54 protein-coding genes and 3 tRNA genes (1 of these 57 running past the window's edge) are annotated in these 57,245 nt (G+C 67.4%); 13 read left to right on the top strand and 44 right to left on the bottom strand.

The window, feature by feature from the left end; genetic code table 11:
• From OPU70_RS16630 to OPU70_RS16600, 7 genes are all read right to left on the bottom strand, one after another.
• Positions 1-205: the 5' portion of a hypothetical protein gene (locus tag OPU70_RS16630; RefSeq protein WP_042539139.1), read on the bottom strand. It extends 149 nt beyond the left edge of the window; only the first 205 of its 354 coding nucleotides appear in the window; it begins with the start codon at positions 203-205; its stop codon lies beyond the left edge, outside the window.
• Positions 202-825: an Asp23/Gls24 family envelope stress response protein gene (locus tag OPU70_RS16625; RefSeq protein WP_309686432.1), complete on the bottom strand. Its 624-nt coding sequence runs from the start codon at positions 823-825 to the stop codon at positions 202-204. The genes OPU70_RS16630 and OPU70_RS16625 overlap by 4 nt, the downstream gene beginning before the upstream one ends.
• Complete coding sequence (locus OPU70_RS16620) at positions 822-1,388, bottom strand: RNA polymerase sigma factor (RefSeq protein ID WP_498558285.1); 567 nt, start codon at positions 1,386-1,388, stop codon at positions 822-824. The genes OPU70_RS16625 and OPU70_RS16620 overlap by 4 nt, the downstream gene beginning before the upstream one ends.
• A 123-nt stretch (positions 1,389-1,511) precedes the next feature.
• Entirely contained in the window at positions 1,512-1,979 is a 468-nt protein-coding gene (locus OPU70_RS16615; protein ID WP_079113914.1) for an Asp23/Gls24 family envelope stress response protein, read from the bottom strand.
• 159 nt (positions 1,980-2,138) lie between these two features.
• Positions 2,139-3,332 carry a M20 metallopeptidase family protein gene (locus OPU70_RS16610; RefSeq protein WP_498558284.1) on the bottom strand — a complete coding sequence of 398 codons (1,194 nt, stop codon included), beginning with the start codon at positions 3,330-3,332 and terminating at the stop codon, positions 2,139-2,141.
• A gap of 3 nt (positions 3,333-3,335) precedes the next feature.
• On the bottom strand, positions 3,336-4,772 hold the full coding sequence (locus OPU70_RS16605; protein WP_498558283.1) for an MFS transporter: 1,437 nt from the start codon (positions 4,770-4,772) through the stop codon (positions 3,336-3,338).
• On the bottom strand, positions 4,769-5,377 hold the full coding sequence (locus tag OPU70_RS16600; RefSeq protein ID WP_042539127.1) for a TetR/AcrR family transcriptional regulator: 609 nt from the start codon (positions 5,375-5,377) through the stop codon (positions 4,769-4,771). Before OPU70_RS16600 ends, OPU70_RS16605 begins: the two co-directional genes overlap by 4 nt.
• 105 nt (positions 5,378-5,482) lie before the next feature.
• On the opposite strand from OPU70_RS16600, the gene OPU70_RS16595 reads away from it, so the two are divergent.
• Together OPU70_RS16595 and OPU70_RS16590 are read left to right on the top strand one after the other, a co-directional pair.
• Positions 5,483-6,097, top strand: coding sequence for a TetR/AcrR family transcriptional regulator (locus tag OPU70_RS16595; protein WP_455904359.1), 615 nt, complete (start codon positions 5,483-5,485; stop codon positions 6,095-6,097).
• Complete coding sequence (locus OPU70_RS16590) at positions 6,098-7,774, top strand: MDR family MFS transporter (RefSeq protein ID WP_042539122.1); 1,677 nt, start codon at positions 6,098-6,100, stop codon at positions 7,772-7,774.
• Positions 7,775-7,838: 64 nt separating this feature from the next.
• Here OPU70_RS16590 and OPU70_RS16585 read toward each other — a convergent pair whose 3' ends face one another.
• Positions 7,839-8,021, bottom strand: a complete 183-nt coding sequence (locus OPU70_RS16585; RefSeq protein WP_042539120.1) for a hypothetical protein — start codon at positions 8,019-8,021, stop codon at positions 7,839-7,841.
• A gap of 125 nt (positions 8,022-8,146) precedes the next feature.
• On the opposite strand from OPU70_RS16585, the gene OPU70_RS16580 reads away from it, so the two are divergent.
• Positions 8,147-8,710 (top strand): GNAT family N-acetyltransferase, encoded by a 564-nt coding sequence (locus OPU70_RS16580; protein WP_498558282.1) that lies wholly within the window; start codon positions 8,147-8,149, stop codon positions 8,708-8,710.
• A 45-nt stretch (positions 8,711-8,755) separates the two neighbouring features.
• Here the strand turns inward: OPU70_RS16580 and OPU70_RS16575 are convergent.
• The 8 genes from OPU70_RS16575 to OPU70_RS16540 all read right to left on the bottom strand — a co-directional run bounded on the left by OPU70_RS16575 (position 8,756) and on the right by OPU70_RS16540 (position 14,487).
• Positions 8,756-8,829: transfer RNA gene (locus OPU70_RS16575), tRNA-Met, on the bottom strand.
• Positions 8,830-8,863: 34 nt separating this feature from the next.
• Positions 8,864-8,935 (bottom strand) — tRNA-Thr (locus OPU70_RS16570).
• A gap of 67 nt (positions 8,936-9,002) precedes the next feature.
• A complete protein-coding gene (locus tag OPU70_RS16565; RefSeq protein WP_079112361.1) occupies positions 9,003-10,286 on the bottom strand; it encodes a M23 family metallopeptidase in 1,284 nt (427 codons plus the stop codon).
• A gap of 124 nt (positions 10,287-10,410) precedes the next feature.
• Positions 10,411-11,205, bottom strand: coding sequence for an inositol monophosphatase family protein (locus OPU70_RS16560; protein WP_498558281.1), 795 nt, complete (start codon positions 11,203-11,205; stop codon positions 10,411-10,413).
• A complete protein-coding gene (locus tag OPU70_RS16555; RefSeq protein ID WP_498558280.1) occupies positions 11,202-12,101 on the bottom strand; it encodes a hypothetical protein in 900 nt (299 codons plus the stop codon). Before OPU70_RS16555 ends, OPU70_RS16560 begins: the two co-directional genes overlap by 4 nt.
• A gap of 167 nt (positions 12,102-12,268) precedes the next feature.
• Positions 12,269-13,063, bottom strand: coding sequence for an enoyl-CoA hydratase/isomerase family protein (locus OPU70_RS16550; protein ID WP_455904355.1), 795 nt, complete (start codon positions 13,061-13,063; stop codon positions 12,269-12,271).
• A gap of 46 nt (positions 13,064-13,109) precedes the next feature.
• The gene (locus OPU70_RS16545; RefSeq protein ID WP_079112358.1) at positions 13,110-13,601 is read right to left on the bottom strand and encodes an FBP domain-containing protein; all 492 of its coding nucleotides are present in this window, start codon (positions 13,599-13,601) and stop codon (positions 13,110-13,112) included.
• Between the two features lie 178 nt (positions 13,602-13,779).
• Positions 13,780-14,487 carry a FadR/GntR family transcriptional regulator gene (locus OPU70_RS16540; RefSeq protein ID WP_042539105.1) on the bottom strand — a complete coding sequence of 236 codons (708 nt, stop codon included), beginning with the start codon at positions 14,485-14,487 and terminating at the stop codon, positions 13,780-13,782.
• A 137-nt stretch (positions 14,488-14,624) separates the two neighbouring features.
• On the opposite strand from OPU70_RS16540, the gene OPU70_RS16535 reads away from it, so the two are divergent.
• The 3 genes from OPU70_RS16535 to OPU70_RS16525 all read left to right on the top strand — a co-directional run bounded on the left by OPU70_RS16535 (position 14,625) and on the right by OPU70_RS16525 (position 17,080).
• Positions 14,625-16,034: a GntP family permease gene (locus OPU70_RS16535; RefSeq protein WP_153302143.1), complete on the top strand. Its 1,410-nt coding sequence runs from the start codon at positions 14,625-14,627 to the stop codon at positions 16,032-16,034.
• Between the two features lie 10 nt (positions 16,035-16,044).
• Positions 16,045-16,560, top strand: coding sequence for a gluconokinase (locus OPU70_RS16530; RefSeq protein ID WP_042539440.1), 516 nt, complete (start codon positions 16,045-16,047; stop codon positions 16,558-16,560).
• 223 nt (positions 16,561-16,783) lie between these two features.
• Positions 16,784-17,080, top strand: a complete 297-nt coding sequence (locus OPU70_RS16525; RefSeq protein WP_455904354.1) for a hypothetical protein — start codon at positions 16,784-16,786, stop codon at positions 17,078-17,080.
• Between the two features lie 102 nt (positions 17,081-17,182).
• On the opposite strand, the gene OPU70_RS16520 is transcribed toward OPU70_RS16525, so the two are convergent.
• The 4 genes from OPU70_RS16520 to OPU70_RS16505 form a co-directional block, all read right to left on the bottom strand.
• Complete coding sequence (locus OPU70_RS16520) at positions 17,183-17,656, bottom strand: heme-binding protein (protein WP_498558279.1); 474 nt, start codon at positions 17,654-17,656, stop codon at positions 17,183-17,185.
• 126 nt (positions 17,657-17,782) lie between these two features.
• Positions 17,783-18,646, bottom strand: a complete 864-nt coding sequence (locus tag OPU70_RS16515) for an FHA domain-containing protein (protein WP_498558278.1) — start codon at positions 18,644-18,646, stop codon at positions 17,783-17,785.
• Positions 18,647-18,661: 15 nt separating this feature from the next.
• Positions 18,662-18,928 (bottom strand): hypothetical protein, encoded by a 267-nt coding sequence (locus OPU70_RS16510; RefSeq protein ID WP_079112354.1) that lies wholly within the window; start codon positions 18,926-18,928, stop codon positions 18,662-18,664.
• A 94-nt stretch (positions 18,929-19,022) separates the two neighbouring features.
• Complete coding sequence (locus tag OPU70_RS16505; RefSeq protein ID WP_498558277.1) at positions 19,023-19,520, bottom strand: MarR family winged helix-turn-helix transcriptional regulator; 498 nt, start codon at positions 19,518-19,520, stop codon at positions 19,023-19,025.
• A 79-nt stretch (positions 19,521-19,599) separates the two neighbouring features.
• On the opposite strand from OPU70_RS16505, the gene OPU70_RS16500 reads away from it, so the two are divergent.
• Positions 19,600-21,717, top strand: a complete 2,118-nt coding sequence (locus OPU70_RS16500) for an MMPL family transporter (RefSeq protein ID WP_042539093.1) — start codon at positions 19,600-19,602, stop codon at positions 21,715-21,717.
• A 140-nt stretch (positions 21,718-21,857) separates the two neighbouring features.
• Here OPU70_RS16500 and OPU70_RS16495 read toward each other — a convergent pair.
• Both OPU70_RS16495 and OPU70_RS16490 read right to left on the bottom strand, forming a co-directional pair.
• Positions 21,858-21,942, bottom strand: a tRNA-Tyr gene (locus OPU70_RS16495).
• A gap of 86 nt (positions 21,943-22,028) precedes the next feature.
• Positions 22,029-22,958, bottom strand: a complete 930-nt coding sequence (locus tag OPU70_RS16490; RefSeq protein WP_498558276.1) for a PfkB family carbohydrate kinase — start codon at positions 22,956-22,958, stop codon at positions 22,029-22,031.
• Positions 22,959-23,043: 85 nt separating this feature from the next.
• Between OPU70_RS16490 and OPU70_RS16485 the strand changes: the two genes are divergently transcribed.
• On the top strand, positions 23,044-23,634 hold the full coding sequence (locus OPU70_RS16485) for a hypothetical protein (protein ID WP_498558275.1): 591 nt from the start codon (positions 23,044-23,046) through the stop codon (positions 23,632-23,634).
• Between the two features lie 124 nt (positions 23,635-23,758).
• On the opposite strand, the gene rpoC is transcribed toward OPU70_RS16485, so the two are convergent.
• From rpoC to OPU70_RS16450, 7 genes are all read right to left on the bottom strand, one after another.
• Positions 23,759-27,634: a DNA-directed RNA polymerase subunit beta' gene (rpoC, locus tag OPU70_RS16480; RefSeq protein WP_042539086.1), complete on the bottom strand. Its 3,876-nt coding sequence runs from the start codon at positions 27,632-27,634 to the stop codon at positions 23,759-23,761.
• An 85-nt stretch (positions 27,635-27,719) separates the two neighbouring features.
• Positions 27,720-31,223, bottom strand: coding sequence for a DNA-directed RNA polymerase subunit beta (rpoB, locus tag OPU70_RS16475; protein WP_042539084.1), 3,504 nt, complete (start codon positions 31,221-31,223; stop codon positions 27,720-27,722).
• Between the two features lie 221 nt (positions 31,224-31,444).
• Positions 31,445-32,059 carry a hypothetical protein gene (locus OPU70_RS16470; RefSeq protein WP_498558274.1) on the bottom strand — a complete coding sequence of 205 codons (615 nt, stop codon included), beginning with the start codon at positions 32,057-32,059 and terminating at the stop codon, positions 31,445-31,447.
• 44 nt (positions 32,060-32,103) lie between these two features.
• Entirely contained in the window at positions 32,104-33,810 is a 1,707-nt protein-coding gene (locus OPU70_RS16465; protein ID WP_498558273.1) for an ABC transporter ATP-binding protein, read from the bottom strand.
• Positions 33,807-34,772: an ABC transporter permease gene (locus tag OPU70_RS16460; protein ID WP_042539077.1), complete on the bottom strand. Its 966-nt coding sequence runs from the start codon at positions 34,770-34,772 to the stop codon at positions 33,807-33,809. The genes OPU70_RS16465 and OPU70_RS16460 overlap by 4 nt, the downstream gene beginning before the upstream one ends.
• 34 nt (positions 34,773-34,806) lie before the next feature.
• Positions 34,807-35,811: an ABC transporter permease gene (locus OPU70_RS16455; RefSeq protein WP_309686350.1), complete on the bottom strand. Its 1,005-nt coding sequence runs from the start codon at positions 35,809-35,811 to the stop codon at positions 34,807-34,809.
• Between the two features lie 86 nt (positions 35,812-35,897).
• Complete coding sequence (locus tag OPU70_RS16450) at positions 35,898-37,571, bottom strand: ABC transporter substrate-binding protein (protein WP_309686347.1); 1,674 nt, start codon at positions 37,569-37,571, stop codon at positions 35,898-35,900.
• A gap of 167 nt (positions 37,572-37,738) precedes the next feature.
• Between OPU70_RS16450 and OPU70_RS16445 the strand changes: the two genes are divergently transcribed.
• Complete coding sequence (locus OPU70_RS16445; RefSeq protein ID WP_498558272.1) at positions 37,739-38,659, top strand: sugar kinase; 921 nt, start codon at positions 37,739-37,741, stop codon at positions 38,657-38,659.
• 7 nt (positions 38,660-38,666) lie between these two features.
• Here OPU70_RS16445 and OPU70_RS16440 read toward each other — a convergent pair whose 3' ends face one another.
• Genes OPU70_RS16440 through OPU70_RS16420 form a run of 5 tightly spaced genes read right to left on the bottom strand, consistent with a single transcriptional unit; the run spans position 38,667 to position 44,170 of the window.
• Complete coding sequence (locus tag OPU70_RS16440) at positions 38,667-39,533, bottom strand: MurR/RpiR family transcriptional regulator (RefSeq protein ID WP_042539070.1); 867 nt, start codon at positions 39,531-39,533, stop codon at positions 38,667-38,669.
• A 14-nt stretch (positions 39,534-39,547) separates the two neighbouring features.
• Entirely contained in the window at positions 39,548-41,059 is a 1,512-nt protein-coding gene (locus OPU70_RS16435) for a glycoside hydrolase family 3 protein (protein ID WP_498558271.1), read from the bottom strand.
• The gene (locus OPU70_RS16430; protein ID WP_042539066.1) at positions 41,056-41,889 is read right to left on the bottom strand and encodes a carbohydrate ABC transporter permease; all 834 of its coding nucleotides are present in this window, start codon (positions 41,887-41,889) and stop codon (positions 41,056-41,058) included. The genes OPU70_RS16435 and OPU70_RS16430 overlap by 4 nt, the downstream gene beginning before the upstream one ends.
• Positions 41,886-42,863 carry a carbohydrate ABC transporter permease gene (locus OPU70_RS16425; protein WP_498558270.1) on the bottom strand — a complete coding sequence of 326 codons (978 nt, stop codon included), beginning with the start codon at positions 42,861-42,863 and terminating at the stop codon, positions 41,886-41,888. Before OPU70_RS16425 ends, OPU70_RS16430 begins: the two co-directional genes overlap by 4 nt.
• 14 nt (positions 42,864-42,877) lie before the next feature.
• A complete protein-coding gene (locus OPU70_RS16420; RefSeq protein WP_498558269.1) occupies positions 42,878-44,170 on the bottom strand; it encodes a sugar ABC transporter substrate-binding protein in 1,293 nt (430 codons plus the stop codon).
• A gap of 143 nt (positions 44,171-44,313) precedes the next feature.
• On the opposite strand from OPU70_RS16420, the gene OPU70_RS16415 reads away from it, so the two are divergent.
• From OPU70_RS16415 to OPU70_RS16400, 4 genes are all read left to right on the top strand, one after another.
• Complete coding sequence (locus OPU70_RS16415; protein WP_475433884.1) at positions 44,314-45,564, top strand: LCP family protein; 1,251 nt, start codon at positions 44,314-44,316, stop codon at positions 45,562-45,564.
• A 17-nt stretch (positions 45,565-45,581) separates the two neighbouring features.
• Positions 45,582-46,442, top strand: coding sequence for a spermidine synthase (locus OPU70_RS16410; RefSeq protein WP_309686331.1), 861 nt, complete (start codon positions 45,582-45,584; stop codon positions 46,440-46,442).
• A gap of 101 nt (positions 46,443-46,543) precedes the next feature.
• Complete coding sequence (locus tag OPU70_RS16405) at positions 46,544-47,071, top strand: hypothetical protein (protein WP_498558268.1); 528 nt, start codon at positions 46,544-46,546, stop codon at positions 47,069-47,071.
• Positions 47,072-47,187: 116 nt separating this feature from the next.
• Positions 47,188-47,676 (top strand): SprT-like domain-containing protein, encoded by a 489-nt coding sequence (locus OPU70_RS16400; RefSeq protein ID WP_042539053.1) that lies wholly within the window; start codon positions 47,188-47,190, stop codon positions 47,674-47,676.
• A 98-nt stretch (positions 47,677-47,774) separates the two neighbouring features.
• Here the strand turns inward: OPU70_RS16400 and OPU70_RS16395 are convergent, their stop codons facing one another.
• The 10 genes from OPU70_RS16395 to OPU70_RS16350 all read right to left on the bottom strand — a co-directional run.
• A complete protein-coding gene (locus OPU70_RS16395; protein ID WP_498558267.1) occupies positions 47,775-48,296 on the bottom strand; it encodes a DUF3054 domain-containing protein in 522 nt (173 codons plus the stop codon).
• 137 nt (positions 48,297-48,433) lie between these two features.
• Complete coding sequence (locus OPU70_RS16390) at positions 48,434-49,090, bottom strand: 2-phosphosulfolactate phosphatase (protein ID WP_498558266.1); 657 nt, start codon at positions 49,088-49,090, stop codon at positions 48,434-48,436.
• 82 nt (positions 49,091-49,172) lie between these two features.
• Positions 49,173-50,645, bottom strand: a complete 1,473-nt coding sequence (locus OPU70_RS16385) for an ABC transporter permease (protein WP_498558265.1) — start codon at positions 50,643-50,645, stop codon at positions 49,173-49,175.
• Entirely contained in the window at positions 50,642-51,403 is a 762-nt protein-coding gene (locus tag OPU70_RS16380; protein ID WP_042539048.1) for an ABC transporter ATP-binding protein, read from the bottom strand. Before OPU70_RS16380 ends, OPU70_RS16385 begins: the two co-directional genes overlap by 4 nt.
• 94 nt (positions 51,404-51,497) lie before the next feature.
• Positions 51,498-52,133, bottom strand: coding sequence for a response regulator (locus OPU70_RS16375; protein WP_042539046.1), 636 nt, complete (start codon positions 52,131-52,133; stop codon positions 51,498-51,500).
• Positions 52,130-53,305, bottom strand: a complete 1,176-nt coding sequence (locus OPU70_RS16370) for a sensor histidine kinase (RefSeq protein ID WP_079112327.1) — start codon at positions 53,303-53,305, stop codon at positions 52,130-52,132. Before OPU70_RS16370 ends, OPU70_RS16375 begins: the two co-directional genes overlap by 4 nt.
• A gap of 80 nt (positions 53,306-53,385) precedes the next feature.
• Complete coding sequence (locus tag OPU70_RS16365; RefSeq protein WP_498558264.1) at positions 53,386-54,177, bottom strand: class I SAM-dependent methyltransferase; 792 nt, start codon at positions 54,175-54,177, stop codon at positions 53,386-53,388.
• 42 nt (positions 54,178-54,219) lie between these two features.
• The gene (locus OPU70_RS16360) at positions 54,220-55,377 is read right to left on the bottom strand and encodes an AMP-binding protein (RefSeq protein WP_498558263.1); all 1,158 of its coding nucleotides are present in this window, start codon (positions 55,375-55,377) and stop codon (positions 54,220-54,222) included.
• A 16-nt stretch (positions 55,378-55,393) separates the two neighbouring features.
• Positions 55,394-56,305, bottom strand: a complete 912-nt coding sequence (locus tag OPU70_RS16355) for a 1,4-dihydroxy-2-naphthoyl-CoA synthase (RefSeq protein ID WP_042539039.1) — start codon at positions 56,303-56,305, stop codon at positions 55,394-55,396.
• A gap of 79 nt (positions 56,306-56,384) precedes the next feature.
• On the bottom strand, positions 56,385-57,245 hold an 861-nt coding region (locus tag OPU70_RS16350; RefSeq protein WP_498558262.1), incomplete at its 5' end, for a permease prefix domain 1-containing protein.

Here is a 57,245-nt window from a genome sequence, read left to right as displayed (position 1 = left end):
GCGATGCCTCGACCTCGACCCCGTCGTCATCCGTTCGGACGGCCACGAGAGCCTCATCGCTCCGGCTGATGCCGATCGCCACGGCCCCTTCTCCGACGATGTTCGACACCAGCGAGCCCGCTCGGTAGACGTTGCGCACGCCGGCCGTCGCCAGCACCGCCGCCTCGATCCGCTCGGCGAGTCCAGGTAGGGCTGTGGTGCTCATGAGGTCTCCTCCGCTGCACTGCTGATCCGTTGGATGTCTCGCACCGTGACGTCGATCGAGGTCACGGTGAGGTCCGTCTGCCGGTGCAGACGCTCCGCGATCTCGGTGCGAAGCCGCGCGACCGCGGTCGGGATGGACTCCCCGTAGATGGCGTTGACCTCGATCGCGATCCGGATCGGCTCGCCCACGACGGTGACGTCTCCGTCGAGAGTCGACCGACCGACCATGATGCCGGGCACGGCGTTCTCCGCCGAGCGGATGAGTCCCCGGACCGCGCCTTCCGTGATGCCGAAGTCCACGGAGGGGTCGGATTCGTCGAACGGGATGCGGCGTCCTGCACGGGCATCCAGCGCGATCCCCGAGAGGATGCGGTCGACCCAGCTGTCGTCGACCTCCGGCCTCGCCGCGGCATCCGCTTCGATCAGCTGTCCCCCCAGACCCTGCAGCCGCTCGAGCGCGTCCAGTGCGAGCTGGCACCCCGGCGAGCCCTCGATCGACGGGTCGACGGGAAGCCTGCCGGCCTCGAGATAGTCGCTCAGCTCTTCGAGGGTGTGCCCGTCGAGATCGCTCGGCTCGAGTCCGAGCTGACGCACGTCGGGAGCCTTCTGCTCTTCAGTCATCGCCAGGCCTCCATTCGCACGATCATGAACTTTCTGGCTCGAGCGAGAAGACCACGTGCCGTCGACACCGAGATGTCGAGCTCCGACGCGATCTCGTCGTACGAGTAGCCGCCCATCTCCCTCAGCACCCAGCATTCACGCTGAGCAGCGGGCAGCTCCTGCAACGCCGCGCCGAGCGCCTCGATCCCCTCGCGCGCCTCCACCACACGCGCGGGCGCGCTGTGCGACGGAGCCGCCTGCTCCATGTCGTCGACGTCGAGCATCGGTCGCAGCGCGCGGATGCGGTCGACCGCCTTGCGGCTCACGATGCGCATCAGCCAGCTCTTGACCTTCGCCGGGTCCTCGAGTTCGGAGAACCGCTGCCATGCGGTGACGAACGTCTCCTGGACGATGTCATCGACATCGGCCGACGCGTTCAGCATCCGCTGCGTGTACGCACGCATCATCGGCGTGTACCGCCGCACCAGCACGGCGAAGGCGGCCACGTCGCCGTCCATCGCCCGACCGGCGACCATCCGGTCATCCGCCTGCTCGAGAGCAGAGCGAAATCGTTCCCCAGCCATACGTCGACTCCCTCTTCCATGCCCCGTGAGAAGTTCGGAGCAGACGCACCGTCGGATCGGATCGACGATCCGACGGAGCGGTCACGAGATGCTGATCCGGTCACTCGTACGCATCTCGAGGGGCTACAGGACACGTGTCTCCGTGCCGTCGTCTGTGGCGACCGTGTCGGCGGTCGTGTCGTCGTCGGAGGGGATGTGCACGTCGTTGATGGTGACGTTGACCTCGACAGCCTGCTTGCCGACGTACTCGCTCATCGCGACGGAGATCGCAGCTCGCACGTCGTCGGCGACCTTCTGCAGCGACACCGGGTACTCGGCGACGATGGTCACATCGACGGCGACCTGGGTCTCGCCGACCTCGACGCTGATGCCCTGGGTGAGGTCGGTGGAGTTGAGCGCGTCGCGGATGGCACCGACCGCGCGCGCTGCTCCGCCGCCGAGGGCGTAGACGCCGGGAACCTCACGAGCCGCGATGCCGGCGATCTTGGCGACGACGCCGTTCTCGATGATCGTCTGGCCGGTCGAGGCGACGGTCGAACCTGCCGGGGCGACCTGGACCTTGGGCTGCTGTGCGTTCGAGACGTTCGCCATCATGTGCTCCTTCATCAGTGTGTGGGATCCCCGGCGGGGAGGGCCGCAGTGCAGCGACACCACTAAGACGGATGCTACGAACGATTCGTCACAAATTGGACGTGAATCATGACGGAGGCCGCTCCCCGAGTGGGGAGCGGCCTCAGATCAGAGTCGATCTCAGCGCGCCGTGCGGGCGAATGCGACGGATGCCAGCGCCGCGGCCTGGTCGCCGAGCACCGCGTCGTCGAACACGACCCGCGGCGAGTGGTTCCACTCGATCGTGCTCGGATCCGCATCGGGCGGCGAGGTCATCAACGCGATGAACGTGCCGGGAACCTCGTTCAGCACGAACGCGAAGTCCTCCGACCCCATCATCGGCGTCGGCATCATCACGACCCGCTGCTCCCCGAACGCACCCCGCAGGACGTCGACCGTCTCGGACGTCTCCTCCGGGTCGTTCACCGTCACCGGATACATCGTGTCGAACCGGACCTCCGCCGACAGCCCATGGGCGGCCGCCACTCCCTCGATCACTCGAGGGAGCCCCTCCTGCAGCGTCGCGAGCGATGCCGGCGACATGTTGCGGACCGTCGCCGCCAGCTCGACCTGCTCAGGAATGACGTTGACCGCCCCGTCTCCCGTCGAGAGCCGGGTCACCGACAGCACGACGGGGTCGAACGCATCGAACCGCCGTGTCACGAAACTCTGCAGCGCGAGCACGATCTCGGCCGCCGCGGGCACCGGGTCGAGCGTCTGGTGCGGCTGCGATCCGTGCCCTCCTCGCCCGTTCACCGTGACGAAGAGCTGGTTGGACCCGGCGGCCACCGCCCCGCCTCGCGTCGCGAAGACGCCGCGAGGGCCCGGGGCGACGTGGATCGCGTAGGCGGCGACCGGCCGCTCTCCCGCAGCGTCGAGCAGCCCCTCCTCGATCATGATCTTCGCCCCGCCATGCCCCTCCTCCCCCGGCTGGAACATGAAGATCACCGAGCCGTGCAGCTCATCGCACCGTGCGGCGAGCAGCTTCGCCGCACCGACCAGCCCTGCAGTGTGCAGGTCGTGACCGCACGCGTGCATGGTGCCGTTGACGGAGGCGAAGTCGAGGCCGGTCGTCTCCTCGATCGGCAGGGCGTCCATGTCGCCGCGCAGCAGCACCGCAGGCCCCGGCAGCCCGCCGCGCAGCACCGCGACCACCGAAGTCGTGCGGGTGCCGGTGGTGATCTCCAGCGGCAGCCCTGCGAGGGCGTCGAGCACCTTCTGCTGCGTGCGAGGGAGGTCGAGTCCGAGCTCGGGGTCGGCGTGCAGGGCGCGCCGCAGCGCGACGAGGTCGGGCAGGATCGCGACGGCATCCGCCGCGAAGTCTGGGGTGGTCAAGGGTCAGCCTTTCGTGAGGGAGGTGTCGGTCTCGTGCGGCATGCGCATGAATGCCAGGGCGAGCGCGGCGACGATGAACGCCCCGGCGCAGACGCTCCAGATCGTGATGTAGCCGCCGATCGACGAGCTGAGGGATCCGGATGCCGTGAAGCCCGCGAGCAGCACGGCGAACACCGCACCGGCAGCAGAACCTCCGAGGGTGCGCAACGAGTTGTACACGCCGGTCGCGATGCCGGTCGAGTCGCTCGGAGCCAGTTCGGCGACGAGCGCGGGAAGCGCACCGAGCAGGAACCCCATGCCGATGCCGTTGATCGCCGAGATCACGAAGATCTGCCAGAGCTCATCGTGGAACGCGATCTGGATGAGAGATCCCGACGCGGCGAGAACCGCACCCGTCACCAGCACCGCACGGATGCCGATCCGGCGCGCGATCGGCGCGAAGGTCGCTGCCCCCACGGTCGCGAGGATCGTCACGACCGCCGTGACCGCCGACGCTGTTCCCGCGGACGCCGCGAAGCCGTAGCCGGCGGTATCGGGATCGGCCGTCAGGAACGTCGTCGAGGGAGCCTGCGCACCGAACATCACCATGCCGAACAGGAATGCCGTGAGGTAGACGGGCCCGAGGCGCGGCGAGACGATCAGCCGCACATCGATCGCGGGTGACGTGACGCGCAGCTCCCACAGCACCCAGAGCACGAAGATGACGACTGCCGCAGCGAGGGTGGCGATCGTCGCGGCCGAGGCGAACCCGTCAGTCGACGCCAAGCGCAGACCGAACAGCAGCACGACCATCGCGAGTCCGATGCCGATGAATCCGACGACGTCGATCTTCGCCCCGGTGCGCGAGGTGGATTCGGGCACCTTGAAGAAGACCGCGTAGACGCTGACTGCGACGAACAGCACGGGCACCAGCAGTGTCAGCGTGAGTGTGGGCAGGATCGCGGAGAAGATGCCGGCCGAGATCGTCCCGAGAATGGCGCCGCCCGTCAGGCACGACACGAGCAGGCCGATCGAGGTGCGAGCCGTCTCGCCCTTGATGCGGTTGTGCACGAGAGCGATCTCGAGCGGCAGCCACACCGCGAGTGGCCCCACGAGGATGCGAGCGGCGAGCACCAGCGGGTAGCTCGGCAGGAACGCGGTGACGAGAGTGCCGATCAGCACCGCGACCACGGCGATCCGGAGCATCCGGCGATGCCCGAAGATGTCTCCGAGCTTGGAGAGCAGCGGCACGCAGACTGCTGCGGCCAGGGTCTGGACCGTGAGGAACCAGGTGATGTCGGCGTCGGAGACCTGGAGATGGCCGGCGATCTCGCCGAGCAGAGGGGCGTAGAACCCCTGGACGAATCCGCTCGCGAGTTCGCAGAAGACGAGGAAGCCGACGACCGCGCGAGCGCTCACGTGCGGCAGGGATCGGGTGAGGGGTGGAGTGTCAGTGGTCAAGGGGAAGCCTGTTCATCAGCGTCTGCAAGGCGACGCGGCGGGGTGCTGACGAGAGCGTCGATGATGTCGACGTAGTGGCGCTCATCGATGTGGATGCGCTTGACGGACTGCCGGTACAGGGTGAGCCCGGCGATCGTGTCGAGGAGGATGTCGTGGTGGACGTCCTCCGGGAGCTCGCCGCGGGCGATGGCTCGATCGATGATCTCGACGCCCTGCCTACGGCGGTGCTGGAAGAAGGAATCCCACAGAGTGGGAAAGACATCCGGCTCGAACATCGCGCGCAGGCCGTGGCTCTGTTCGGGAGACAGCTCCTGGTTGCGCTGGTTCTGCAGCACGTGTTCGAGCAGGTCGGCACGGATGTCTCCGCGATCGGGCATTGCTCCGATCTCGACCTGCGATCGGAGCACCGCGGCGACGAGCGCGCCCTTGTCGGCGTAACGGCGATAGATCGCGGTCTTGCCGCAGCCGACCGCCTTCGACACCTGCTCCACGCTGAGTGCCTGATAGCCGTTTCGGCCGAGCATCTCGCCTGCCGTCGCGAGGATGCGTCGAGTGAGGTCCTCGTCGGTGGGACGGCCGGGCTTCTCGATCGGATCGGAGGTCATGGCCCAACGATACGATACGGAGTGTTTCGTAAGTATTACGGATATGAAACGATGTCACTCGCGCTCACAGTGCACTCTTAGGTTCGGAGTGCAATATTGCACTCTATGAGTGAGAGTGCAGATTCACTGCGAGAGCAGCGCAGGCGCGAGACGACGCGCGCGCTCACCGATGCGGCACGCCGACTGACGACGGAGCGCGGCTTCGCCGGTTTCACGGTCGAGGAGCTCTGCGCCGAGGTGGGCGTCTCGCGGCGCACGTTCTTCAACTACTTCGAGAGCAAGGAGAACGCCGTCTTCGGGTTCGCCGCGATCGACTCCCGACAGGAGGGCCTCGAAGCGGAGTTCGTCGCCCAGAGCGGCGACCTCCTCGATGATTTCCTCCGGCTGACGATCGCCCGATTCGAGCTCTTCAACCCGCTCGACGACGCGCCCGCCATGTTCGCGGTGATCGAGCAGGAGCCTCGGCTGCTCAAGGCCGCGTTCGAGCAGCTGGCGAAGAACGAGCGTCGCGACATGGAGCTCGTCGTGCGGCGAAGCGGCGAGGGCGCTGCCGATGCCGAGTTGCACGCCGAGGTCATGGTCCACACCGTCGGCGCGCTGGTGCGCCTGTGCATGGACCAACTGCTGCACCATCACTCGACCGATTCCTTCAGCGATCTCGTCAGGCGTCGCCTCGAGATCGCTCGCGCCGTGTTCGCACCATCACAGAAAGCCGACTGAATGTCCGCCACAGCCACCAAGGACGCGCCGTTCCTGCTCACCAAGCGGCGCATCTGGATCATCTTCAGCGCCCTGATCGCCGGGATGCTGCTCTCGAGCCTCGACCAGACGATCGTCTCGACCGCCATGCCGACGATCGTCGGACAGCTCGGCGGCGTCGACCATCAGGTCTGGATCACCACCGCCTACCTGCTGGCGACCACGATCGTCATGCCGATCTACGGCAAGTTCGGTGACGTCCTCGGCCGACGCAACCTGTTCCTCGTCGCGATCGCGCTGTTCACGCTCGCATCGGTCGGCTGCGCCTTCGCCACCGACTTCTGGATGTTCGTCACGTTCCGCGCACTGCAGGGCCTCGGCGGCGGCGGACTGATGATCCTGTCGCAGGCGATCATCGCCGACATCGTCCCCGCGAACGAACGCGGCAAGTACATGGGTCCGCTCGGCGCCGTCTTCGGTCTCTCTGCGGTGGCCGGTCCGCTGCTCGGAGGCTTCTTCGTCGACCACCTGACGTGGCAGTGGGCGTTCTACATCAACATCCCCGTCGGCATCGCGGCGTTCATCATCGCGCTCGTCGCGTTGAAGCTGCCGAGCAAGAAGGCTCAGAAGCCGATCGACATCTTCGGCGTGATCTTCCTGTCGATCGCGACCACCTGCCTGATCTTCTTCACCGACTTCGGCGGCGACAAGGAGTTCGGCTGGGATTCCCTCGCGACCTGGGCCTGGGGCGCGGGTCTCGTCGTGGCCGCGACGGCCTTCGTGATCACGGAGGCGAAGGTGCAGGATCCGATCATCCCGCTGAGCCTCTTCCGCAACCCGATCTTCGTCAACGCCACCGCGATCGGACTCGTGCTCGGCATCGGCATGTTCGCGGCGATCGGCTTCGTGCCCACGTTCCTTCAGATGTCGTCCGGCACGTCGGCCGCGGCATCCGGTCTGCTGATGATCCCGATGATGGTCGGACTCATCGGAACCTCGATCTTCTCGGGCATCGCGATCTCGAAGACCGGCAAGTACAAGATCTACCCGATCGTCGGCACGATCCTCACCGGCATCGCGATGGTGTCGATGACCACACTCTCGGCCGAGACGCCGATCTGGCTGATCTGCGCGTTCCTGTTCGTGTTCGGCGCCGGGCTCGGCCTGATCATGCAGGTGGTCGTCCTGGTCGTGCAGAACGCGGTGCCCGCCGGCGAGATCGGCACCGCGACCAGCACGAACAACTACTTCCGCGAGGTGGGTGCCTCGCTCGGCACCGCGGTGTTCGGCACCATCTTCACCACCCGTCTGACCGAGAACCTGCTCGGCGTCTTCGCCGATGCCGGGGCATCGCCGGAGGACGCATCGCAGGCGGCGTCGACCATCGACCCGGCGACGCTCAACGCGCTTCCCGATGAGGTACGAGACGGAATCGTCACGGCCTACGCGGATGCTCTCGCTCCGGTCTTCTGGTTCCTCGTGCCGTTCATCGTGCTCGCCCTCGTGCTGTCGCTGTTCCTCAAGCAGATCCCGCTGTCTGATCAGGCCGGGCTCGTCGCCCGAGGCGAGGCCATCAGCGGCGAGGAGGCCGAGCGCCTCGAAGCCGAGCAACGAGGAACGCCCGTCCGGACCGCCGCCGGTTCGGATGGCAAGGCGCATGTCGCGGCCGAGAGCGACGCCCCTCCGACCGCTCACTGACGCCTCTCCACAGATCACGGGCCCGCTCCTCACCTCGAGGAGCGGGCCCGTGTCGTCTGCGAAGTCAGGGAAGGTCGCCCACCTCGAGCTCGTCAGGGTGATCTGCGTTGTCGCCGTCAGCCTTCTGATCCTCACCCGGGGTCGCGGGGTCGATCTCGGGATCCGGGTCGTTCGTCACGAAGTCGGCGTCCACGCCGGTCGCGTCGATCTCGGCACCTTCGTCCGGGCCTGTCTGAGGGTCTGACATGATCGCTCCTATCGTCGGGGTATCGGACGATCAGTGTGACCGGGTCGGGCCCCGAGCCGGCATCCCCTTGACATCGTCGTGCCGTGCAGCAACCGTTCCGATGGCCGTCGTGCGACCATCGGATCATGAGCGATGCCCCTCTCGTCCTTCCGATTCTCTCCGGCAGACAGGTGCGGCTCCGCGAATGGCGCGACACCGACGTCGCCCTCGTGCAGGAGGCGTCGCGCGACACGCTCATCCCGCTCGTGACCACGGTCCCGCGGACCCCCGACGAGACCGCGGCCGTGGCGTTCATCCGTCGTCAGCATCAGAGGCTCGAGTCGGGCGCGGGTTATGCGTTCGCGATCGCGGACCTCGATGATCGCGCGGTCGGTCACATCGGTCTCTTTCCGGTCGGTCGCACGCGCGCGAGCCTCGGATACTGGGTCGCTGCGTCACAGCGCCGGCGCGGCTTTGCGGCCGACGCTCTCGCCACCCTGACGTCGTGGGCATCGACTCTCGAACGCCTCGACCGTCTCGAGCTCTATGTGGAGCCGGCCAACGAAGGATCCTGGCGCGTGGCGGAGAGCGCAGGCTATGAACGCGAGGGCCTTCTGAAGGCCTGGCAGAGGATCGACGGGCGGCCACGGGACATGTACATGTATGCGCAGCTCACCGAGCGCGCGCGGGTCGGAGCCGGTCGCTCCTGAGCCCGGATACGACAAAACCCCCGGAAAACCGGGGGTCTTGATCTGTAGCAGGAGCGGGGCTTGAACCCGCGACCTCACGATTATGAGTCGTGCGCTCTGACCAGCTGAGCTACCCTGCCACACCGCATCCGCATCGCAGATACGAACGCTGTGAGCCCCGAGTCAGGATTGAACTGACGACCCCTTCCTTACCATGGAAGTGCTCTGCCACTGAGCTATCGGGGCGCGCTGCCCCTCGCGGGGCAACCACACGAGAATACCATCACTGTGGCGTCCTCATGAAATCGAGGTGTCAATACGAGGTGCGACCCGCGTTCTCGCGCAGCCACGGCAGCGGATCGATGGTGCCGCCGTTGATGATGATCTCGAAATGCAGGTGCGCGCCGTACGAGCGGCCGGTGTTTCCGGTGTGCCCGACGATGTCGCCGACCTTCACGGTCTGCCCGGCCGTGACCTGCAGCGACCCGTACTGCATGTGCGAGTAGTGGCTCGTGACGATCTGTCCGTCGATCACGTGGTCGATGTAGACGGTCACGCCGTAGGCGCCACCCTGCTCGGTGGCAGTGCGCACGACGCCGTCGGCGATCGCCTGGATGGGCGCACCTTCGCCGGGGACGAAGTCGATGCCCTCGTGCAGGCGACCCCAGCGCATGCCGTATCCCGAGCTCATCCCCACGCCGACCTTGAAGGGCCACTGGATGGCGGCCTCTGCGTCGTTGGTGAAGACCTCGTTGGAGTAGTTGATGCCCTCTTCGGACGCCACCTGGATCAGGGAGACGGTCGAGAAGCTGTCGGAGCGCGCGAGCGACTCGTTCTGCACGTCGGAGGACGTGACGAAGGCCTGGATCTCATCGTCGGCGCTGTCCGCCGACTTGGAGCCCGATGCGGCGACGAGAGACGTGGCCGCGAGCGACGGCGAGCCCTGCACTGCGGCGACGGCCTCAGCCGGAAGGGTCATTCCGACCGCGAGGAGCCCGGCCAGGCTCATCACACCGACGGTCGCACCGACCGTGAGGAACTTGCGCGCCGATGGACGACGACGGGCGACGTGCTCGACAGGCGTCTCTTCGGCCGCAGGGGCGTCAGGCTCGACTGTCGGCTCGGACGCGCTCTCCGAGGCGACGCGACGGAATGCGCGGGCCGCGGTCTCGAACGCGTCATCGGTGCTCGGACGGCGGTCACCGGCGTCGTCGCGCTCGGCGCGCAGAGGCTCTGAATCAGCGTCTTCGACCATCGCGGGCATCGCCGCAGGCTCGACGACAGGTTCCACGACCGGCTCGACGACGACCTCGGGAGCCTCAGTCGGCTTCACCGCGACGACGTCTGCGGAATCGGATGCTGCTGACGCTGCGGCGACGGCGGTCGCCGTGATGAGCACCTCTGCGGTGTTCAGCCGTTGGCGGGCGGCGCGGCGCGACATCGGGGTCTCGGATGCGACGGACGCGGATTCGGATACGGGTGCAGCTTCGGAGACGGCTTCCGTCACTCCTGCCGCAGAGGCCTCGAAGGCCGCAGTGCGGGGACGGCTGGACCGGCGCGTGGGCGCAGAGGCAGCCTGGGGATTCTCGAAGGGCAAGTCAGATTCTCTCGGGTTTAAAACGTCAAGCTCGGGGGCGCTTACGACCTTCACCGATTCGGGCCGATGAAAGTAACGATCGGATAAACCCTAGCCTGATCCACCTGTGAATGCCATGAATCGTTCACGTTTCATCGCGAAGAATATCGATCACGCGTCGGTGGACCTCGGTTCCACCCGCGATGAGCATGGGTCTCGTCGAGTCTCGGTCGATCAGCGAGACGCTGCCTCCGGCCTCGACGACGAGCAGCGCGCCCGCCGCGTGATCCCAGGGCTTCAGACCGCGCTCGAAGTAGCCGTCCAGGCGTCCGGCGGCCACGAACGCGAGGTCCAGCGCGGCGGAACCGGCGCGTCGGAGATCTCTGGCGATCGGCATGATCCTGCGGACTGTGGCGAGGTCGCCGTCGTGCGTCGCCGGGTCATAGCCGAAGCCGGTCGCCAGCAGCGCACCGGCCGGCGTCTCGGTCGTGACCGAAAGCCTCGCCTCTTCCAGAAACGCGCCGTGGCCCGTCGCCGCAGTGAACATCTCTGCGGATGCCGGGGAGTAGACGGCCGCGGCGAGCGCCTCCCACTCCCCCGCGACAGCGCTGCCGCGCACCGCCGCGATGCTCACCGCGTAGGAGGGAATCCCGTAGGCGTAGTTCACCGTGCCGTCGATCGGATCGACGACCCAGGTGATTCCGCTCTCGCCCCGCTCGGCCTCGGATTCCTCACCGAGGAAGCCGTCGCCCGGCCGAGCGACCCGCAGCCGTTCACGGATGAGCATCTCGACCTCGCGGTCGGCGTCGGTCACGATGTCTGCGAGCGTCGACTTCGTCGCGGCGAGGTGCACGCCCTCGGCGCGACGCAAGCGCGCCAGGTCGCCGGCCTCGCGTGCGATCCGAGAGGCGAGGTCGACGAGCTCGAGTTCGAGGCTCACTGCGGCGGGAACGGCGGAGCCGGCGGATAGGCAGCGGGCGCCTGCGGCGCCGGAGGCGCGGGCTGCGTCTGCGAGTACGGCTCAGGGGCAGTCGGGAAGGGTGCGACCGGGAACGGCTGCGGGGCGGGAGGTGCGGGCAGCGCCTGCTGGGGGGCCTGCGGAGGCTGAGCCGACGGGTGACCGGTGTAGTAGGCGTTCCAGTCCGGCGAGCCGTCAGGCAGCACGGGCAGCGGGGTGCGACCGTCGGCATACGTCGGCCATGCGGGGGCGGCGGCGACGCCGTGATCGGCAGCCCGGGGGCCCGCAGGCTTGCGAGGAGCGAACAGAGCGTTCAGCAGGGGGATCAACGTGGTCCCCACCGCCGCGAGGATCGTGAGCGCCACGACGATGCGCCAGTAGAGCTCGCCGTAGTCGAACGTGTTCGGGAACGTGAGGAAGAAGATCAGCATGCCCACGAGACCACCGAGGAACACGATCGTCGCGATGTAGATGATCCGGGTGAACGTCGTCACGTGTCGCTGGGCGGCCGGAGTGAACAGCCGCACATGCAGCAGAGCGAGTTGGAGAATTCCCACGACCAGGAGCAGCTGGAAGAAGCGCTCGGCGCCGGTGAAGAACTGATCGTCCTCCGGCAGCCAGATCTTGACGGCTCCGACCAGCAGAGCGACGATCCAGCTGACCATGCTCGACAGAGCGAGCCAGTCGGGACGGTTCGGTGCGAGTCCTGCCTCGAGGATCGCGATGCCTGCGAAGGCGGCGAGCAGGAGGATCGTGAGGAAGGCCCGGCCGATCAATCCGTCCTGATCACCGACCAGCACCCACACGACGCAGACGAGTGCGGCGGCGATGAGCGCGCCGATGGCGATCCAGATCGCCCCTCTGATGAGGAGGGACATGTTCTTCTTCTCGATCGGCACAGGGGGCTGCGGGGATATCTCCGGCTGCGTCATCGCGTTCCTCTCGTTGGGCGGCGTTGCGTTCATCCTTGCATGCGCCGGCGCGAGGGCAGCAGTGGCGGCGCGATCCGTGGATACATCGGGGCGAACCGGCTCGCGTGCAGTGATCAGCTCTTGCGTGCGGAGGAGGCGGCGAAGGCGGCGATCCGGGCCTGGGCGTCCGGCGTCGCCATGGCGGCCCCGATCGACCGCGCCTCCTCGCTCAGCTGCTCTGCGAACGTCCGCTCGGGCTGCGAGCGGACGAGTCGCTTCGCGTGTCCGTAGGCCTCCGCTGCCCCGGCAAGCCAGAAGCGTGCGACCTCCTCGGCACGGGCTCGGACGAGATCGGCTTCGTCCGCGGAGTCCGCCCCCTCGACGGCCTCTGCGACGAGGCCCCACTCCACCGCCTCGGCGGCCGACAGCAGGCGGTCCTGCAGCACCAGCTGCAGCGCTCGACGCTGTCCGACGGCTCGAGCGAGCTGGGCCGAGACCGAGAGGTCGGGGGTCAGCCCGATGTTCGCATACAGACTGCCGAGGCGAGACCGCGATCCGACGACGGCGTAGTCACTGCTGAGAAGGATGCCGAGTCCACCGCCCGCCGTCGTGCCATGCGCCGCGGCGACCACGGGCACTGCGGACTCCGTCAGGGAGCGGATGCCGGTGTTGATGACTTCGGCGAGCGCGGTGATGTCGTCGGCCGACCCCATCGTCGTCGCCATGTCGATCACGTCGCCACCCGCGCAGAACGCGGGACCCGCCGCGTCGATCAGGATCGCCGTGACGTCCGACCGTGACGTGGCCTCTGCCGTCGCATCCCGCCAGGCGTACGCGAGATCGGCGTTGAACGCGTTGAGCCTCGCGGGGCGGTTCAGCGTGAGCCTGGCCAGCCCCTCATCGACGGCGAACAGGATGGCATCGTTCATGGCTTCTCCTTCGAGCACAGGACGTTGGCCACCAGGCTAACCGCGATCAGCGCTCGTCCCGCACCCGCTTGGTGAAAGCCTCCATACGCCGTCGAGTGCCGTCGAGGCGCATGTCCACCTGTCCGGGTGCCAGCACCTCGCTGGGGGCGAGGGGGTGTGCGAGCCTCACGTTCTCGTGGCACGAGAGATCAGCGCAGATGTAGGTTCCCACTGAATCTCCGCGCATCCCGGCCTCGCCGGCTCGCCGGGCCGAGAAGAGCGCGACCTGGTTTCCGGGCTGCATCGTGTGGCAGATGTTGCACATGCCCGAACGCCCGCGGCCGGGGTCGGAGACTCGGAGGACGACTCCGAAGATCTCCCCGTCGTGCTGGGTGAGGACGTAGCCGCGGCGCCCAGCGCTCGGATCGCGCCATGCGAAGAAGTCGAGGTAGTCCCAGTCGATCAGCACCAGATCGAGGGGCATCTCCATGACCCTCAGCTCGTCCGCATCCGCGTTGACGAAGGACGCACGGATGTCTGCCTCGGTGAGCGCTCGCATCCGACCAGTCTATGAACCCCTCAGCCGCCTGCGTCCGCACATCGCCATCACGAGACCCCTGCAGCGGCCGGGGTGAGTGCTCGGGCAGGCGCGCGCTGCGTGCGCCCCCCCTTATGATCCTGACTCTCAGGCGGTCTTCAACTCCCCGCCTCCCGAGACACCGACGCAGCCGGTCGGACTACTCAGCGGCGCGCTGCATGGCCTCGTCAGCTTCCGAGACGATGTTGCGCATGGCGACAGCCGCCGCATCCGCGTCGCCGCTCGCCACTGCGAACGCGACATCGCGATGCCACTGCACCGCGTTCTGGTCGGCCACGTGAGGCATGAGGGAATGAGCGGTGCGCCCGCGGAGGACCGCCTCCACCGTGCCGCCGAGCGCGGCGAGCATCCCGTTGCCCGAGGCCTCGAGGAGGAGCCTGTGGAATCGGATGTCGGCTGTCAGATAGCGCTCGCGATCGGCCTCGTGGTCTTCTTGCCCCATCGCGACGACGAGCGACACGAGGTCGACCTTCTGCTCGGAGGTGGCCGTGCCTGCAGCGAGCCCGGCAGCGAGTGGCTCGATGACGGAGCGCAGCTGGCTGAGCTCGCGCAGCTGTTCGTCGCGGCCCGGTCCCGCGAGGCGCCACGCGATCACCTCAGGGGCATAGACGTTCCAATCGGCGCGAGGCCGCACCTCGACTCCCGACTTGCGACGCACCCAGACCAGGCCGAAGGACTCGAGGACCCGCACTGCTTCCCGCGCCGCGGAGCGTGAGACGCCTCTTTCGCTGGCGAGCTCGACTGTGAGCATGCGCGAGCCCGGGGGGTGCTCACCATCGACGATCGCGCGACCGAGCTCGGCGACGAGCGAGTCGTGGACGGGGCTTGCGGGGCCGGCGACGGTCATATGTCGAGTATGCCCGTCGCGGCTGCGTGACGTGGGACGTCTCACACGATTGTTTCGTTTATGTTGCGCATGACGTGGTATGCGTGCTTATTATGTACGGCATAAGGTCGTAAACCACGCCCGGATCAAGGAAGCTCATGGCACTCTTCGCCCCCGTCGCCGACGCGCTCATGATGGCAGCCGCCGACACCGCAGCCCCCGACCGCCCCGCCGGTCAGCTGATCACCGCCGCCGTGCTGGGGATCGCGATCATCATCGTCCTCATCACCTGGGTGAAGCTGCATCCCTTCCTGTCGCTCACCATCGGCGCGCTCGCCACAGGTGCGATCGCCGGCATGGACATCGCCGCGTCCGTCACCAGCTTCTCGACGGGCTTCGGCACCACCATGGGCGGAGTCGGCATCCTGATCGCACTCGGCGCGATCTACGGAAAGCTCCTCGCCGATTCCGGCGGCGCCGACCGCATCGTCGACACGCTCGTCAGCCGCGCCAGCGCGCGTTCGCTGCCCTGGGTCATGGGACTCATCGGCGCCGTCATCGGCCTTCCGATGTTCTTCGAGGTCGGCCTCGTGCTCCTCGTGCCGGTCATCATCCTCGTCGCACGCCGCTCCGGTGCGCCGCTCATGCGCATCGCGATCCCGACGCTTGCGGGCCTCTCCGCCATGCACGGCCTCGTGCCGCCGCACCCCGGTCCTCTCGCGGCGATCGACGCGCTCGGTGCCAACCTCGGCCTCACCCTCGCCTTCGGTGTGATCGTGGCGATCCCGGCCGTGATCATCTCGGGCCCCCTGTTCGCACGCTTCGCGGAGCGCTGGGTCGATGTGCCGGTGCCCGAGCTGTTCGTCACCGAAGAGGACGAAGGACAAGAGCAGCGTCGGCGCCCGTCGTTCGGAGCCACGCTCTTCAGCATCCTGCTGCCCGTGTTCCTCATGCTCGCCAAGGCTGTCGCCGACATCTCGGCCTCGGGGTCGGATGCCCCCTGGAAGCTCGCTCTCGACTTCCTCGGCACGCCGGTCATCGCACTGCTCATCGCCGTGCTCGCCGGCTTCTTCATCCTCGGACGCGGCGCCGGCTTCGACCGCACGAAGATCAACGACATCGTGGGGTCGTCGCTCGGCCCGATCGCCGGCATCCTGCTGATCGTCGGCGCTGGTGGCGGGTTCAAGCAGGTGCTGGTCGACACCGGCATCGGCAACGTGATCGCCGAGTTCGTCTCCGGGTCTTCGGTCTCGGTGCTGATCCTCGCCTGGCTGGTGGCCGTGGTCATCCGTATCGCCACCGGGTCGGCGACCGTCGCGACGATCACCGCCGCCGGCATCCTGCAGCCGCTCACCGAGACCCTCGACTCGCCCATGGTCGCGCTGCTCGTGCTCGCGATCGGCTCGGGATCGGTGTTCCTGTCGCACGTCAACGACGCGGGCTTCTGGCTCATCAAGGAGTACTTCGGCCTCAGCATCCCGCAGACTCTGAAGTCGTGGACGGTGCTCGAATGCCTCATCTCGGTCACCGGTCTGGCCGGGGTCCTCGTCCTGAGCCTCTTCGTCTGAGCGCGCCATGATGTCCGTCAACGCACCCGTCCTCGTCTTCATGGGCGTCGCCAGCACCGGCAAATCGACCGTCGCCGCCATGCTCGCCGGACGCCTCGGCTGGGCCTTCGAAGAAGGCGACGATCTGCACCCCGAGGCGAACGTCGCCAAGATGGCCGCTGGCCATGCGCTCGACGACGACGACCGCTGGCCGTGGCTCGACCTCATCGCCGAATGGATCGACGAGCGCATCGAGGCCGGCGAGCCCGGCATCGTCACCTGCTCGGCCCTGAAGCGCAGCTACCGCGACGTCCTGCGCCGAGACGCGGTCACGTTCGTGCACTTCGCGGGCGAGCGCGAGCTGATCCTCGATCGGATGCTGCGCAGGGAAGGCCACTTCATGCCGACGACCCTTCTCGACTCGCAGTTCGCCACCCTGGAGCCGCTGGAAGACGACGAGAGGGCGATCGAGATCGACATCGCTCTGACGCCCGCCGAGCAGGCCGCACAGATCGCCTCGCGGCTACGCCTGCACCCCGACTACTGAGACGATCCCTCGGGTCGCGACACTCAGAGTCATGGGGAACTCGATCCGGCACGCGGTAGGAGCACTGCTTTTGGCGCTGTTGCTCAGCGCCGGGCTGGCGGGATGTTCACCGCAGACCGCCGGAGATCCGAGTCAGCACGGTACGAGCAGTGACGCACCAGGCGCCGAGACCGGGGCGAACGCTCCCTCAGCTTCCTCGCGCGCGTGCGAGGAGTCGGTGATCATGCTGACGGTCGACTCCCCGTCGCCGCGGGCGGGACAGACCGTCACCGTATCCGTCGATCCTGCCGGGTGCAGCATCGACGAGCAGTGGGCGGGAGAACTGATCGTTCGCACTTCCGGTGGTGACACGACGACCGGCTCACGCCTCGAGATCGGAGCGGCCTCCGTCTCGGTCGATCTGCCACCCGATCTCACGGGGCCAGCGCTGCTGATGCTCGAGCCCGATCAGGACTGCGAGCAGGCAGGTGCGCCCGGCGACTGCCACTATCCATACGTCGAGGTCCAGATCGGCCCCTGACCACGGGCGGAATGGACCCAGTCGTCATCGGGCGTTCGCGCATCGACGACGTTGGGCAGCCCTCACTGCGTCACCCGACTCGCCCGTCACCCGACCCGCCTGTCACCCGACGAGCAGTCCCAGCGCCGTGATCCCCTCGACGACGAGGTCGTGATCATCCGCTGAGGGAAGCCCCGACACCGTCGCGACGGCGACGACGCCCACCCCTTCGACACGGACGGGCACAGAGCCGCCGGCGACGGTATACGTGTCGGGGTCGAGCCATCCCGGCTCGAACATGTCGCGCCCGCCGCTGGCGACGCGTGCTTCGAGCAGCGCAGTGCTGGTCTCGAACCTCAGGGCAGTCGCTGCCTTCTTCTGCACCCAGGCGTCGTTGTCAGCCGTCGCGCCAGGCAGCGACGCGTGGAACAGGACGCCCGACGCAGTGCGCACATCGACCGCGACGGGAGCTCCCTGAGCCAGCGCGCGCTCGGCTATGGAGCGCCCGAGTCGCCACGCGTCCGCTCGGTCGAATCGCCGCACGACCAGTTCGACATGCTCCTTCTCCAGCTGTGCGAGCCTCGTCTGGTCAGTCATCAGCAGCGCCTCTTTCGTAGATGGTTCGCCTGAGACTGTAGCGGCCGCACAACGCTGCTCACGACGCGCGCGCCGCATCCTCAGCACCCCAACACGATGCGGCTCCCGTCCGATGGACGGAATCGGTCAGCCGAGCTGGCCCGATCCGTACGGACGCACCGGTTGCTGCTTCTGGAACTCGTACTCGCCTCCCTGGCGTCCACCGAAGGGACGCCCATGGTCGGCGAACTCCTCGCGGTAGTACGCCAGGCGCCATGGCCCTATCTCGATGCGAGATCCGGTGCGCAGGATCCTGGCGTTCTCCGTGCTGTGCGGCAGATTCGGTCGGCCGCCGCCGGTCGCCGCATACGAGTAGAGGACGTACTCGTCGTCCTCATTGTGACGGACTTCGGCGTGGCGGGCTTCGAGTCCCTCCAACCGGAGGTCGGCGTCCGGTCCGGAACCGATGACGGTGCGCCCCGGGAGCAGGTCGAATTCACGCGGCCTGCTGGAGTTCCAGTCGCCTGATCCGACCGCGAAGATCAACCGCGGACGACCGGAGCCGGGAATGTAATGGGTCGTCGTGACTCGCCGCCGAACTCTCCGGGCGACTGTGGGGACGAGGGGGAACGGCGTCGACGGAGGAACGGGAAGCCGGAAGCCGCTGCCGCGTTCCCGATGCTGCGCCTCCGACAGGAGCGTCGAGAGATGCCCCAGTTTGATGTGCGAGGATCCGGCGATCGCCCGGCCCATAGGCCCCGATTTCACATCCCCGAACTGAACGAGAGTCCCCCGCGGCCCTTCCACACGCACACGGATTCCGCGTCGCGCGAGCCCATCGGCGAGCGGCACGAGCTGAGTCAGGTCTCGACGGCTCATGCTTCCGAGTCCAGGGGTGGATTCAAGGGAGACGACGACCTCCTGACCCTCAGCCCTGACGCTGAACCGTGTCGGAGGGCCGCCGTCGGGGCTGGCCTGCTCGACCTGCAGGTCGATATCGAGGCGAATCATCGGAGGAGCTCGCGCTCAGACCGAGCCCGCGCCACCGGACGCGCTGTCGCTGGTCGTCACCCGGAGCGTGCCGTTGAACTTCCAGGTCGCCCGCGGCGCATCAGGCCCGATATCCCGAGGCACTTCGACGGTCATGTCCTCGAACGTGTAGTTGACGGCGGCTCCTCGACCGGTGAGGTAGGCCCACATCTCCCGCCCGAGGTCTGTCCAATCGGTGATCGAGGCACCGGTCGGCCCCGACGCCGAGTCGAACAGCTCTGTCGGTTCATTCGGATCGCTCATGGCGTGCTCCTTTGCTAAAACCATGTCCTGTGGATCAGATTATGCGCCTGCCGTTCCGAGGTGTCCAGGGATTTCTGAACACTGTCTAGAAATCTCAGCGTGGAGCCGACGGATCGGCGCCGGCGTGTGCGCGCAGTGACTCAGTGACCCGTCGGAGATACCTGGTGATCACGTCCTGTTCCTGTGGCGTAAAGGAGTCCAGCTCCGCGTCGACACCCATGATCATGGGGATCAGGCGACCCATCGCTTTGTCGCGCGACTCGGGGCGGGGAGCGACGAGGATGCCGCGACGATCGTTCGGCCGAGGCTCTCGAGACACATGCCCGAGCGCGACGAGTCGATCGACGGACGTGGTGGTCGCTCCCGCAGAGAGCCCCACTCTCCGAGCGAGCTCGGTCGGAGCGAGCGGCCCGCTCATGATCAGGTGCTCCATGACCTGGAGGTCGGTGGGATTGACGCCCAGCTCGTCGGCGAGGGAGGACTCGAACAGCTCGCTGAGTTCGATAAAGTCCCGCAGCAGCGCCGTCGCCGGTCGGGCAGGCGCGAACGCCGCTCTCTCGGCCTCCGGTGATGGACCCTCACTCACTTGCATGACCTCCACGATATCGCTACTCTCTTTCGATAGTCATATAATTCGACTATCGAACTACTATCCAAGGTGGGGAATTCTCGTGAGTGCTCTGACCCGATTCCTGACGTCCGCCAAGACGTCGTGGATCATCCTCGTCGTGACCGCCGTCGCAGCCGCCGCGCTCTTCGCGCTCGCGGGGAGCGAGGAGTCCGAAACCGCCCCTTCCGTGGGGCTCCCCTCGTCGGCGGAATCGGTCAAGGTCGATGAGCTTCTGGAGGAGTTCACGAGCGCGGAGGCGACCTCTGCGCTCGTCGTGTTCGCCGCCGAAGATGGCGAGCTGGACGCTGACACCCTCGCTCTGATCAATGAGAAGGCCTTCGGCGATCTGGCGGATCTCTCACGCGACGGTGCCGTCCCACCCGCGCAGATCTCAGATGACGGAACGGTCGCACTGGTGATCGTGCCCCTCGAGCCGGAGCCCGACGTCGCCGCACAGTCCGACCGCGCACAGGAGATCCGCGACATCTCCGCCGCAGACCTCGATGGGGTACGCGTCTATCTGACCGGCGCAGAGGGTTTCGAAGTCGACATCGCCGCTGTCTTCGACGGAGCGGACTTCACCCTGCTGCTCACCACCGTCATCGTCGTCGCGGTGCTTCTTCTGATCACCTACCGGAGCCCCTGGCTGTGGATCGTCCCACTGGTCGTCATCGGGCTGGCAGACGCCCTCGCCGGGATCGTCGCGCGACAGGTGGCTGGCGCTGTAGGAATCCAGCTCGACGCGTCGATCACCGGCATCCTGTCGGTGCTCGTCTTCGGCGCGGGAACGAACTACGCACTCCTGCTCATCGCCCGATACCGGGATGAACTGCGGTTGCACGAGGATCGCAGGGAAGCCATGCAACAGGCTCTTCGCGGAGCGGGTCCCGCAATCATCGCCAGCGGATCGACCGTCGCACTCGCGCTCCTCACTCTGCTTCTCGCCGAGATCGCCGGCAACCGCGCACTGGGGCTGGCGTGCGCCGTGGGGATCCTCGTCGCCATGTTCTTCGCTCTCTTCGTGCTCCCCGCAGCCCTGGTGCTGTTCGGTCGAGGTCTGTTCTGGCCCTACATCCCCCGGTTCAACTCGCCCGACGCCATCTCGCGCAGCGTCTGGGGCAAGCTCGGCCGCGGAGTGTCCAAGCGGCCGGTCCTGGTGGCATCCGTCGGCTTCGTGGCGCTCGGAGCCATGGCCAGCGGCCTGCTGTTCGTGCAGACCGGGCTGTCGCAGAATGACCGTTTCCTGCAGAAGCCCGAGGCGGTGCAGGGTCAGGAGCTTCTCGCAGTGGCGTTCTCGGCGGGAACCACCTCCCCCGCGATCGTCGTCGTTCCTCTCGATGATGCGGACGCAGCCGCCGCTGCCCTCGGAGATCTCGACGGCGTCGATTCGGCGACCATGGGAGAGACGACGGATGAGCTGGCGCGGATCGATGTCACCCTCGATGCCAGCGCCGAGACCGAGGCGGCGTTCGCGACAGTCGAGCGCATGCGCGACGCCCTCGACGACGTCGGATCCGGCGAGGGCCTCGTCGGCGGCCTCGACTCTCAGGCGCTCGATGTCGCCGATGCGCAGGCTCGCGACCAGGCGCTCCTCATCCCGCTCATCCTTGCGCTGGTCTTCGTCGTCCTCGTCCTTCTCCTTCGTGCATTCGTCGCCCCGTTGCTGCTCCTGATCGCCGTCGTCGCCAGCTTCTTCTCGGCCATCGGGCTGAGCTGGTGGCTCTTCCAGTCACCGCTCTTCGAGTTCCCCGCCATCGACACGAACGTGCTGCTGTTCAGTTTCCTGTTCCTCGTCGCTCTCGGCGTCGACTACAGCATCTTCCTCGTCACGCGAGCGAAGGAGGAGGCCGCGCACCTCGGGACCACGCAGGGAATGATTCGAGCTCTCGCCGCGACGGGCGCCGTGATCACCAGCGCCGGCATCCTGCTCGCCGCGGTGTTCGCCGTGCTCGGAGTCCTGCCACTCATCACGCTGACGCAGATCGGCATCATCGTCTGCATCGGCGTGCTGATCGATACTCTTCTCGTGCGAACCGTCATCGTCCCGGCGCTCGCCTTCATCACCAAAGACAGCTTCTGGTGGCCGCGCCGTCCGCCGCTTTCCGATGCCGAGGCCACTCGGAACGGTGCCGACGCACTCTCCGCCGAGCAGAGGCCTGACGTCGTGAGCGTCGGCTAGGACGGCAGATCCTCGCCGCGACCGGGCAGCGGAAGAAGACTCCGCGAGAACAGAGACGAGAAACGCCCCCGCGGTGCGGGGGCGTTTCTCATCGTGTGCGAACTGTTCAGCGTCGACCTCGCATGGCCGAGGAACTTCTCTGGTGGCGAGTGAGGGATTCGAACCCCCGAATGCTGAGCAGTCTGATTTACAGTCAGATCCCTTTGGCCGCTTGGGTAACTCGCCAGAGCGCACCCGTCCGACTTCGACAGCCAACCGGGGGCACGATAGATAATCATACCTGCCGAGGGCAGGCGTGAGAAATCGAGCGCTCAGCTCCCGAAGACGCCCTGGTCGGGGTCGGCCAGGGACTCCGGAGTCCGCAGCAGACCGCCCTCGGCGCGGCAGGTCGCGGCAGCCACATCCATGGCTCGAACGAGCAGCTGCCGCCACCCGTCAGCGTCGGACGGCGTGCCGTTCGCCAATCCCGCCGCCACAGCGGCGAGGGTCGCATCGCCTGCTCCGACGGTGTCGACGACGCGTCCTGGCAGCGTCGAGATGGGCGCCGTCACGATGCCGGCATCCGACTCGAGCGCCGCGCCATCAGCACCCGCGGTCGCGAGGACCGCGCTGACGCCGAGGGCGCGCAGCCGTGCCCGGAGGGCGTCGAGATCGCCGTCGTAGAGAAGCGACGCATCATCGGCGCCGACCTTGACGATCGATGCCCCGGCAGCCGCGCGCTCGAAGCCCCGCACGAACTCGGCACGATCACTCAACATCCCCGAACGCGGGTTCGGGTCGACAGCGAGTCGAGCATCACCGACGGCGTCGAGCAGCGCATCGACCTCAGCAGGCACGTCGAAGGGGAAGCAGCTGACAGCCACGAGACCCGAGTCGGCGATCGCCTGGACGGCTTCGCCCGAGTACCGGATGCTGCGCCTCTGCGCCGCCTCGTTGAAGACGTAGACGGGCTCGCCGTCCGACGCACGCTGCACGATCGCACGAGACGAGCCCAGCGGCGCCTCGCTCGCGATCAGCCGCACGTCGTGATCCTCGAGGTACTCGCGGATGTGCGCACCCGCTTCGTCCTCTCCGACCATCGCGATCAGCGTCGTCGGCACGCCCAGCCGGCGAAGGCCGACGGCGACGTTCAGCGCTGCGCCGCCGACCAGCTCTCGCACTCCACCGCCGTCGTGGATCTCGTCGATCAGTGCGTCTCCGACGACGACTGCACCGGGTGCTCGGGAGGATTCATCACTCATTCTGCCGACACTACCGCGAGAGCGGCTTCTGGGCCCGCTTGCGCGGCTTCCCTGCACCGCATCCCATCAGCGCTACGGTGAGCGCATGAACCCTCGAATCGCCGCCGGAGCTGCGGCTCTCCTGCTCGTGACGCTGCTCACCGGCTGCGGTTCCACCGGCTCAGGATCCGCCGGCCCGAGCGAATCCGGGGAGCCGCCGTCGAGTTCTTCGCCCGATGGATCGGCAAGTCCGTCGCCCTCCCCCACTCCGACCGAGACGCCGATCGCTCTGCCCTCCGATTGTCGCGCCATCCTGTCGGACGACGTGCTCGCCCAGCTCGACGGCATCCCGCTCAACGATGCGGCCTTCGGACCCTCCGGAGTGGGCGACGACGGCACGCTGACCTGCATCTGGGCGGACCCGAAGGCCGACACCACCCGTCTCGTCACGACGATCTCTCTGATGAACCGCGGCCCGGCCCTCGACATGCTGAACGCTCTCGTCGCCGACGAGGGCTTCACGTGCTTCACGCCGGACGGCGGCACCCGCTGCGAGAAGACCTGGCCGAACACGCAGTACCCGGTCACCGACGGGCGCACCCTGTTCTGGCGTGACGACGTGCTGATCGACTCCGAATACTCCAACCTGGCCCCCGAGGGCTACACCTCGAGCATCGTGGCGCACCTCTTCGACTGACGGCATCCGGACACGAAGAAGGCCCCGGGCGAATCGCCCGGGGCCTTCTCACTCACTCAGTACGTCAGTTTTTCGACTCGCTCGCGCTACGCGCGTGCTCGCTCAATCTTGACCCGCAAGCGGGTCAATTGTACGTACCCGGCGTGATGTCGTCCGTCGAGAACGCGTCGAAGTCGACGTAGCCGAAGTCGCCGTCAGCGTACGCGCCGTCGGATGCGAAGATCCGGTTCGGGTAGCGCTCGCTCTTGGCTTCCTCGGTGGCCTCGACCGTGACGTCGCGGTACTTCGAGAGACCGGTTCCGGCGGGGATGAGCTTACCGATGATGACGTTCTCCTTGAGGCCGACCAGCGGGTCGCGCTTGCCCTGCATCGCAGCCTCGGTGAGCACGCGGGTCGTCTCCTGGAAGGAGGCGGCCGACAGCCACGACTCCGTCGCGAGCGACGCCTTCGTGATACCCATCAGCTCCGAACGGCCGGACGCCGGGCGCTTGCCCTCTGCCACAGCCTCGCGGTTGATCGCCTGGTAGCGCTTGAGGTCGACCATCTCACCCGGAAGCAGGGTCGTGTCGGCGTGATCGACGACGGTGACCTTGCGGAGCATCTGACGGACGATGACCTCGATGTGCTTGTCGTGGATCGGCACACCCTGCGAGCGGTACACGCCCTGGACGCCACCGACGAGGTAACGCTGCACCTCGCGGGCACCCATGACACGCATGACCTCCTTGGGGTCGAGCGTTCCGACCAGGAGCGGCTGACCGACGCTGACGTGCTGACCGTCCTCGACCAGAAGCGTCGCACGCTTCAGAACCGGGTAGATCACTTCCTCGTCACCGTTGTCGGGCGTCAGGATGAGCCTCTTGGCCTTGTCCGTCTCGTCGATAGTGATGCGACCGTCGGCCTCTGCGATCGGCGACGCAGCCTTGGGGGTACGCGCCTCGAAGAGCTCCTGCACGCGGGGCAGACCCTGCGTGATGTCATCGGCCGAAGCCGAACCACCGGTGTGGAAGGTACGCATCGTCAGCTGGGTACCGGGCTCACCGATCGACTGGGCCGCGATGATGCCGACGGCCTCTCCGATGTCGACGGTCTTACCCGTCGCGAGCGAACGGCCGTAGCACTGCGCGCAGACACCGACAGCGGAGTCACACGTGAGAACCGAGCGCACCTTGATGCTCTCGACGCCCAGCGCGACCAGCTTGTCGATGAGAACGTCACCCACGTCATCGCCGGCAGAAGCGAGAACCTCGCCCTTGCTGTCGACCACATCGGAGGCCAGCGTACGAGCGAACACCGAGTTCTCGACGTTCGCGTCGCGCACCAGCTCGCCCTGCGAGTTCGGAGCGGCGATCGGGAGCTCAAGGCCCTTCGACGTGCCGCAGTCCTCTTCGCGGATGATGACGTCCTGCGAGACATCCACCAGACGACGGGTCAGGTAACCCGAGTCGGCGGTACGCAGAGCGGTGTCGGCCAGACCCTTACGGGTACCGTGCGTCGCGATGAAGTACTCCGCAACCGACAGACCCTCGCGGTACGAGGAGATGATCGGACGCGGGATGATCTCACCCTTGGGGTTGTTCACCAGACCACGCATACCGGCGATGTTCCGGATCTGCAGCCAGTTACCACGAGCACCGGACGACACCATGCGGTTGATGGTGTTGTCCTCGGGGAAGTTCGCCCGCATCGCGGCCTGAACCTCGTCCGTCGCCTCGGTCCAGATCTTGATGAGCTCCTGGCGACGCTCGGTGTCGGTCGTCAGGCCCTTCTCGTACTGGGACTGGACCTTCGCGGCCTGCTTCTCGTAGCCGGCGACGATCTCCGCCTTGTTCGGAGGCGTCAGGATGTCGCTCAGAGCGACGGTCACACCGGAGCGAGTCGCCCAGTAGAAACCGGCGTCCTTGATGCGGTCCAGCGACGCAGCCGTCTCGACCTTGGGGTACTCCTCGGCCAGCTTGTTGACGATCTGCGACAGCTTGTTCTTGTCAGCCTGCTCGCGGACGAACGGGTATCCCTTGGGAAGCGTGTCGTTGAAGATCGCCTGACCGAGCGATGCGTCGACGAGACCGTGACGCTCGTAGCCCTCGGGAGCTTCGCCCTCGAGGAACGTCAGACCCGGGATGCGGATGCGGACCTTGGCCTGCAGGTCGAGGGTTCCCTCGTCCTTGGCCAGGATCGCCTCGCCCACCGAACCGAATGCACGGCCCTCACCGGCTGCGCCCGCCTTGACCGTGGTCAGGTGGTGCAGGCCGATGATCATGTCCTGCGAAGGCAGGGTGACCGGGCGGCCGTCGGACGGCTTCAGGATGTTGTTCGACGCGAGCATCAGCACGCGGGCCTCGGCCTGAGCCTCGACCGACAGCGGCAGGTGGACAGCCATCTGGTCACCGTCGAAGTCGGCGTTGAACGCCGCGCAGACGAGCGGGTGCAGCTGGATGGCCTTGCCCTCGACGAGCTGAGGCTCGAAGGCCTGGATGCCCAGACGGTGCAGGGTGGGTGCACGGTTGAGCAGCACCGGACGCTCGCGGATAATCTCCTCGAGCACGTCCCAGACCTCGGGACGGGTGCGCTCGACAGCGCGCTTGGCTGCCTTGATGTTCTGCGAGTGACCGAGGTCGATCAGGCGCTTGATCACGAACGGCTTGAAGAGCTCCAGAGCCATCTGCTTGGGCAGACCGCACTGGTGCAGCTTGAGCTGCGGTCCGACGATGATGACCGAACGGCCGGAGTAGTCGACACGCTTTCCGAGCAGGTTCTGACGGAAGCGACCCTGCTTGCCCTTCAGCATGTCGCTGAGGGACTTCAGGGCGCGGTTGCCGGTTCCGGTGACGGGACGACCACGGCGACCGTTGTCGAACAGTGCGTCGACGGCCTCCTGCAGCATCCGCTTCTCGTTGTTGACGATGATCTCGGGGGCACCGAGGTCGATCAGACGACGAAGACGGTTGTTGCGGTTGATCACACGACGGTAGAGGTCGTTGAGGTCGGAGGTCGCGAAGCGGCCACCGTCGAGCTGCACCATCGGGCGCAGCTCCGGCGGGATCACCGGAACGACATCCAGCACCATGGCGGCCGGGCTCATGCCGGTCTCCAGGAACGAGTTGACGACCTTCAGACGCTTGATCGCGCGGATCTTGCGCTGGCCCTTGCCCTCGGAGATCTGCAGGTGCAGGCTCTCCGCCTCGGCTGCCAGGTCGAACGCCGCGAGGCGACGCTGGATCGACTCGGCGCCCATGTAGGCCTCGAAGTACTGACCGAAACGGTCCTGCAGCTCGTGGAAGACGTCGTCCTCGGGACGCAGTGCGCCGACCTCGAGGGTGCGGAAGTCTTCCCACACGCGCTCGAGCTTGGCGATCGCCTCGTCGGCACCCTTGCGGATGAGCGACATCTCCTTCTCGGCGGCGTCCTTGACCTTCTTCTTCGCGTCGGCCTTGGCGCCCTCCGCCTCGAGGGAAGCGAGCTCCTCCTCCAGGCGTGCCAGACGCTCGGCGATCTTCGCGTCGCGACGGTCTCCGAGCGTCTTCAGCTCGAGACGGATGTTGTTCTCCTGCGTGCCCAGGTCGCGGTGACGAGCATCCTCGTCGACCGAGATGACCATGTAGGCGGCGAAGTAGATGACCTTCTCGAGGTCCTTCGGCGCCATGTCGAGCAGGTAGCCCAGACGCGAGGGAACACCCTTGAAGTACCAGATGTGGGTGACGGGAGCGGCGAGCTCGATGTGACCCATGCGCTCACGACGGACCGAGGACTTGGTGACCTCGACGCCGCAGCGCTCGCAGACGATGCCCTTGAAGCGGACACGCTTGTACTTTCCGCAGGCGCACTCCCAGTCGCGGGACGGGCCGAAGATCTGCTCTCCGAAGAGACCGTCCTTCTCCGGCTTCAGGGTGCGGTAGTTGATGGTTTCAGGCTTCTTGACCTCGCCGTAGGACCAGGCGCGGATGTGGTCCGCGGTGGCCAGGCCGATGCGAAGCTCATCGAAAGTGTTTGACTCGAGCACAAATTCTCCTGTGTAGGAATTCTTCTGAAGAAATCGGGGAGGTGGGCCGCCGACCGGACATGCTGCTCAGTCGGCGGCCTGAACCTTAGATCTCGTCGATCGAGGCGGCCTCGAAGCGGCTGGAGATGTTGATGCCGAGCTCCTCCGCAGCGCGGAAGGCCTCGTCGTCGGTGTCACGCAGGTTGACGAGCGTGCCGTCTGCCGAGAGGACCTCGACGTTCAGGCAGAGCGACTGCATCTCCTTCATGAGCACCTTGAAGGACTCGGGGATGCCGGGCTCCTGGATGTTCTCGCCCTTGACGATGGCCTCGTACACCTTGACGCGGCCGAGGATGTCGTCGGACTTGATCGTGAGGAGCTCCTGGAGCGCGTATGCGGCACCGTAGGCCTCGAGGGCCCACACCTCCATCTCACCGAATCGCTGGCCACCGAACTGCGCCTTACCACCGAGCGGCTGCTGGGTGATCATCGAGTACGGACCAGTCGAACGCGCGTGGATCTTGTCGTCGACCAGGTGGTGGAGCTTCAGGATGTACATGTAGCCCACCGAGATCGGCGCCGGGAACGGCTCGCCGGAGCGCCCGTCGAACATCTGGGCCTTTCCGGTGGAGTCGATCAGGCGCACGCCGTCACGGGTCGGGATGGTCGAGTCGAGGAGACCTGCGATCTCCTCCTCGCTCGCACCGTCGAACACCGGGGTGGCGACCTTGGTGCCGGGTGCGGCCTCGAAGGCGTCCTTCGGGAGCTTCGTAGCCCACTCCGGGTTTCCTTCGACCTTCCAGCCCTGCTTCGCGATCCACCCGAGGTGGGTCTCGAGCACCTGACCGAAGTTCATTCGACCCGGGATGCCCAGCGGGTTCAGCACGATGTCGACGGGGGTTCCGTCCGCGAGGAACGGCATGTCCTCGATCGGGAGGATCTTCGCGATGACACCCTTGTTGCCGTGACGACCGGCGAGCTTGTCACCCTCGGTGATCTTGCGCTTCTGGGCGATGTAGACCACGACTCGGCGGTTGACACCGGAGCCGAGCTCGTCGTCGCCGTCCTCGGCGTTGAACTCCTTGACGGCGATGATCGTGCCCTGCTCACCGTGGGGCACCTTCAGAGAGGTGTCACGGACCTCGCGGCTCTTCTCGTTGAAGATCGCGCGGAGCAGACGCTCTTCCGCCGACAGCTCGGTCTCGCCCTTCGGCGTGACCTTGCCGACGAGGATGTCGCCGGGGCGGACCTCGGCGCCGATGCGGATGATGCCGCGCTCGTCGAGATCCTTCAGCAGCTCAGGGCTGACGTTGGGGAGATCACGGGTGATCTCCTCCTTGCCGAGCTTCGTGTCGCGGGCGTCGACCTCGTATTCCTCGATGTGGATCGAGGAGAGGGTGTCGTCCTTCACGAGGTCCTGGCTGAGGATGATCGCATCCTCGAAGTTGTAGCCTTCCCACGTCATGAACGCGACGAGGAGGTTCTTTCCGAGGGCCAGCTCGCCGTTCTCGGTGGCGGGGCCATCAGCGATGACCTCTCCGACCTCGACGCGGTCGCCCTCGTTGACGACGACCTTCTGGTTGTACGACGTTCCCTGGTTGGAGCGGTCGAACTTGCGCAGGTGGTAATCCTGCGTTCCACCCTCGTCGAGCATGACGGTGACGCGGTCTGCGGAGACCTCGGTGACGACACCCGGCTTCTCAGCCGTGAGCACGTCGCCGGCGTCGATGGCGGTGTAGCCCTCCATACCGGTTCCGACGAGCGGCGAGTCGCTGCGCAGCAGCGGCACAGCCTGACGCTGCATGTTGGCGCCCATGAGCGCGCGCTGCGCATCGTCGTGCTCGAGGAACGGCACGAGCGAGGTCGCGACCGACACCATCTGGCGAGGCGAGACATCGATGTAGCCGATGTCCTCCGGGAGGAACATGTCGACCTCGCCGCTGCCGCCCTTGGGGCGGGCCAGGACGTGGCTCTCGATGAAGCGACCGTTCTTGTCGAGCGGGGCGTTGGCCTGCGCGATGTTGAAGTCGACCTCTTCGGAAGCCGTCAGGTAGTCGATCTCCTCGGTGACGACGCCCCCGGTGACCTTGCGGTACGGGGTCTCGATGAAGCCGAACGAGTTGATGCGCGCGAAGGTCGCGAGAGCACCGATCAGACCGATGTTCGGGCCTTCAGGGGTCTCGATGGGGCACATGCGGCCGTAGTGCGACGGGTGGACGTCACGGACCTCGACACCTGCGCGGTCACGGCTCAGACCACCGGGGCCGAGAGCCGAGAGGCGGCGCTTGTTGGTCAGACCCGCGAGCGGGTTGTTCTGGTCCATGAACTGCGAGAGCTGCGAGGTTCCGAAGAACTCCTTGATCGCTGCGACGACGGGGCGCACGTTGATCAGGGTCTGCGGCGTGATCGCCTCGATGTCCTGCGTGGTCATGCGCTCGCGGACGACGCGCTCCATGCGGGAGAGACCGGTGCGGACCTGGTTCTGGATCAGCTCGCCGACCGCGCGGATGCGACGGTTGCCGAAGTTGTCGATGTCGTCGGTCGCGATGCGGATGTCGGCCTTCTTGCCCGAGCGGATGCCGGGGAAGGTCTCTTCCGTGCCTGCGTGCAGACGCACGAGGTACTTGATCGTCGCGACGATGTCCTGAACCGTGAGGACCGAGTCGGTCAGCGGTGCGTCGAGACCGAGCTTGTGGTTGATCTTGTAACGACCCACCTTCGCCAGGTCATAGCGCTTCGGGTTGAAGTAGAAGTTGTCGAGAAGCGCACGCGCGGCCTCGGCAGCGACCTGCTCGCCCGGACGCAGCTTGCGGTAGATGTCGCGGAGCGCATCTTCCTTCGTGACGATGGTGTCTTTCGCGAGCGTCTCCTCGATCGAGGTGTAGCCGGCGAACTCCGTGAGGATCTCCTCGCTGGTCATGCCCAGCGCCTTGAGGAACACGGTGACCGACTGCTTGCGCTTGCGGTCGACGCGGACGCCGACCTGGTCGCGCTTGTCGATCTCGAACTCGAGCCATGCACCACGGCTCGGGATGACGCGCGCCGACACGATGTCCTTGTCGGACGTCTTGTCGGGGGTCTTGTCGAAGTAGACACCCGGGGAGCGCACGAGCTGCGAGACGACGACGCGCTCGGAGCCGTTGATGATGAACGTGCCCTTGTCGGTCTGGAGCGGGAAGTCGCCCATGAAGACCGTCTGGGTCTTGATCTCGCCCGTGAGGTGGTTCATGAACTCGGCCTCGACGTACAGCGGAGCGGCGTAGGTCTTGCCACGCTCCTTGCACTCCTCGATCGAGTACTTCTCCGGCTCGAGGTACGGGTTCGTGAACGACAGCTGCATCGTTTCGCCGAGGTCCTCGATCGGGGAGATCTCCTCGAAGATCTCGCCGAGGCCGCTGTTCTCGTTCACGTCTGTGCGGCCGGCCTTCTTGGCCTCTGCGACACGAGCCTTCCAGGCGTCGTTGCCGACGAGCCAGCCGAAGGATTCGGTCTGCAGAGCGAGAAGGTCAGGGACCGTCAGCGTGTCGGAGATCTTGGCGAACGAAAGACGGGATGCTCCGCGTCCGTTCTTAGTGGTGGTGGTGGTGGATGCGTTGCGAGCAGCAGCCAAGGGAATAACCTCCGTGAGCCCCGCAGGGCTTCTCGATTCCTTTGTCGTCAGGTGAGTGTGCGCCCGGATGCTCAACGAAATGCCGACCACCATATGAGGGCAGGGAGAAGCGAGCGCAACTACCAACTATACGCGCGAACTTGCGACATGGCAAGCTCAATCCTTGACGTTCTTCGGATGCTGCGGTATTGGCACCCTCAGGACGCCTCGTCGGACGTCGGTCAGACCCAGGTCCAGGTGACGAGGATCGACTCGGCGACCGCCTGCCGCTCGTCGGGAGTCACCGTGTCGCTGAACGAGAACGTGACGACGTAGGTCTGGTCGTCAGTGCTGACGTAGTACTGCTCGACGCTGTAGGTCGTGCCCTCGCTCGTCATCGACGCCGACAGGTGAGCGGACTCGGAGTCTGCGATCGTCACCCGGTCGTTCACGACGGTGTCGGTCGCGCCGGCTCCCTCGAGCTCGGTCACTCCGGCGCTCTCGACGAGGTCAGGAGTGACGAGGCCGGCGGGCGACTCGAGGACGTTGACGTTGTCGGCGAACCCGTCCGTGTCCTGTCGGTTCGCGGCGAGCGTGTCCGGGCTGAAGCCGGCGATCTCCTGATCGGGCACGGCCCACCCCTCGGGGACGACGTAGGTGTACCCGTCTCCGGTGATCGTCTCTCCCGTGGCGGGTGCCGCATCGAGACTCGTCGATTCCTGCGTGCTCGGAGCACTCGACTCCGCCGGCTCCTCACCCGTCGAGGTCGACGACTCCGTGGTCGAGAAGGAGCATCCGGTCAGGACGAGCGATGCAGCGACGAGGATGACTGCCGCGGACGGAAGGGGAGAGCGCATGGCCACAGCCTATATACCGGCTGTGACCATGCGCTCTCGGCGCCTCAGGAGGCGATGTTGAGTTCGTTCCCCGGGATCGACGCCAGCAGGCGGCGCGTGTACGGGTCGCGCGGGTTCGTGAAGATCTCCTCCGACGAAGCAGCCTCGACGAGAGATCCGTCCTTCATCACGCACACGTAGTCGCTGATCAGTCGCACGACCGCGAGGTCGTGCGAGATGAACAGATAGCTGAGCCCGTACTCGGTCTGCAGGTCGCCGAGCAGTGTGAGGATCTGGTCCTGCACGAGCACGTCCAGCGCCGACACCGGCTCGTCGCACACGATCAGATCGGGCGAGAGGGCGAGCGCCCTGGCGATCGCGACTCGCTGCCGCTGCCCGCCGGATAGCTCCGACGGATACCGCCGCAGCATGGACTGCGGCAGCGCCACGTCGTCGAGCAGCTGGCGGACGCGCTTGCGCCTGTCGGCACTGCTCCCCCGCTTGTAGAAGTCGAGCGGCTCGGAGATCAGGCGCTCGATCGTGAACATCGGGTTCAGGCTCGAGTACGGGTCCTGGAAGATCGGCTGCACCCGCTGACGGAAGTCCTTCGTCTCCGCGCGGTCGAGGGACGCGATGTCCTTGCCCCCGTACCGGATGAGGCCGCTCGTCGGCTCGATGATCTTGAGCAGCATCCGCGCCGTGGTGGTCTTGCCGGACCCGGACTCGCCAACGATGGCGACCGTCTCACCCCGAGGGATCGCGAGAGAGACGTCGTTCACGGCGACGAAGTCCTCCTTCTGCCCTCGGACCGGATACACCTTGGTGAGGTGCTCGAACTCGACGATGTGGTCGGCGGCCGGACCCCCGGGCGTCACCTCGTCCGCCAGGGCCGGAGTATCCGCCCCCTGAGCGGGCCGATCCTCGACACGGAACGCCTCCGGCCGCAGGCGCGCCGCCGCGACCGACGGTGCCGCCGCCACGAGCGACTGCGTGTACGGATGCTGCGGCGCCTCGAGGATCTGCTTGGCCGGCCCCTGCTCGACGACCTTGCCCCGGTGCATCACGACGACGCGCTCGGCGCGCTCGGCCGCGAGACCGAGGTCGTGCGTGATGAGCAGCACGGCCGTGCCCAGCTCGCGCGTCATCTGACCGATCTGATCGAGGATCGTGTGCTGCACGGTCACGTCGAGCGCACTCGTCGGCTCGTCCGCGATCAGCAGACGAGGTTTGCACGCCAGACCGATCGCGATCAGCGCGCGCTGGCGCATGCCGCCCGAGAACTCGTGCGGATACTGCTTCGCACGGCGTTCGGGGTCGGGCAGGCCCGCGGCGCTGAGCGCCTCGACGACCTTCTCCTTCACGTTCTGCCTGGTGGCGAGACCGTGCGCGAGGAGGGTCTCGGCGACCTGGGTGCCGATCTTGGCGACCGGATTCAGGTTGGACATCGGGTCCTGTGGCACGAGGCCGATGTCACGCCCCCTGATCGTGCGCAGCTCGTTCTCGGAGGCGCGCGTGATGTCGCGGCCGTCGAGGCGGATGCTGCCAGCGGCGACGCGGCCGCCCCCGGCGAGCAGCCCGATGATGGCCATCGCGGTCGTCGACTTGCCCGACCCCGACTCCCCCACGATCGCGACGGTCTCACCCGGAGCGATCTCGAGGTCGACGCCCTCGACCGCGTGCACGACGCCGTCCATGGTGGCGAAGTCGACGGCGAGGCCCTCGACAGACAGCAGGGGCGCGTGCGGCGCCCGGTTCTCGTTCGCAGCGTTCATCGTGCTCTCGTCCTCGGGTCCATGGCCTCGCGCAGAGCCTCACCGAACAGGGTGAAGCCGAGTGCGGTGACCGCGATGCAGATGCCGGGCAGGAATGCCAGCCACGGCGCGATGGCGAGCTCGGCCTGCGCGTAGGTGAGCATGCGCCCCCACTCGGCCGTCTCGGGGCGACCGCCGCCGAGACCGAGGAACGACAGCGCCGCCGCATCGATGACAGCCGTCGCCAGCGTAAGCGTCCCCTGCACGATGACCGGGCCGATCGCGTTGGGCAGCACGTGCGACATGGTGATCTGACCGCGTCCGAGGCCCAGCGTCTGGGCCGAGAGCACATAGTCGCTCGATCGCTGCTGCAGCATCGACGCGCGCAGCAGGCGCGCGAAGATCGGAACCTGCGACGCACCGATCGCGATCATCACCGCGAAGGGCGTCTGACCCAGGATCGCGGCGATCGAGACGGCCAGCAGCAGGTTCGGCACCGACAGGATGATGTCGACGACGCGCATGATGAGCGTGTCGACCCATCCGCCGAACGTGCCGGCGAGAAGACCGAGGATCATTCCGCCGACCAGACCCAGGGCGGTCGAGATGACACCGATCAGCAGCGACGCCTGCGCACCCCAGATGAGCTTGGAGAGCACGTCGCCGCCGAAGCGGTCGAGGCCGAGCGGGAACTCGGGCAGCTCCCCCGGTCCCGGGATGTGCGTCGGCGTGATGAACTTCGCGCCGGGCAATGCGGTCTCGGGATACGGAGCGAGCACGGGAGCGAGCACCGACACCAGGATGAACACCAGGACGATGCCGGCGCCGATCCAGGCGGTGGGGTTGCGGCGGAGGCGGCGGAACACATCGTGCCAGAATCCGCCAGGGCCCTCTCTGAGCCCTGCTCGGCCGACGGCGACGGTGTCGACGACCTCGCCGCTCGCTGCGGATGGTCCTTGCGCGGGTGGGAGCGAGATGGTCATGACGCCACCCCCTTTCGGAGAACGAGACGGGACATCACTGCACCCGCACTCTCGGATCGATGAAGCTGTACGACACGTCGACCGCCAGGTTGATCAGCGCGTAGGCGATCGCGATGAAGATGATGAACCCCTGGAGCACCGGGAAGTCCCGCGTGAAGATCGCCCTCGCGAGGAAGGATCCGATGCCGGGGAACGCGAAGACGGTCTCGGTGAGCACCGCCCCCGAGATGAGGAGTCCGGTCTGCAGACCGATCGTCGTGATCACGGGCAGCATCGCGTTGCGCAGGATGAAGCGACTGCGCAGAGTCGACGAACCGACGCCCTTCGCGCGGCCCGTGCGCACGTAGTCGGCGTTCTGCACCTCCAGGACACTCGCCCTGGTGATGCGGACGATGATCGCGAGCGGGATCGTGCCGAGCGCCAGCGCCGGGAGGACGAGGTGCATGAGCGCGTCCCAGGACGCGTCGAACTCGCCGGTGATGATGCCGTCCCAGACGTAGAACCCCGTCGGGTGCGTGGCATCTATTCGGGGGTTCTGACGGCCATCCGAGGGAAGCCACCCGAGCTGCACCGCGAACACGTATTTCAGGATGAAGGCCAGGAAGAACACCGGGATGGTGATGCCCACGAGGCTCAGCACCACCGACGCGTGGTCGGTGAACTTGCCGTGGCGGCGAGCCGCCCAGTAGCCGAGCGGGATGCCGACGCCGACCGCGAAGATGAGCGCGAGAACACTCAGCTCGAGCGTCGCGGGGAAGCGACGGAAGAACTCCTCCGTCACGGGCCGGTTCGTCTGGATCGATGTTCCGAAGTCGCCCTGGAGGAGGCGGCCGACCCAGATGAAGTACTGCTCCAGGATCGGCTTGTTGAAGCCGTAGAGTTCGTTGACCCTGGCGACGGCCTCCGGAGTCGCCTTCTCGCCGAGAAGAGCGACGGCCGGGCCGCCTGGCAGGGCCCTGACCCAGGCGAACAGCAGGATGCTGAGGCCGATCAGAGTGGGAATGAGGAAAAGCAGTCGCCTGCCGATGGTGCGCAGCAAGAGGTCTCCGTTGATCAGAAGGTACGCCGGTCCCGGGCCTCCGCGGCGAGCGCGGAGACCCGGGTGGGCATCTCAGTCGGTCAGACCTACTCGGTGAGGACGATGTCCGTGAAGACCTCGTCGTTCACCGGGCTGGCGGGATAGCTGTCGACGCGAGGGTCGAACGCCAGTGTCGGCGCCGGGTGCGCGATCGGCACACCCGGGATGAACTGCGCGACCATCTCGTTGATCTCCTCGTAGAGGGCCGTCTGGTCCTCGAGGTTGGAGACACCGCGAGCCTCGTTCAGCTTCTGGAACAGCTCGGGGTTGTCGAAGCCCCACTCCGAGCTCTGCTGACCGAAGAAGACGCCGACGAAGTTGTCGGTGTCGTTGTAGTCACCGGTCCAGCCCAGCAGGTGGATCCCGTGGTCGGCCGTTCCCGTGGTGCGGTCGAGGTACTCGACCCACTCCTCCGAGACCGGGGTGGTCTCGACGCCGACCTCGGCGAGCTGCGACGAGAGCACCGTGAAGATCTGCTCGGGGTCCGGCATGTACGGACGCGAGACGTTGACCGGGTAGTTGAAGGTCAGCTTCAGCGGGTTGGCCTCGTCATAGCCTGCCTCTGCGAGCAGGGACTTGGCCTTCTCGGGGTCGTAGTCGTAGGTCGTGACGTCGGGGTTGTAGCCGTTGACGGTGTCGGGAACGAACTCGATCGCCTTCTCGGTGCCCTCGGGGAGGACCTGGCTGATCAGCGCATCCTTGTCGACCGCGTACGAGAGCGCCTCACGGACCTTCGGGTCCTGCAGCTCGGGGATGGCCTGGTTGAAGGCGAGGTAGAGGATCGTGAAGGGAGGGCGCGACACCATGGTGAAGCCGTCGTCCTCGAGCGCCTTGGTGTCGGCAGGACCCACGAGGTCGTAGCCGTCGATCGATCCGGACTCGAGAGCCTGACGACGCGCGGTCGGGTCGTCGATCGTGCGGAAGATGATCTCGTCGATCTGGCCCGCCTCGCCCCAGTAGTCGTCGTAGGCCTTGAGCGTGACCTGCTCGCCCGGCGCCCACTCGTCGAACTGGTACGGGCCGGTGCCGACCGGGTGACCCATCGCGTACTCGGAGAGCACGGGAGCCTCGGCGGAGCCGCTCACGTCGTCGGCGCCGAACTCCTGGAGTGCCGACGGGCTCTGCATCGAGAACGACGGCAGCGACAGCGACGCGACGAATCCGGCGAACGGCTTGTTCAGGTCGATCGTGACGGAGTAGTCGCCGTCAGGGGTGCAGGACTTGTAGACGGCGTCCGCCGGGCTGTCGGCGTAGCCCTTGAAGAGCTTGTTGTAGTAGTAGCCGAACGCCTCTGATGCCGCGAGGCCGGTCCAGTTGTACCAGCGGTCGAAGTTCGCGCACACGGCCTCGGCGTTGAACGGGGTGCCGTCGTGGAAGGTGACGTCCTCTTTCAGAGTGAATGTGTGGCTCATGCCGTCTTCCGACGACTCCCACGACTCGGCGAGCAGCGGTGCCGGGTCGGCCGTGCCGGGTTCGGTGCCCACGAGGCCCTCGAACATCTGCCGCGAGACGCGGAAGCTCTCGCCGTCCTGGGCGAATGCCGGGTCGAGGCTGGCCGGGTCGGAGGATGCGGCGAACACGAACGTGCCGTCGACATCGCCCGCAGCCTCTCCGCCGTCGTCGCTGCGCTCGCTGGCGACGCATCCCGAGAGGACCAGCGCCGCCAGTGCGGCTCCGGTGACGGCGAGGAGTCCTCGCCGACGCGTGACTGAGTGGTGCATTGTGTGACCTTCCTGTCGAGCGCTACAGTGCGCGTCCCGAAGACATCGTCGACTTCGGAACGGTGATGCCTCGACGCTACCCAGTGCGCATTCCGATGCAAACACCTCCAGGTTGCATTCCTGTTACGGAAGTTACGTGGTCGTGCCCATCCGGTAATGTCCACAACGTGCCCGACACATCTCCTCTCGCCGTCTGCGTCGGCGAGGGCCTCGTCTCTTTCGTCCCCGCCACTGCCGCTCCTCTCGAGGACGTGCGCACCTTTCACCGATCGCTCGCCGGGGCGGAGTGGAACACCGCGATCGCACTGGCATCGGCAGGAATCCGCACGGCTGTCGTGTCCCGCGTGGGCGACGACGGTTTCGGTCGGTTCCTCACGGCCGAGCTGCGCAGACACGAGGTCGACGATTCGGCCGTCGACGTCGACGCCGAAGCCCCGACCGGTCTCTACGTGAAAGAGCTGTCGCCTCGCCCAGACGGCTCGGTCGACGGGACGATGCACTACTACCGCTCGGGCTCAGCAGCCGCGGCGCTGTCGCCCGCGACCCTCGAATCCCCCGCCGCATCCGTCCTTCTGGCTCAGGCGGCGCTGGTGCACACCTCCGGGATCACGCCTGCTCTCTCGGCTTCCGCGCGGGCTGCACAGGATGCGCTGTTCGATGCACCCCGCGACGGTCGGCTGCTCAGCTTCGACGTGAACTGGCGCCCCGCGCTCTGGCGCGGACGCCAGGACGAAGGGCGCGCCGTGATCGCGGACTACGTGCGCCGCGCCGACATCGCGTTCTGCACTCGACCCGACGCAGAGTCGGTGTTCGGCACCGCCGAGCCGGATCGGCTGCGCGAGCTGTTCCCCGAGCCGAGGTATCTGCTCGCCACGAGCCCCGACGGCGCCGTGGCGTTCGATGGAGCGGAACGCACCGACAGCAGGTCGCTCGACGTCCCCGTCGTGGAATCCATCGGAGCCGGCGACGCGTTCGCCGCCGGGTTCCTCGCCGGCGTGCTGACCGGACTCTCCCTCACCGGCAGCCTCGCCCGCGCGCACAGGATCGCGACCAGAGCGCTGGTCAGCACCCGCGATCACATCGACTGATCGGCCCCTACCGGCGGCGCCGAGACGCCGCGGCGTCGTGCGTGAGCTGCAGCGGGATGACCACGGGTTCGCCCCGGTGCTGCACGACGCGCACGAAGAGGATGTCGACCAGCGCCAGCTGTGCGATGCGGCTCGACATCGCGGCCATCCGGAACGGCGACTCCTGCGCGTAGGTGATCAGCACGATGTCGGCGGCGAGCGCGAGCGTCGAGTCGGGCGCGCTCGTGATCGCCACGGACAGCGCACCCGCGTCCCGGGCGATCTCGACGGCGCGGACGACCTCCTGGGTCTCGCCGCCGTGCGAGAAGGCGATGACGACGTCGTCCGAGGTCCGCAGCGATGCCGTCGTGAGGGCCAGATGCGGATCAGCGGAGTGCGCGACCGAACAGCCGATGCGCGCGAGCTTCTGCTGAAGGTCCTGGGCGGTCAACGACGAGGCCGCCTGCCCGAACAGATCGACATGGCGGGCTGCCACGACGGCCCTCGCGACCCGGTCGAGTGCGTCCGCATCGAGCCCGCGCGCCGTCTTCTCGATCGCGTCGATCTCCTGAGCTGCGAGCTTCGCGGCGATCGCCGACGGCTCGTCGTCCGGGTCGATCGCCGTGGTGTCGAGGCCGAAACGCGCCCGCTGCGCCTGGGCGAGCGTGACCGTGCGAGCGACCGCCACCCGCAGCTCCCGGTACCCGCTGAAGCCGAGCGACTGCGCGAACCGGGCCACGGTCGACAGAGACGTGTGACAGAGCTGCGCGAGATCGTTGATGGCGAGATCGACGACGAGCGTGGGGTCACCGAGGATCGTCTCCGCGACCCGTGCTTCTGCAGCACTCAGTCGAGGAACGGATCGGCGCACCAGCGCGAGAACATCGTCGTCCACGGTGTCATCCTGCCTCAGTCAGGCGGTCCTGCGCTCGCGGGCGACCGAACGGCGCGGTGCGAAGCCCCGCCGGTGAGTCGATCTCTGGCGGCCTGAGCACCGATCCTGCTCGCGGATCCGACCTCCACGACGGGGAGCGGCAGTGGCCGCCTGGCCGCGAGTCCGACGTTGACCACGACGGCTTCGGGGTCGCGCAGAGCGGCGCGTTCGACCAGCGAGCGCTGCGCGTCATCGGCGTCAGGCCGATCCAGGAGGATGACCGTCAGCCCCTCGGCGAGGACGGCTCGCTCGAGAGCGGAGTCCTGCTCGTCGATCGACGAACGCGCGACGTCGACACGAACACGGTGGCCGTCGGCTGCGAGCGTCTGAGCCACATACGCGGACGCGCTGTCGACAGCGAGAGTCGAACGACGGCGGGCGTCGACCACCGCGAGCGCTTCGGCATCCGCGGTCGCGCCGGTGATGGCTCGTCGGACGATCGCCGATCCGTCGTAGCCGACGGGAGGCGCGGTCGTGGCACGAGTGCGGAGGGTCTCGGCCAGACGGGCGACCCGCTGGGCCGCAGCGGCGAGTCTCTCGCGCGGCAGCGAACCGTCGCTCACCGCCGCGAGGATCCCGTCACGAGCGGCGAGGAAGTCTCGTCTGTCCTGGTCGGGGAGCGTGGCTTCGCCCCGGTTCGTCGGGTTGCCGATGCACAGCAGATCGACGCCGGCCGCCAGGGCACGTGCGGCGCCCTGGCCGATGCCGACGGTCTCGCGGATCGCCGCCATGTCGAGGGCGTCCGAGATGATGACACCGTCGAAACCCCAGTCCCGCAGCATCCCGAGCACCCGGGGATTCAGCGTCGCCGGTTCCTCCCCCCACGCCGGAACGACGATGTGCGCGGTCATGATGGCGTCGACCCCCGCGGCGATCGCGGCACGGAACGGCTCGAGGTGCACGCGCTCGTACTCGGCGATGTCGAGCGAGATCTCGGGCAGCGCGTGGTGCGAATCCAGATGCGTGTCGCCGTGTCCGGGAAAGTGCTTGACGCATGCGGCGACGGCATTGCTCTGCAGTCCGTCGACCGCCGCCTGCACGTGACGGGCGACGAGTTCTTCGTCGCTGCCGAAGGAACGGACCCCGATCACGGGGTTCCGTGGATCCGTGTTCACATCGGCGACGGGCCCGAGCACCACGTTGACGCCGACCGAGGCGACCCGTCGGGCGAGCTCCGCACCGGAGTCCCTCGTCGCATCGACATCGTCGACGATGCCGAGCTGGGCGGCCCCCGGGAGGGTGGAACCGGTCGCCGACTCGAGGCGCGTGACGTTGCCGCCCTCCTCGTCGATCCCGATCAGCGCGTCCGGGTTAGCACGAAGGATCTCGTCGCTCAGGGCAGGCAGCCCATCACCGACGTTCTGGCTGAAGTACACCGCTCCAGCCAGGCCGTCGCGCAGCTCGGCGAGGAGCCAGTCCGGCGCCTCGGTGCCGAGGAACCCCGGCCAGAGCACCGCGTTGGCGAGGCGGACGAGCTCGTCGGTCATCCCTTCACCGCTCCCGCGACCATGCCTGCCGAGAGGCGACGCTGCACGATCACGAAGAAGACCATGACGGGGATCGTGATGATCGTCGACGCGGCCATGATGCTGCCCCAGTCGTTGGAGTGCAGACCGAAGAAGGACTTCAGACCGATCGAGACCGTGTACTGGTCGGTCTCGCTGCCGAGGATCGTCATCGCGAAGATGAACTCGTTCCAGGCCGTGATGAAGCTGAAGATGCTGGTGGCCACGAGGCCGGGCATCACGAGAGGCAGCAGGATCGAGCGGAACATCCGCCACCAGCTGGCCCCGTCGATGTACGCGGCCTCTTCGAGCTCGACCGGCACCGCGGCGACGAACCCGCGCAGCATCCAGATCCCGAACGCGAGCGAGAGCGCGACGTAGACGACCATCAGACCGAGGATGCTGTTGAGCAGTCCGAGGCTCTTGACCTGAAGGAAGAGCGGGATGACGAGAGCCTCGAGCGGGACCATCTGCACGACGAGGATCATCATCAGGATGGTCGTGCGGAACTTGAACTTGAACCGGGCGACCGCCACTGCCGCGAGCAGACAGACCAGAGCACTCACCAGAACCGTCACCAGGGCCACGATGGCCGAATTGCGCAGGTAGGTGCCGAAGCCGCCGTCGGTGAGGACGAAGGCGAAGTTGTCGAACGTGAATTCCTGGGGCAGCAGCGACTGACCGCCGCTGGATGCCTTGGCATCGAACGCGCTGGAGACCATCCAGTACACGGGGAACAGCGTGAAGATCAGGACGGCGGCGATCGCGATGCCGGTGCCGAGGCGCGACATGGCGGACGGGCGGGGGTTCACAGCTCGTCCTCCTTCATCAGGGAGCGGATGTACACGATCGTGATTCCGATCAGCACGAGGGTGAGCAGCACGGCGAGGGCGGCGCCGAACCCGTAGCGGTTCTGGCCGAAGGATTCGACGTACGACCAGACGCCGAGGTTGAGCACCGACCGGTTGCCTCCCCCACCGCCCGGCATGAGGTAGACCTGCGCGAAGACCTTGAAGTCCCAGATCGTCGACAGGATGATGACGACAGAGAAGACGGGCTTGAGCGTCGGGAAGATGATCTTCCAGAAGCGCATCCAGGCGTTCGCCCCGTCGAGCGCGGCCGCCTCGAGCATCTCCTTCGAGACGCCGAGGAGACCGGCGAGCACCGTGATCGCGACGAACGGGAAGCCGTGGTGCACGACGTTCAGCAGCACGATCGCGTAGAACGACCACTGGTTGGTGAACCAGTTGACCGGTTCGTCCGTCAGACCGAGGTTCTGCAGGGTGGTGTTGAAGATGCCCCGGTCGGCGTCGAAGATGAACGTCCAGACGTAGGTGCCGGTGACGGCCGGCATGGCCCACGCGACCATGATGCAGCTCGAGACGATGGTGCGCCAGACCGTGCCCAGCTTGGCGAGCAGGAGCGCGACCAGCGTGCCGACCGCCACCGTGACGAACACGGCGACAGCGGCGAAGCCGACGGTGTTCGGCAGGACGACGGTCCACAGCGTCGGGTTGGTGAGCGCCTCGACGTAGTTGTCGACGCCGATCCAGTTGTTCTCGCCCGTGTTGATCTCGCGCAGACCGTAGTCCTGCAGCGAGAAGATGAAGACCTGGATGAGCGGCCAGAGCATGAGCACCGCGAGGATGACCAGCCCGGGAGCGAGAAGAAGCCAGGGGCGGGCCGTGAGCAGCGAGAATCCTCGCCGCCGGGGCTGGCCGCCGGCCACGGAGGCGGAGGTGGACTCCGCCTTCGTGGCCGGCAGTGGCGCTTGCACCATCGACATGAAGGGATACAGCCTTACTTGTTGAGCAGCTCGGTCATCTCGGCTGCGGCATCCTTCGTCGCCGTGGCGACGTCCTTCTGCCCGCCGAGGATCGCCTGGATCATCGAGTTGGTGGTCTTCTTCGCCTGGACGGCTCCGAAGTTCGGGGTGACGGGCACGGATGCGCCGCCCTCGACCATCTGCTGTGCGAACGGAGCGACGAGCGGGTCGGTCGAGGCGAGGGCCTCTTCCATCGCCGACTGGACGCCCGGGAAGTAGCCGGTCTCGTCAGCCCACTGCTCGGCGAACTCGCCCGTGGTCATCAGCTTGACGAACTCCCACGCGAGGTCTGCGTTCTTCGTCGTGTTGAAGACCGACAGGTGCGAGCCTCCGAGCACGGACGGAGCGATTCCGCCGTCCTCGCCCGGGATCACTGCCGCGCCGATCTTGCCGTCGAGTTCGGGGTTCGCCTCGATCAGCGCCTTCGGGGTCCACGAGCCCGAGAGCATCATGGCGACGTTCCCCTGCGTGAACGAGTCACGGAGGTCCGTCTCCTTCCACGTGGTGGCGCCGGCCGACGAGAAGCCGTGCTCGGTCGCGAGTCCGGTGTAGAACTCGATGCCGGCCTGCGACTCCTCGCTGTCGAGATCGCTCGTCCAGGTCTTGCCGTCGAGGGTCGCGACCTCGCCGCCCGCGCCCCAGACCCAGGGGTACACCTGGAACTCGGCGTCGCCCGCGACGGGGAACGGCAGCATGTCGGGCTTGGCTGCCTTGATCGCCTCACCGGCGGCGACGATGTCGTCCCACGTCTTCGGAGCCTCGAGACCGAGCTCCTCGAACACGTCGGTGCGGTAGACGATCGAGCGGACACCGGCGTACCACGGCATGCCGTACAGCTCTTCGTCGTAGGTGCCGGCGACCGCGAGACCCTCGACGAGGTCGTCGCGCAGGCCCTTCTCAGCGTCGACGTACTCGTCGAGCGGCTCCAGGGCACCTGCGTCCGCGAACTCCGCCGTCCAGGTGGTGCCCGTCTCGGCGATGTCGGGCGTGGTGCCGCCGGCGATCGACGTGACGAAGCGGTCGTGAGCGTCAGCCCACTGGATCTCCTCGATCTTGACCGTGGCCCCGGTCTCGTCTTCGAAGGCGCTCGATACCTCGTCGTAGAACGCCGTCGCGTCAGGGTTCGTGCCCTTCATGATCCAGACGGTGAGCTCCTGGCCCTCTCCGTCGACGGCTCCGCCGGTGTCTGCTCCGCCACCGGCACAGGCCGCCAGGCCCAGTGTGGCCACGGCGCCCAGCGCCATGACCGGAAGAATGCGCTTGTGCATCAGGGATCTCCTCTTTGAACGTCCTGGCGGCATCGGGTGCCTACCACGTAGGAAAAAGTATTCATCACTAACTAATTCCCTGCAAGTTATTCTCGGAAACGTCATGCGGCCGTAACATCGGCCTCCGCGGGTAGGCTCACGGCATGTCAGGGGCCCTCGACGACGCGAAGCGCTCGACGGTCGCGCGCCACGCGGATCTTCCTACGCCCAGTGCGTTCTCGACTCTCTTCAGACTCCTCGGAGTCGCCCTGGCGGTGATCCTCGTCTCGTCCGTCGCGGTGGCGGGCTTCGTCGCCGCGGACGTGCTGAACCGGGTCGGCGAAGGTGCGGTCACCCTCGAGGACGACGTGGACGTGGCTCCTCCGTCGCTGGGCGCGTACCCGAGCGACAGGGCCTTCAATCTTCTCATCGTCGGGACGGACGAGTGCGGAGAGGTCTCGACGAAGATCCTCGGCGATCGATGCGCCCAGAGCGAGCAGGGAGCCCTGAACGACGTGACCCTCCTGGTCCACGTCTCGGCGGCGCCTCGCGCAGTCACCGTCGTGTCGTTCCCCCGCGACCTCGGGCTGGAGGTGCCCGAGTGCGAGAGGGAAGACGGTTCGACCGCGTCGGCGATGTCGAAGGGGCGGATCAACGAGGTCTTCGAGCACGCCGGTGTCTCGTGCGTCGCGAAGACCGTGACCGATCTCAGCGGACTGCCGGTCGAGTTCGCCGCCAAGATCAGCTTCGACGGCGTGATCGCGATCACCGATGCGATCGGCGGAGTCGACGTGTGCGTCGCGGGTGAAGGCATCCACGACACCCTCGCCGGTGTCGACCTGTCGGTCGGCACGCACACGGTGTCGGGCGCAAGCGCCCTCGCATTCATCCGCACACGGCACGGAGTCGGCGACGGGAGCGACCTCGCCCGCATCTCGAATCAGCAGCAGTACATGTCGCGACTGGCCAAGAAGATCCTGAGCGCCGAGACGCTGACCGACCCGTCGAAGGTGCTTCGGCTGATGGACACGGTCGCCGACAACATCGTGCCGAGCGAGTCGCTGAGCAACGCCCTGACCCTCACACAGCTGGCGCTCGCCCTGAAGGATGTCGAGTTCTCGGACTTCGTGTTCGTGCAGTACCCGAACCTGACGGACCCGGAGGACAGCGACAGGGTCGTACCCGATTACGACGCCGCGGCCCCGCTCTGGGCGGCGCTCATCGCAGGAGAGCCCATCACGCTCGCCGGTGACGTCGCGACGCATCGGAGCGTGGAGCTCGCGACGCCGCCGCCCGTCGACGAGCCGGTCGAGACGGCGACCGAGGCGCCGGAGGCGCGGGCGACCCTCCCCCCGGAGATCTCGGGGCAGACCCTCGACCAGGAGACCTGCTCGGTCGGCGTCCAGGCGGAGTGAGCGCGTAGTCTCGGAGGATGGGCAGGACGCGCGCGAAGGACACCGAACACCCGCAGGCCCGCCTCGACCACGGAGGCATCGCCCGTATCGTGCCGTCGGAGTTCACCACCGGGTTCGAGCTCATCGTCGACGACACCCCGCAGTCGCACGTCGACCTCGATGACCCCACGCACCTGCACTTCGAGTACATCGTGCGCATGGGCGCAGTCATCGACCAGCTCGCGGGCGGCCCCCTCACCGCGGTGCACCTCGGAGCGGGAGCGCTGACGATCCCCCGCTACATCGAGGCCACACGGCCCGGTTCGCGGCAGCAGGTGATCGAGCTCGAGGCTCCGTTGGCCGCACTCGTGCGCGAGCATCTTCCGCTGCCGAGAGGCGCGTCGATCAGACTGCGGATCGGTGACGCCCGCGAAGGCGTCCGCCGTCTTCCGCCGGCCATCGTCGGCAGCTGCGATCTGGTCGTGTCCGACGTCTACTCGGGCGCCCAGACGCCTGCCCACCTCACCAGCATCGAGTTCTACCGCGAACTCGCCGAGCTGCTCGCACCGGGAGGCGTGCTGCTCGTGAACGTCGCCGACGGCCCAGGCCTCGCCTTCGCTCGACGTCAGGTCGCGACGATCGCGGAGGTGCTTCCCGAGATCGGCGTCCTCGCAGACACCCAGGTGCTCAAGGGCCGCAGGTTCGGCAACCTGGTGATCGCAGCGTCTGCCGCTCCCCTCCCGACCGAATGGCTGCCGAGGATGCTGGCCGCCGGACCGCATCCGGCGAAGATCGCCCAGGGCTCCGAGGTGACCGCGTTCGTGCAGGGTGCACGCGTGGTCACGGATGCGGATGCCGTGGCCTCACCTCGCCCGGATGCCTCGCTGTTCCTCCGCTGAGCACCTCGATCGAGATCGGATGCGAGGACGCGGGGCGTGCCGCCCCGACGACGGCGCCGACGCGAGGCACACTTGACGGGGGACGCTGCGGAAGGAGAGCAATGAGTTTCATCAGAGGCTATGACCACGAGAGCCTTCGCGAGCGCGTCGATCTCGATGAGTGTGCGGCACGGCTGGAGGAGATCGACGGTCAGCGCAGCCTTCCGGCCCTGCTCGAGCGCGTCTGGCTGCTGAAGGTGCTCGACCGCCTGGACGAAGCCCTCCCCCTCGCTGACGAAGCCGTGCGACAGGCTCGCATGGCCGGAACCCGCAAGGACGTTCTGCGTGCCCGGGTGCTGCACGCCACGATCCTGCAGTACCGCGGCGCACACACCGCCGCCGCACAGGAGCTCGCCACGTGCGCAGCCGAGGCGGAAGGGCAGCGCTGGGTCTCGATCGCGGCTTTCGCCCACCACCACCACGGCAAGAACGCCTACGAAGCCGGCGACTACGAGACGGCCCGCGAGAGCTTCAAGCAGTCCCTCTTCCTGCGTCGTGAAGCGGGAGCCCAGGACGGAGAGCTCGAGACGGTGCTGCTCGCGATCGAAGCCGCCGAGCGGCGGCGTACGAACCAGCTCGTCGCGGGCTGACGGTGCATCGAGCCGGCTGACGGTGCATCGAGCCGGATCACGCTGCGCTGAGCGGTCTGACGCGGCGCTGAGCGGTCCGACGCGGTGATGTCGGCGGTATGGCTTAGCCTGATCGCATGGCGGAACTTGACCGGGTGCGCGTCTGGGGCGAAGCACTGATCACGATGCACCTCGACGACAGCTGGTCGTTCGGTTTCGACCACGCCAAGCGCCGGGCGGGGCAGTGCGACTACACGAAGAAACGCATCACCGTGTCGCGTTATCTGGCAGCCCGGTTCGAAGACGACGAGATCCACCAGGTGCTGCTGCACGAGGTGGCGCATGCGCTCGCCGGTCATGAGGCCGCGCACGGCGCGACCTGGAAGCGCGTGGCCCGGGACCTGGGTTATGTCGGCGGAACGACCCATCACGGCGAGACCGCTGTCGAGCTCGCGCCGTGGGTGGGCAGATGCCCCGCAGGTCATGTCACGTACCGGCACCGGCGCCCGTCACGCGCCACGTCGTGCGCGCGCTGCTCGCGCTCGTACGACGCCCGTTATCTCTTCGACTGGACACGTCGCGAGATCTCGGCCGACACGAAGCTCGCCGCCCAGATGTCACGCTGACAGCGTCGACACGCTGCGAGGTCGGAATCACGTCGGGCAGGACCGATGCGAGTGCGAGATCGACACCGCATCCCTCACATCGCGCAAGACCGATGCCGTCAGCGCGGTTGAGTTCCCATCTCGGGATCGGCCCCGCGCGCTGACTCTGCCTGTGGCCCGTCCTCGACCTGAACCTCGTGTTCGGCGATCTCGTCGTGCACGACTCCATCGACCGGATCCGCGTCGTCGGAGTGTTCGGGTGACGCACCGCTGTCGCTCGTGCGCCCGGCGCGCCGGCGGAGGAGCGCCGCCGCGGCGCGCCAGCCGAGGAGGAAGACTCCGAGCACGAGTGTCGCGACGATGATGAACGCGATCTGAGCGGTGTCTCCCGTTGCGACCCGCAGCAGGAGTCCCCCCGCGACCGTGACGAGCCAGACGACGGCGCCCCATCCGAGCGACCACGGACGACGCGGCCGGGCCGGCAGCAGAGCCGCCACGACGTGCCCCGCCAGCAGAGCGACGATGAAGGGCCAGGCGGTGATCAGGAACCCTCCGGGGCTCTCGCCGTGCGAGGCACGGCCGATCACGGCGAAGACGAGCACCAGGACGGCATCGACGATGAATGCGGGGACGAACCTCATGCCACGACCCTACGTCGCACGAGGCGAAACCCGTGCCGAGTGCGCGGCCTGTTGCCGACCGCACCGCGAAGCGACGCCGGCGAGCACACATTCGCGGGCTTCCGGCGATCTCGTCGTCGCGAGCCGGAACGAACCGGTCAGTCGAAGGCGACGAAGACCCCATCGCGCAGCACGGGCACGGCATCGATCGCATCGAGCTCGGCAGCGCTCGACGTCGTCGTCGGGACCACGCCGGAAGCCCGCATCCGATCGCTCGCGGCGACCCCTTCTGCGAGTTCGCGAGCCGATCCGCTGGCGCTGACCATATGGCGCAGCGCCCTCTTCAACGCTCGGAACCCCTCGGCTGCGACGGCCGCGTCGGGCGCGGTGTGGTCGATGCCCAGATCGGTCAGTGCAGCGATGATCGCGCCGGCACCCAGGTGGTCTTCGACTGCGAACCGCACTGCACCGTCGGCGTCGGCCTCGCCCGCCGCGATCACGCTCACCGATGTGCGCGCCTGATTGCGATCCTGCAGCGTGGCGATCGCTCGCGCCACCGCCGAGGCGTTGCGGAGGCTTCCGATCAGCACCACGGCATCGCCGCCACGGGTGGCGACCGCGGCGCCATTACGAGACCACCCACGTGCGTCGTCGAGCGAGACCGTGGACCCGGCGGCGACCGCATCCGCCACCGTGGAGGAGAAGCGGAGCACGTCGACGACCACGACGACGTCGGCCGGAGCGAGGCGATCGAGCCCTTCGACGCCCCAGTCGAGGCGCACCTGATACGTGGACTGGTCGAACGGAGACGGCATCCGTCCAGCCTAGAGCGACCGGATACGCCAGAACGCTCCGATGACCGATTCGGTCACAGAGCGTGCTGGCGCCCGGCCGCCGTCAGTCTGCAGCGAGCGCGTCGACCGGCGCCACCCGCGTGGCGAGACGGGTCGGCGTCGCAGCAGCGACCAGGGTCAGCACAGCGGTCGCCGCGACGATGATGACGACGGGCAGCCACGGCACGCGAGGTGCGACGAGCCCGGCGGGCTCGAAGTCGGGCAGGGTCGGCACCGATCCGAGCAGCGACTGCGCCGCGATCCACCCGTAGGCGATGCCGAGGATCAACCCGGTCACCGTGGCGGCCACCGTGATGTGCGCGGCCTCCAGCAGCACCATGCGGCGCACCTGACCGTTGGACAGTCCGATCGAACGAAGGAGACCGAGTTCGCGGCGACGCTGCACGACGCCGATCGTCAGGAGATTGACCAGGCCGACCGCAGCGATCACCGCCGACACGGCGACGAGCACCATCATCACCGACGCGAAGGCATCGAACGGGGTGAAGAACTCGGCGGGCGTCTCGCCGTCGACCTGACCGATCAGCATCTGCTTGACCGATTCGAGAGCGACCGCGAACATCGTGACGAGCGTGACCCCCATCACCACGCCGATCGCCATGCGTGAGGAGCGCTCCGGATAGCGCAGGGCGTTCTCAGCCGCGAGCCGTGCGGTGGCACTCGAGCCGAACATCCGCCCCACCAGACGCAGCACGGGCGGCATGAACAGCACCGCTCCGAGCGCGAGTCCTGTGAAGGACAGCAGTCCACCGAAGAAGGCGACGACCACTCCGAGGGGATGCGCGAGCCCCACGACGACCCCCGCCGCCAGCAGGACGCTGCCGGCGCCCAGCAGCACCCACGCACCGATGTGACGCCCGGGGCGGGACATCTCTTCGTGGCTGCGCTCGACCGATCCGCCGATCGCCTGCAGCGGTGTGACGGCGAGCACGCGTCTGGATCCTGCCCAGGCCGCAGCCCAGGTGGTCAGGGCGACGCCGATCACGGGCAGGGCGATGAACGGCTGTGCGAGGGAGAACCCCGTCGGCACGTTCTCGATCAGTCCGGAGCCGATCTGCACCCCGACAGCTGCGATCGCGAGGCCCGAGAGCAGACCCAGTGCCGCGCCGATGACGCCGACCACGAAGCCCTGCCTGCCGACCTGCGCCCGCTGCGAGCGCGCAGTCGCGCCGATGAGGCGCATCAGCGCGATCTGACGAGTGCGCCCCGCGATGATCGTCGAGAAGGTGTTCGCCGTGACGATGGCCGCGACGTACATCGCGACACCCGTGAGGAGCACCGAGAGCAGCCCGACCACGAACGCGAGCGTCTCGCTGTCGCCGATGAACGGGTCGGCCTGCAGCACCGCTCCGAGATAGGCCGTGGTCTCGACCAGCACCACACCGAAGGCGGCCGAGAGCGTCGCGACCAGGATGCTGGCTCCCATGCCACGGTCGCGCAGCCATGCCAGGCGCGGACCCGTCGCAGACGTCTGAGCGACGACCGTGCGGACCGGAGAGTCGATGACGGCGCTCATGCCGCGACCTCGGCGGCGAGCATGTAGGCCGAGATCTGCTCAGCGCTCTGACGCGGATGATCGGCGACGATCCGTCCGTCGCCGAGGAACAGCACGCGGTCGGCGTAGCTCGCCGCGATCGCGTCGTGCGTGACCATCGCGATCGACTGCCCGTGCTCCCGGCTCGCGGTCGCGAGCAGCTGCAGGACCTCGCGTCCGGTCTTCGAGTCGAGGTTGCCGGTCGGCTCATCCGCGAAGACGAGGTCGGGCGCGGTGGCGAGAGCGCGGGCGATCGCGACCCGCTGCTGCTGACCGCCCGACAGCTGATGCGGTCGGTGCTGCAGCCGCGATCCGAGCCCGAGCGTCTCGATCAGACCATCGATGCGCGCCTTCTCGATCGCGCTCGGCCGGCGTCCGTCGAGCTCGAACGGCAGCATGATGTTGCCGAGGGCGGTGAGCGTCGGCACGAGGTTGAACGCCTGGAAGATGAACCCCACTCGGCGCCGGCGAAGGATCGTCAGGTCGAGGTCTCCGAGCTCGGTGATCTCGGTGTCGCCGATCCAGCTCCTCCCCTGCGTCGGGGTGTCGAGGCCGGCCATGATGTGCATGAGCGTGGACTTTCCTGAACCGGACGGACCCATGATCGCGGTGAACTGCCCGCGGCGGATGCCGACGCTGACGTCGTCGAGCGCGTGGACGGTGCCCTCGCCGGATCCGTAGGTCTTCGTGAGGTGCTGGACGCGGGCTGCGAGCCCGAGGTCGGTGGTCGTGATCTCCATGCCTTCGACGCTACGGACGGCGGGTGCCCCGCCGCGTCGCCCTGACGGCGCATCCGTCTACATCGCAAGGATGATCCCGCGGGCGCTCGTCCGGTCAGGCGAGCCCGTGCTCGAAGGCGAAGACCACGAGCTGCACGCGGTCCCGCAGGGTGAGCTTCGTCAGGATGCGGCTGATATGGGTCTTCACGGTCGCCTCGCTGAGGTACTCGCGAGCGGCGATCTCAGAGTTCGACAGACCCCTGGCCGCGAGCGCGAAGATCTCCCGCTCGCGATCGGTGAGCGCGGAGAACTGCGCGGGCACCGGCTTCGGCTCCTCGGCGAAGTGCTCGAACAGCTCACGGGTCGCGGACGCGGCGATGACGCTCGACCCCGAGTGCACGGTGCGGATCGCGGCGAGGAGGAACTCGGGATCGGCGTCCTTGAGCAGGAATCCGCTCGCCCCTTGACGGATGGCGCGCGCGGCCGCCTCATCGAGGTCGAAGGTGGTCAGCATGACGATGCGCGGCGGGTCGGGCTGAGCGAGGATCTCGGCGGTCGCGGCGAGACCGTCCATGACAGGCATCCTGATGTCCATCAGCACCACGTCGGGTCGAGTCGCGCGCACGAGAGCGACTCCCTCGCGGCCGTCTCCCGCCTCTCCGACGACGTCGAGGTCGGGCTGCGAGGCGAGCAGCATGCGGACTCCGGCGCGGAACAGCGCCTGATCATCGACGAGGACGACCTTGATCATGCGACTTCTCCGATCGGGAGCGAGGCGGCGACGACGAACTGTGCGCCCTGACGCTCCGCCTGAAGGCTACCGCCGACGAGCTGAGCCCGTTCGCGCATGCCGATCACTCCGTGGCCGACGCCGATCTGGGGCTGCTCGCTGCCCACGATGTTGCGCACCTCGATGTCGACGCGATCAGGAAGCCAGGCGAGATGCACATCGACCGCCCCGTCGCCGTGTCGGATGGCATTGGTGAGCGCCTCTTGCAGGATGCGGTACACCGCGAGCTGGATCGCCCCCGGCGGCTCGCCGGGAGGCATCGGGTCGACGGTGATGCGAGGCTCGACGCCTGCCTGTCGCACCTGCGCGAACAGCGCTTCGAGATCTGCGAGCGTCGGCTGCGGGCCGTCGCCCTGTCGGTGGCGCAGCTGGGTGAGCAGAAGACGCACATCACTCAGGGCGCTGCGAGCGGTCTGCGCGATCGTTCCCAACGCCTCGGTGGCCATCTCGGGCTTCGCGACCGCCGCGTACCTTGCCCCGTCTGCCTGGGCGATCACCACGGCAAGCGAGTGCGCGACGATGTCGTGCATGTCTCGGGCGATTCGCACTCGCTCCTGCTCCTCTGCCGCGAGCGACTCCGCCTCCAGCTGGGCGGACCGTGTGCGTCGGGCGCGGAGGATGACACGCCACAGCAGGCCGCAGACCCACGCGAAGCCGAGAGCGAGCACCGAGACGACGAGGAGCAGCGTGCCGGTGGTCAGCTGATCCCAGCCGCTGGTTCCGGAGGTCACGCCGGTGACGACCACCAGGTAGACCGCTGACACGAAGGCGCCGAACAGCGCCGAGCCGAACCCCCACCACAGCACGACCCGCGATCCCCACGCGGCGGTCGCATAGAGCACGAGGAGGATGGCGACGTCGATCGGCAGCGGCCCGAATCCGGAGAGCATCTGCACGATCGCCCCTGCCCAGGCCGCGGCGAGAGCGAGCCCGGGAGCGAGCCTGCCGATCGCGACGCCGCCGAACATCAGGATGCCCGCGATCACGATCGCCGCGACCGCAGCACCGTCGATTCCCTGGCCGATCGTCCCCGGACCGTAGAACACGACAGAGAAAGGAGTGAGGATGCTGAAGAGCAGCGTCGCCCCGACGATGTCGAGCACGAGCGCCGTACGGGAGAGCGGGCGGATCACTCCCCCACGCTACGCGGCACGGCGTCCGCCTCGCATCCGCCTGCAGATGTATCCGCTCGCAGATGCATCCGCGGAGCGCGTCAGGCGCGGGCGATGATCTCGCCGTGCGGCACGAGGTACCACCCGTCGCCGTCGGCGGCCCAGCGCTTCCACGCGTCGCTGATCGCCTGCAGGTCGCTCGACGTCGCCATCTCACTGTCGACCAGCTGCCGCGCGAGCGCCGACTCGAGGATGCGGTCTGCCCACATTCCGCCCCACCAGGCTCGATCCTCCGGGTTCGCGTACGTCCAGTTGGAGGTCGTCACCGTGATGTCGTCGAAGCCGGCCGCCCGCGCCCAGGCGAGGAGGCGACGCCCTGCATCGGGCTCGCCGCCGTTTGCTCGTGCGGCGCGGCGATACAGGTCGAGCCAGTGGTCGAGCTCCGGGAGCATGGGGAACCAGATGAAGCCCGCATAGTCGGCGTCGCGTACCGCCACGACACCGCCGGGTGCCGCGACCCGGCGCATCTCGCGCAGCGCCTGCACGGGATCGCCGACGTGCTGGAGCACCTGGTGCGCGTGCACGACGTCGAAGGCGTCGTCGGCGAAGCTCAGCGCATGCACGTCTTCGACCGCGAAGTCGACGTTGTGCAGACCTCTGCTCGACGCGAGATCGCGCGAGAGTGTGAGCGCGTTCTCATCGATCTCGGTCGCCGTCACGTGGGCGACGACGCCGGCGAAGTCGACCGTGATGCTGCCGGGCCCCGCTCCGACGTCGAGAAGCGCGGTGGTCTCGGTCAGGTACGGACGGAGGTACTCCGCGGAGTTGGAGATGTCGCGGCTGCTGTGGGACCGGAGGACGGTCTCGTGATGCCCGTGCGTGTAGGTGGCCATGCCTCAGTCTGGCAACAACCCCTCGTCCGACCGAATCGACCGTCAGTGCAGTTCGAGGACGGCCCGTCTGATCGACTCGCGATCCGGCTTGCCGGAGGCCAGCAGGGCGAGCTCGTCGACCATGATCAGCCGCACGGGACGCGCATGCTTGCCGAGCTCCTCCGCCACGAGATCCCGCGCGTGCGAGAGCTGCTCGGCCTCGCTGCGCCGCAGCACCTCGCCGCGCGGCGCGACGATCACCGAGGCCTCGCCCCATCGTTCATCCGGCACGCCGACGACCACGGCGCCCGCGAGTCCTGGAACGCTGCGGACCAGCCGTTCGACGCGGTCGAGGGAGATGTTGATCCCGCCGGACACGATCACGTTGTCCGCGCGACCGTGCACCCGCACCACTCCATCGTCGAAGAGCCCGAGATCGCCGGTGTGGTACCACCTGATGCCGTGCTCGTCGCGCGAGAAGTTCTTCGCGGTCAGCTCCCCGTCGCCGAGGTACCCGTCGGCGAGCATCGGACCGGCGATGCGCAGCTCCCCGTCCACCGTGCGCACCGCGACCGTGTCGAGGGGAACGCCGTCGTACACGCATCCGCCGCAGGTCTCGGTGGAACCGTACGTGCGGACGAGCCGGACACCGAGATCGGCGGCCCGCTCCCGCAGCGGCTCGGGCAGGGACTGCCCCCCGACGAGGATCGCGCGGTAGGCCTGCATCGCGGCCCGCACCGGTCGGTCGTCGGCGGCGTCGAGCAGTGTCGACAGCTGCGCGGGCACGAGAGACGTGTACAGCTCGGGGATCGCTGCGGAGCCTCTCGACGGACGGAGCATCGACAGCGTCGCATCGGCGAAGGACTCGGGTGAGAACCGACCGCCGAGCGCGACCGGGTGCGTGCCGGCGATCAGAGACCTCACCAGAACCTGCAGCCCCGCCACATAACCGGCCGGAAGCGCGAGCAGCCAGCGTCCGCCGCCGACCCTCGCCGCTGTGGCCTCGACGCTCGCCCGCAGCGCCTCGCCGCTCAATGCCACACGCTTGGGGACGCCGCTGGAGCCGGAGGTCGCGATCACCACGGCCGTGCCGTCCGGCACCGATCGCGGCGCGTCACCGAGCATCCCGAAGCCGAGCGCCGGCCCGCCGTCGAGCGCCCGCGCCAGGGCGTCGCGCAGCTCGGCCGGGTCCTCGGCGTCCGTCGGCGTCAGCGCGACCATGTGCGTCTCGATCCGCTCAGTAATGCCAGGGGAACGACGACCAGTCGGCGTCGCGCTTCTCGAGGAAGGAGTCGCGGCCCTCGACCGCTTCGTCGGTGCCGTAGGCGAGACGCGTGGCCTCGCCCGCGAACACCTGCTGGCCCACGAGTCCGTCATCGACTGCGTTGAACGCGAACTTCAGCATCCGGATCGCCGTGGGCGACTTGGTGAGCACGGTGCGCGCCATCTTCAGCGCCTCGCGTTCGAGCTCGGCGTGCGGAACGACCCGGTTGACGGCTCCTGCCTCGTACGCGCGCTGCGCCGAGTACTCCTCGGCGAGGAAGAACACCTCTCGGGCGAACTTCTGCCCGGTCTGCCGAGCCATGTACGCCGAGCCGTAGCCCGCATCGAAGCTTCCGACGTCGGCATCGGTCTGCTTGAACCGCGCCTCCTCCGCCGAGGCGATCGTGAGGTCGCAGACCACGTGCAGCGAGTGTCCGCCGCCCGCCGCCCACCCGGGGACCACCGCGATGACGACCTTGGGCATGAAGCGGATGAGGCGCTGGACCTCGAGGATGTGCAGGCGACCGGCACGCGCGGGGTCGTGCACGGTCGTCTCGTCGTCGGAGTACTTGTAGCCGTCGCGGCCGCGGATGCGCTGATCGCCGCCGGAGCAGAACGCCCAGCCGCCGTCCTTCGGACTCGGACCGTTGCCCGTCAGCAGCACCGCGCCGATGCGGGGGTTCTGCCGTGCGTCATCGAGCGCGCGGTAGAGCTCGTCGACGGTGTGCGGGCGGAAGGCGTTGCGCACCTCTGGGCGGTTGAACGCGATACGGGCGACTCCGCCGTCCGTGCTGACGTGGGCGGTGATGTCGGTGTAGTCCTCGGCACCGGGCGCGAGCACCCATTCGTCCGGGTCGAACAGGTCTGAGACGAATGTGCTGGTCACAGCATCCAGCCTATTCCCGCCGGGGTTGCAGACGCAGACGGCGTCGCCCCGAAGAGGCGACGCCGTCTGGGATCTGCAGTCAGGGTCGGCGGGCGCGAGCCGTCTTGATCCATCCGTCCACGATGTCCCAGATGGGGAAGGCAATGAGGCAGAAGCCCGTGATCACCGTGAGGATCCGCATGGTCTCGTCGGTCACCCCGTTGTCGGTGAAGACGAAGCTCAGGAACTCGGGGTTGATCAGTGCTCCCTGCAGCAGCAGCGTGATCGACCAGGCGGCGAAGACCGCGGCGAGCAGTGTGTTGACCACCGCAGCACCGACCGTCCACCGTCGCTTCGCGTAGACCACGACCGCCAGCAGCGCCTCTGCGGCGAACAGCACGAAGAAGAACGTGATGCCCCACGGCCAGAGCCCCGGGTCGAGGATCGCGATCGGATCACCGCCGGTCGGGAAGAAGCCGAGGAGTGCGTCCCAGAACACCGCGCCCACGCCGAGCAGCAGGAAGATGATCGATGCGATCGCATCGGCCCGCCCCGCGCCGTTCTGCGTCGGCTCGGGGAGCTGGTCGACGCTCCACTTCACGCCGGTGTCCGTGCCGGCGCGCTCCAGGATCACGAAGACCAGCGTCACCCAGAATCCGATGTGCACGACCGAGCCGAGTGTCGCGACGACTGCGGTGCCGATGATCTCGCCGGTCGGAGCACCGTCGAGCAGCTGCCCGAGGACCACTCCTCCGAAGACGCACGCCGGGACGATCCACAGCAGCAGCTTGAGCAGCCGCCCCCAGACGAGGTAGTACTTCGGCCCGATCAGATGCAGTGGACGGTCGGCGTAGCCCGCCGCGAGGATCCCGGGGTCGCCGAGCTCGGAGAGGACGGCGCGCTCGGCGGCTGCAGGGGTCTCCCCCTGTTCGAGTTTCGCGTCGATCGCATCGGCGATCGA

It is taken from the genome of Microbacterium sp. SWDP-B6 (assembly GCF_059803615.1).
This window is presented reverse-complemented; position numbering and strand designations above follow the sequence as displayed.

Coding starts and splice junctions, on each gene's coding strand:
- OPU70_RS16625 (WP_309686432.1), bottom strand. CDS start 825: ATGACTGAAGAGCAGAAGGCTCCCGACGTGCGTCAGCTCGGACTCGAG.
- OPU70_RS16620 (WP_498558285.1), bottom strand. CDS start 1,388: ATGGCTGGGGAACGATTTCGCTCTGCTCTCGAGCAGGCGGATGACCGG.
- OPU70_RS16615 (WP_079113914.1), bottom strand. CDS start 1,979: ATGGCGAACGTCTCGAACGCACAGCAGCCCAAGGTCCAGGTCGCCCCG.
- OPU70_RS16600 (WP_042539127.1), bottom strand. CDS start 5,377: ATGACCTCCGATCCGATCGAGAAGCCCGGCCGTCCCACCGACGAGGAC.
- OPU70_RS16595 (WP_455904359.1), top strand. CDS start 5,483: ATGAGTGAGAGTGCAGATTCACTGCGAGAGCAGCGCAGGCGCGAGACG.
- OPU70_RS16590 (WP_042539122.1), top strand. CDS start 6,098: ATGTCCGCCACAGCCACCAAGGACGCGCCGTTCCTGCTCACCAAGCGG.
- OPU70_RS16585 (WP_042539120.1), bottom strand. CDS start 8,021: ATGTCAGACCCTCAGACAGGCCCGGACGAAGGTGCCGAGATCGACGCG.
- OPU70_RS16580 (WP_498558282.1), top strand. CDS start 8,147: ATGAGCGATGCCCCTCTCGTCCTTCCGATTCTCTCCGGCAGACAGGTG.
- OPU70_RS16555 (WP_498558280.1), bottom strand. CDS start 12,101: ATGTCCCTCCTCATCAGAGGGGCGATCTGGATCGCCATCGGCGCGCTC.
- OPU70_RS16550 (WP_455904355.1), bottom strand. CDS start 13,063: ATGAACGATGCCATCCTGTTCGCCGTCGATGAGGGGCTGGCCAGGCTC.
- OPU70_RS16545 (WP_079112358.1), bottom strand. CDS start 13,601: ATGCGAGCGCTCACCGAGGCAGACATCCGTGCGTCCTTCGTCAACGCG.
- OPU70_RS16540 (WP_042539105.1), bottom strand. CDS start 14,487: ATGACCGTCGCCGGCCCCGCAAGCCCCGTCCACGACTCGCTCGTCGCC.
- OPU70_RS16535 (WP_153302143.1), top strand. CDS start 14,625: ATGGCACTCTTCGCCCCCGTCGCCGACGCGCTCATGATGGCAGCCGCC.
- OPU70_RS16530 (WP_042539440.1), top strand. CDS start 16,045: ATGTCCGTCAACGCACCCGTCCTCGTCTTCATGGGCGTCGCCAGCACC.
- OPU70_RS16525 (WP_455904354.1), top strand. CDS start 16,784: ATGCTGACGGTCGACTCCCCGTCGCCGCGGGCGGGACAGACCGTCACC.
- OPU70_RS16520 (WP_498558279.1), bottom strand. CDS start 17,656: ATGACTGACCAGACGAGGCTCGCACAGCTGGAGAAGGAGCATGTCGAA.
- OPU70_RS16515 (WP_498558278.1), bottom strand. CDS start 18,646: ATGATTCGCCTCGATATCGACCTGCAGGTCGAGCAGGCCAGCCCCGAC.
- OPU70_RS16510 (WP_079112354.1), bottom strand. CDS start 18,928: ATGAGCGATCCGAATGAACCGACAGAGCTGTTCGACTCGGCGTCGGGG.
- OPU70_RS16505 (WP_498558277.1), bottom strand. CDS start 19,520: ATGCAAGTGAGTGAGGGTCCATCACCGGAGGCCGAGAGAGCGGCGTTC.
- OPU70_RS16490 (WP_498558276.1), bottom strand. CDS start 22,958: ATGAGTGATGAATCCTCCCGAGCACCCGGTGCAGTCGTCGTCGGAGAC.
- OPU70_RS16485 (WP_498558275.1), top strand. CDS start 23,044: ATGAACCCTCGAATCGCCGCCGGAGCTGCGGCTCTCCTGCTCGTGACG.
- OPU70_RS16470 (WP_498558274.1), bottom strand. CDS start 32,059: ATGCGCTCTCCCCTTCCGTCCGCGGCAGTCATCCTCGTCGCTGCATCG.
- OPU70_RS16465 (WP_498558273.1), bottom strand. CDS start 33,810: ATGAACGCTGCGAACGAGAACCGGGCGCCGCACGCGCCCCTGCTGTCT.
- OPU70_RS16460 (WP_042539077.1), bottom strand. CDS start 34,772: ATGACCATCTCGCTCCCACCCGCGCAAGGACCATCCGCAGCGAGCGGC.
- OPU70_RS16450 (WP_309686347.1), bottom strand. CDS start 37,571: ATGCACCACTCAGTCACGCGTCGGCGAGGACTCCTCGCCGTCACCGGA.
- OPU70_RS16435 (WP_498558271.1), bottom strand. CDS start 41,059: ATGACCGACGAGCTCGTCCGCCTCGCCAACGCGGTGCTCTGGCCGGGG.
- OPU70_RS16425 (WP_498558270.1), bottom strand. CDS start 42,863: ATGTCGATGGTGCAAGCGCCACTGCCGGCCACGAAGGCGGAGTCCACC.
- OPU70_RS16420 (WP_498558269.1), bottom strand. CDS start 44,170: ATGCACAAGCGCATTCTTCCGGTCATGGCGCTGGGCGCCGTGGCCACA.
- OPU70_RS16415 (WP_475433884.1), top strand. CDS start 44,314: ATGTCAGGGGCCCTCGACGACGCGAAGCGCTCGACGGTCGCGCGCCAC.
- OPU70_RS16410 (WP_309686331.1), top strand. CDS start 45,582: ATGGGCAGGACGCGCGCGAAGGACACCGAACACCCGCAGGCCCGCCTC.
- OPU70_RS16405 (WP_498558268.1), top strand. CDS start 46,544: ATGAGTTTCATCAGAGGCTATGACCACGAGAGCCTTCGCGAGCGCGTC.
- OPU70_RS16400 (WP_042539053.1), top strand. CDS start 47,188: ATGGCGGAACTTGACCGGGTGCGCGTCTGGGGCGAAGCACTGATCACG.
- OPU70_RS16395 (WP_498558267.1), bottom strand. CDS start 48,296: ATGAGGTTCGTCCCCGCATTCATCGTCGATGCCGTCCTGGTGCTCGTC.
- OPU70_RS16390 (WP_498558266.1), bottom strand. CDS start 49,090: ATGCCGTCTCCGTTCGACCAGTCCACGTATCAGGTGCGCCTCGACTGG.
- OPU70_RS16385 (WP_498558265.1), bottom strand. CDS start 50,645: ATGAGCGCCGTCATCGACTCTCCGGTCCGCACGGTCGTCGCTCAGACG.
- OPU70_RS16380 (WP_042539048.1), bottom strand. CDS start 51,403: ATGGAGATCACGACCACCGACCTCGGGCTCGCAGCCCGCGTCCAGCAC.
- OPU70_RS16375 (WP_042539046.1), bottom strand. CDS start 52,133: ATGATCAAGGTCGTCCTCGTCGATGATCAGGCGCTGTTCCGCGCCGGA.
- OPU70_RS16365 (WP_498558264.1), bottom strand. CDS start 54,177: ATGGCCACCTACACGCACGGGCATCACGAGACCGTCCTCCGGTCCCAC.
- OPU70_RS16360 (WP_498558263.1), bottom strand. CDS start 55,377: ATGGTCGCGCTGACGCCGACGGACGCCGAGGACCCGGCCGAGCTGCGC.